The sequence below is a fragment of the Brachyspira hampsonii genome (genome assembly GCF_002214805.1).
In the GTDB taxonomy this organism is placed as follows: domain Bacteria; phylum Spirochaetota; class Brachyspiria; order Brachyspirales; family Brachyspiraceae; genus Brachyspira; species Brachyspira hampsonii.
The window spans coordinates 230,686-288,356 of record NZ_CP019914.1 but is presented as its reverse complement, the minus strand read 5'-3'; the positions used below and the strand labels follow the sequence as shown (position 1 = coordinate 288,356).

Annotated in this window: 44 protein-coding genes (2 of these 44 only partly in view); 27 read left to right on the top strand and 17 right to left on the bottom strand. The window is 27.8% G+C overall.

Annotation, left to right across the window (positions count from 1 at the left end; all coding sequences use genetic code 11):
- The 3 genes from BHAMNSH16_RS01070 to thrB form a co-directional block, all read left to right on the top strand.
- A protein-coding gene (locus BHAMNSH16_RS01070; protein WP_069732169.1) for a DNA translocase FtsK crosses the window boundary here: on the top strand, nt 1-337 show its 3' portion. The gene continues 3,224 nt to the left of window position 1, outside the view; only the last 337 of its 3,561 coding nucleotides appear in the window; its start codon lies beyond the left edge, outside the window; its stop codon occupies nt 335-337.
- Nucleotides 338-555: 218 nt separating this feature from the next.
- On the top strand, nt 556-1,611 hold the full coding sequence (gene thrC / locus BHAMNSH16_RS01065; protein WP_008726870.1) for a threonine synthase: 1,056 nt from the start codon (nt 556-558) through the stop codon (nt 1,609-1,611).
- A complete protein-coding gene (gene thrB / locus BHAMNSH16_RS01060; protein WP_008726869.1) occupies nt 1,608-2,552 on the top strand; it encodes a homoserine kinase in 945 nt (314 codons plus the stop codon). Before thrC ends, thrB begins: the two co-directional genes overlap by 4 nt.
- A gap of 57 nt (nt 2,553-2,609) precedes the next feature.
- On the opposite strand, the gene BHAMNSH16_RS01055 is transcribed toward thrB, so the two are convergent.
- Together BHAMNSH16_RS01055 and pepF are read right to left on the bottom strand one after the other, a co-directional pair.
- Nucleotides 2,610-2,813 carry a TM2 domain-containing protein gene (locus BHAMNSH16_RS01055; RefSeq protein WP_008726867.1) on the bottom strand — a complete coding sequence of 68 codons (204 nt, stop codon included), beginning with the start codon at nt 2,811-2,813 and terminating at the stop codon, nt 2,610-2,612.
- 136 nt (nt 2,814-2,949) lie between these two features.
- Nucleotides 2,950-4,770 carry an oligoendopeptidase F gene (gene pepF, locus BHAMNSH16_RS01050; RefSeq protein ID WP_069732170.1) on the bottom strand — a complete coding sequence of 607 codons (1,821 nt, stop codon included), beginning with the start codon at nt 4,768-4,770 and terminating at the stop codon, nt 2,950-2,952.
- Between the two features lie 129 nt (nt 4,771-4,899).
- On the opposite strand from pepF, the gene BHAMNSH16_RS01045 reads away from it, so the two are divergent.
- The 5 genes from BHAMNSH16_RS01045 (at nt 4,900) to BHAMNSH16_RS01025 (ending at nt 9,161) form a co-directional block, all read left to right on the top strand.
- Nucleotides 4,900-5,226: a hypothetical protein gene (locus BHAMNSH16_RS01045; protein WP_206193861.1), complete on the top strand. Its 327-nt coding sequence runs from the start codon at nt 4,900-4,902 to the stop codon at nt 5,224-5,226.
- Nucleotides 5,227-5,254: 28 nt separating this feature from the next.
- A complete protein-coding gene (locus BHAMNSH16_RS01040) occupies nt 5,255-5,611 on the top strand; it encodes a hypothetical protein (protein WP_069732171.1) in 357 nt (118 codons plus the stop codon).
- A 62-nt stretch (nt 5,612-5,673) separates the two neighbouring features.
- Complete coding sequence (locus BHAMNSH16_RS01035; RefSeq protein WP_008726711.1) at nt 5,674-7,521, top strand: bifunctional metallophosphatase/5'-nucleotidase; 1,848 nt, start codon at nt 5,674-5,676, stop codon at nt 7,519-7,521.
- 136 nt (nt 7,522-7,657) lie between these two features.
- Nucleotides 7,658-8,239 carry a nicotinate (nicotinamide) nucleotide adenylyltransferase gene (gene nadD / locus BHAMNSH16_RS01030; RefSeq protein WP_008726714.1) on the top strand — a complete coding sequence of 194 codons (582 nt, stop codon included), beginning with the start codon at nt 7,658-7,660 and terminating at the stop codon, nt 8,237-8,239.
- Between the two features lie 22 nt (nt 8,240-8,261).
- Nucleotides 8,262-9,161 carry an ABC transporter substrate-binding protein gene (locus tag BHAMNSH16_RS01025; RefSeq protein ID WP_008726716.1) on the top strand — a complete coding sequence of 300 codons (900 nt, stop codon included), beginning with the start codon at nt 8,262-8,264 and terminating at the stop codon, nt 9,159-9,161.
- Nucleotides 9,162-9,209: 48 nt separating this feature from the next.
- Here BHAMNSH16_RS01025 and BHAMNSH16_RS01020 read toward each other — a convergent pair whose 3' ends face one another.
- The 3 genes from BHAMNSH16_RS01020 to gyrB all read right to left on the bottom strand — a co-directional run bounded on the left by BHAMNSH16_RS01020 (nt 9,210) and on the right by gyrB (nt 12,472).
- Nucleotides 9,210-9,512: a PTS sugar transporter subunit IIB gene (locus BHAMNSH16_RS01020; protein WP_008726718.1), complete on the bottom strand. Its 303-nt coding sequence runs from the start codon at nt 9,510-9,512 to the stop codon at nt 9,210-9,212.
- A gap of 16 nt (nt 9,513-9,528) precedes the next feature.
- Entirely contained in the window at nt 9,529-10,494 is a 966-nt protein-coding gene (locus BHAMNSH16_RS01015; RefSeq protein ID WP_008726720.1) for an NAD(P)-binding domain-containing protein, read from the bottom strand.
- A 67-nt stretch (nt 10,495-10,561) separates the two neighbouring features.
- Nucleotides 10,562-12,472, bottom strand: a complete 1,911-nt coding sequence (gene gyrB / locus BHAMNSH16_RS01010; protein ID WP_008726722.1) for a DNA topoisomerase (ATP-hydrolyzing) subunit B — start codon at nt 12,470-12,472, stop codon at nt 10,562-10,564.
- A 193-nt stretch (nt 12,473-12,665) separates the two neighbouring features.
- Between gyrB and BHAMNSH16_RS01005 the strand changes: the two genes are divergently transcribed.
- The 5 genes from BHAMNSH16_RS01005 to BHAMNSH16_RS00985 all read left to right on the top strand — a co-directional run bounded on the left by BHAMNSH16_RS01005 (nt 12,666) and on the right by BHAMNSH16_RS00985 (nt 19,761).
- Nucleotides 12,666-15,206, top strand: a complete 2,541-nt coding sequence (locus BHAMNSH16_RS01005) for a helicase C-terminal domain-containing protein (RefSeq protein ID WP_069732172.1) — start codon at nt 12,666-12,668, stop codon at nt 15,204-15,206.
- Between the two features lie 117 nt (nt 15,207-15,323).
- Nucleotides 15,324-16,517: a hypothetical protein gene (locus tag BHAMNSH16_RS01000; RefSeq protein WP_069732173.1), complete on the top strand. Its 1,194-nt coding sequence runs from the start codon at nt 15,324-15,326 to the stop codon at nt 16,515-16,517.
- A gap of 57 nt (nt 16,518-16,574) precedes the next feature.
- Nucleotides 16,575-17,468, top strand: a complete 894-nt coding sequence (locus BHAMNSH16_RS00995; RefSeq protein WP_069732174.1) for an Rpn family recombination-promoting nuclease/putative transposase — start codon at nt 16,575-16,577, stop codon at nt 17,466-17,468.
- 272 nt (nt 17,469-17,740) lie between these two features.
- A complete protein-coding gene (locus BHAMNSH16_RS00990) occupies nt 17,741-18,835 on the top strand; it encodes an ankyrin repeat domain-containing protein (protein WP_069732175.1) in 1,095 nt (364 codons plus the stop codon).
- 41 nt (nt 18,836-18,876) lie between these two features.
- A complete protein-coding gene (locus BHAMNSH16_RS00985) occupies nt 18,877-19,761 on the top strand; it encodes an Rpn family recombination-promoting nuclease/putative transposase (RefSeq protein ID WP_206193860.1) in 885 nt (294 codons plus the stop codon).
- A 22-nt stretch (nt 19,762-19,783) separates the two neighbouring features.
- Here BHAMNSH16_RS00985 and BHAMNSH16_RS00980 read toward each other — a convergent pair whose 3' ends face one another.
- Genes BHAMNSH16_RS00980 through BHAMNSH16_RS00960 form a run of 5 tightly spaced genes read right to left on the bottom strand, consistent with a single transcriptional unit; the run spans nt 19,784 to nt 24,445 of the window.
- Complete coding sequence (locus BHAMNSH16_RS00980; protein ID WP_069732177.1) at nt 19,784-20,590, bottom strand: NADAR family protein; 807 nt, start codon at nt 20,588-20,590, stop codon at nt 19,784-19,786.
- Nucleotides 20,591-20,638: 48 nt separating this feature from the next.
- Nucleotides 20,639-21,808 (bottom strand): CapA family protein, encoded by a 1,170-nt coding sequence (locus BHAMNSH16_RS00975; protein ID WP_069732178.1) that lies wholly within the window; start codon nt 21,806-21,808, stop codon nt 20,639-20,641.
- A gap of 39 nt (nt 21,809-21,847) precedes the next feature.
- Entirely contained in the window at nt 21,848-23,236 is a 1,389-nt protein-coding gene (locus tag BHAMNSH16_RS00970; protein WP_008726783.1) for a hemolysin family protein, read from the bottom strand.
- Between the two features lie 24 nt (nt 23,237-23,260).
- The gene (locus BHAMNSH16_RS00965) at nt 23,261-23,935 is read right to left on the bottom strand and encodes a peptidoglycan recognition protein family protein (RefSeq protein WP_008726785.1); all 675 of its coding nucleotides are present in this window, start codon (nt 23,933-23,935) and stop codon (nt 23,261-23,263) included.
- A gap of 9 nt (nt 23,936-23,944) precedes the next feature.
- Entirely contained in the window at nt 23,945-24,445 is a 501-nt protein-coding gene (locus BHAMNSH16_RS00960; protein WP_008726787.1) for a chemotaxis protein CheX, read from the bottom strand.
- 284 nt (nt 24,446-24,729) lie between these two features.
- Here BHAMNSH16_RS00960 and dnaE point away from each other — a divergent pair, with 284 nt between their 5' ends.
- Nucleotides 24,730-28,440: a DNA polymerase III subunit alpha gene (gene dnaE / locus BHAMNSH16_RS00955; protein ID WP_069732179.1), complete on the top strand. Its 3,711-nt coding sequence runs from the start codon at nt 24,730-24,732 to the stop codon at nt 28,438-28,440.
- A gap of 88 nt (nt 28,441-28,528) precedes the next feature.
- Here the strand turns inward: dnaE and clpB are convergent, their stop codons facing one another.
- From clpB to BHAMNSH16_RS00940, 3 genes are all read right to left on the bottom strand, one after another.
- Nucleotides 28,529-31,108, bottom strand: coding sequence for an ATP-dependent chaperone ClpB (gene clpB, locus BHAMNSH16_RS00950; protein WP_069732180.1), 2,580 nt, complete (start codon nt 31,106-31,108; stop codon nt 28,529-28,531).
- Between the two features lie 319 nt (nt 31,109-31,427).
- Nucleotides 31,428-33,167 carry a hypothetical protein gene (locus tag BHAMNSH16_RS00945; RefSeq protein ID WP_008727174.1) on the bottom strand — a complete coding sequence of 580 codons (1,740 nt, stop codon included), beginning with the start codon at nt 33,165-33,167 and terminating at the stop codon, nt 31,428-31,430.
- 166 nt (nt 33,168-33,333) lie between these two features.
- The gene (locus BHAMNSH16_RS00940) at nt 33,334-35,109 is read right to left on the bottom strand and encodes a hypothetical protein (RefSeq protein WP_008727176.1); all 1,776 of its coding nucleotides are present in this window, start codon (nt 35,107-35,109) and stop codon (nt 33,334-33,336) included.
- A 704-nt stretch (nt 35,110-35,813) separates the two neighbouring features.
- Between BHAMNSH16_RS00940 and BHAMNSH16_RS00935 the strand changes: the two genes are divergently transcribed.
- Nucleotides 35,814-37,217, top strand: a complete 1,404-nt coding sequence (locus tag BHAMNSH16_RS00935) for an alanine/glycine:cation symporter family protein (RefSeq protein WP_008727177.1) — start codon at nt 35,814-35,816, stop codon at nt 37,215-37,217.
- 138 nt (nt 37,218-37,355) lie between these two features.
- Here BHAMNSH16_RS00935 and BHAMNSH16_RS00930 read toward each other — a convergent pair whose 3' ends face one another.
- Together BHAMNSH16_RS00930 and BHAMNSH16_RS00925 are read right to left on the bottom strand one after the other, a co-directional pair.
- Nucleotides 37,356-37,718, bottom strand: coding sequence for a methionine-R-sulfoxide reductase (locus BHAMNSH16_RS00930; protein WP_069732181.1), 363 nt, complete (start codon nt 37,716-37,718; stop codon nt 37,356-37,358).
- A gap of 34 nt (nt 37,719-37,752) precedes the next feature.
- Nucleotides 37,753-38,325, bottom strand: a complete 573-nt coding sequence (locus tag BHAMNSH16_RS00925) for a GNAT family N-acetyltransferase (RefSeq protein WP_069732182.1) — start codon at nt 38,323-38,325, stop codon at nt 37,753-37,755.
- Between the two features lie 242 nt (nt 38,326-38,567).
- On the opposite strand from BHAMNSH16_RS00925, the gene deoD reads away from it, so the two are divergent.
- The 7 genes from deoD to BHAMNSH16_RS00890 all read left to right on the top strand — a co-directional run bounded on the left by deoD (nt 38,568) and on the right by BHAMNSH16_RS00890 (nt 49,043).
- A complete protein-coding gene (deoD, locus tag BHAMNSH16_RS00920) occupies nt 38,568-39,266 on the top strand; it encodes a purine-nucleoside phosphorylase (RefSeq protein WP_008727280.1) in 699 nt (232 codons plus the stop codon).
- Nucleotides 39,267-39,568: 302 nt separating this feature from the next.
- A complete protein-coding gene (gene aroF / locus BHAMNSH16_RS00915; RefSeq protein ID WP_008727279.1) occupies nt 39,569-40,612 on the top strand; it encodes a 3-deoxy-7-phosphoheptulonate synthase in 1,044 nt (347 codons plus the stop codon).
- A 137-nt stretch (nt 40,613-40,749) separates the two neighbouring features.
- A complete protein-coding gene (locus BHAMNSH16_RS00910; RefSeq protein ID WP_069732183.1) occupies nt 40,750-42,030 on the top strand; it encodes a CDP-glycerol glycerophosphotransferase family protein in 1,281 nt (426 codons plus the stop codon).
- A gap of 38 nt (nt 42,031-42,068) precedes the next feature.
- Complete coding sequence (locus BHAMNSH16_RS14710; RefSeq protein ID WP_069732184.1) at nt 42,069-43,526, top strand: sugar phosphate nucleotidyltransferase; 1,458 nt, start codon at nt 42,069-42,071, stop codon at nt 43,524-43,526.
- Nucleotides 43,527-43,550: 24 nt separating this feature from the next.
- The gene (locus tag BHAMNSH16_RS00900; RefSeq protein WP_039955097.1) at nt 43,551-44,675 is read left to right on the top strand and encodes an ethanolamine utilization protein EutH; all 1,125 of its coding nucleotides are present in this window, start codon (nt 43,551-43,553) and stop codon (nt 44,673-44,675) included.
- A 151-nt stretch (nt 44,676-44,826) separates the two neighbouring features.
- Nucleotides 44,827-47,820 (top strand): YidC/Oxa1 family membrane protein insertase, encoded by a 2,994-nt coding sequence (locus BHAMNSH16_RS00895; RefSeq protein ID WP_069732185.1) that lies wholly within the window; start codon nt 44,827-44,829, stop codon nt 47,818-47,820.
- Between the two features lie 116 nt (nt 47,821-47,936).
- Nucleotides 47,937-49,043, top strand: coding sequence for a SpoIID/LytB domain-containing protein (locus BHAMNSH16_RS00890; protein WP_206193864.1), 1,107 nt, complete (start codon nt 47,937-47,939; stop codon nt 49,041-49,043).
- Between the two features lie 249 nt (nt 49,044-49,292).
- On the opposite strand, the gene BHAMNSH16_RS00885 is transcribed toward BHAMNSH16_RS00890, so the two are convergent.
- Nucleotides 49,293-51,125 (bottom strand): methyl-accepting chemotaxis protein, encoded by a 1,833-nt coding sequence (locus tag BHAMNSH16_RS00885; protein ID WP_069732186.1) that lies wholly within the window; start codon nt 51,123-51,125, stop codon nt 49,293-49,295.
- Nucleotides 51,126-51,365: 240 nt separating this feature from the next.
- Between BHAMNSH16_RS00885 and BHAMNSH16_RS00880 the strand changes: the two genes are divergently transcribed.
- The 4 genes from BHAMNSH16_RS00880 to epsC all read left to right on the top strand — a co-directional run bounded on the left by BHAMNSH16_RS00880 (nt 51,366) and on the right by epsC (nt 56,288).
- On the top strand, nt 51,366-52,988 hold the full coding sequence (locus BHAMNSH16_RS00880; protein ID WP_008727340.1) for a peptide ABC transporter substrate-binding protein: 1,623 nt from the start codon (nt 51,366-51,368) through the stop codon (nt 52,986-52,988).
- Nucleotides 52,989-53,108: 120 nt separating this feature from the next.
- Nucleotides 53,109-54,548 carry an aminoacyl-histidine dipeptidase gene (locus tag BHAMNSH16_RS00875; RefSeq protein WP_008727338.1) on the top strand — a complete coding sequence of 480 codons (1,440 nt, stop codon included), beginning with the start codon at nt 53,109-53,111 and terminating at the stop codon, nt 54,546-54,548.
- 84 nt (nt 54,549-54,632) lie between these two features.
- Nucleotides 54,633-55,547, top strand: a complete 915-nt coding sequence (locus BHAMNSH16_RS00870; protein WP_008727335.1) for a PLP-dependent cysteine synthase family protein — start codon at nt 54,633-54,635, stop codon at nt 55,545-55,547.
- A 12-nt stretch (nt 55,548-55,559) separates the two neighbouring features.
- Nucleotides 55,560-56,288: a serine O-acetyltransferase EpsC gene (gene epsC / locus BHAMNSH16_RS00865; protein ID WP_069732187.1), complete on the top strand. Its 729-nt coding sequence runs from the start codon at nt 55,560-55,562 to the stop codon at nt 56,286-56,288.
- Between the two features lie 129 nt (nt 56,289-56,417).
- Here the strand turns inward: epsC and BHAMNSH16_RS00860 are convergent, their stop codons facing one another.
- Complete coding sequence (locus BHAMNSH16_RS00860) at nt 56,418-57,023, bottom strand: hypothetical protein (protein WP_241033630.1); 606 nt, start codon at nt 57,021-57,023, stop codon at nt 56,418-56,420.
- A 223-nt stretch (nt 57,024-57,246) separates the two neighbouring features.
- Here BHAMNSH16_RS00860 and BHAMNSH16_RS00855 point away from each other — a divergent pair, with 223 nt between their 5' ends.
- On the top strand, nt 57,247-57,671 hold the 5' portion of the coding sequence (locus BHAMNSH16_RS00855) for a sialidase family protein (RefSeq protein ID WP_008727017.1). 922 nt of this gene lie beyond the right edge of the window; the window shows 425 of its 1,347 coding nt (coding positions 1-425); the start codon lies at nt 57,247-57,249; the stop codon falls past the right edge of the window.

Genomic DNA, 57,671 nt, shown 5'->3' with positions numbered 1-57,671 from the left:
TGCTTTTGTATCTGATAATGAAGTTAAGAAGGTTGTTGATTATTTATCCGGACAGATGTCTCCTATGTTTGATGAGAGCTTGATTGCTGCCTTAGAGGGAAGCGATGCCGATGATAAAAATACTGATGAAGAAGATATACTTGATGAGGAGCTTTGGGAGGATGCAGTTCAGTTGGTTGCAAGAACAGGTAAGGCTAGTGCTTCATTTCTTCAAAGACGCTTAAAAATAGGATATAACAGAGCTGCAAGAATAGTGGAGATAATGGAGCGTCAGGGTATAGTAGGACCTGAAAATGGAAGCAAGCCTAGAGAGGTATTAATTACTTTAGATGAATAATATTAATAATTATAAAATTAATTAGAAGCTATCAAATATTTATATACATGTTTATACCTATCTTAAAAACAGGAGAATTAAAAAATAATTAATTCTCTTGTTTTTTAATAAATTTATTATTATCTTAATTAAGAACTTGAAAAATTATTATTTATATTATATGCTTATTAAATACTATCGAGTGTAATTTTTTAATTAAATCAAAAAAGGATAAAATTATGAAATCATGGAAAGGACTCTTGAGAGAATACAGAAAATATTTACCTGTAACAAATAAAACCCCATTAATAACCTTGCATGAAGGAAATACCCCTTTGATAAAAGCTGAAAGGATAGGAAGGGATTTAGATATAGAATTATATTTAAAATATGACGGACTTAATCCTACAGGTTCTTTTAAAGACAGAGGTATGGTAATGGCTGTTGCTAAAGCACTTGAAGGCAGAGATACTAAAGCTATAATGTGTGCTTCTACAGGAAACACATCTGCATCTGCTGCTGCGTATGCTGCTAGAAGCGGTATAGATTGTATAGTTGTTATACCTGACGGAAATATTGCTTTGGGTAAATTAGCTCAGGCTTTGATGTATGGTGCTAAAGTTATAGCTATTAAAGGAAATTTTGATGAGGCTCTAAAGGCTGTTGTTGATATTACGAATAAATATCCTATTACATTAGTAAACTCTATTAATCCTTTCAGACTTCAGGGACAAAAGACTTCAGCATTTGAAATTTGCGATGTTTTAGGAAAAGCTCCTGATTATTTAGCTGTACCTGTTGGAAATGCTGGAAACATATCGGCATATTGGATGGGTTTTAAAGAATATAAAGAAAATGGAAAAATATCTAATCTTCCAAAGATGATAGGTTTTGAGGCTGAAGGCTGTGCTGCTATAGTACAAAATAAAATAATAGAGAATCCTCAAACATTAGCTACTGCAATAAAAATAGGAAATCCTGCCAGTTGGAAACTTGCTGTTAAAGCTTCTAAAGAATCTAAAGGATTTATTAATTCCGTTACTGATGATGAGATATTAGAGGCCTATAAAATGCTTACAATAGAAGAAGGTGTATTTGCAGAACCTGCTTCTGCTGCTTCGCTTGCTGGTGTAATAAAAAGCCGTAAAGATGGAAAAATAAAGAAAGGAGATACTGTTGTTTCTGTATTAACAGGAAACGGACTTAAAGATCCTGACAATGCAATTAAAATCTGTAATGAGCCTATAAGAGTTGATAACAATATAGAAGAAATAAGGAAAGCCATAGGAATATGATAATGAATAAATCTGACAATAAGAAACTTGTAACTTTTAAAATACCTGCTACATCTGCAAATATTGGTTCCGGATTCGATAGTGTAGGTCTTGCTTTAGATTTATATAATGAAATACATATATACTCAAATGATAATTCAAAAAAAATAGAATTTGAAATAAGCGGAGAAGGTCAAAACGAGATATCAAAAGACAATAATATGATACTTGATGCTATGAAATTGGTATATAAAAGATTAAAGTTAAAGCCGGATAAAGGATATATAATAAAATGCATAAATAGAATACCGCTTTCAAGAGGGCTTGGAAGCAGTTCTGCCGCTATCATAGGAGGACTTCTTTCTGCTAATTATATACTTGGAAATAAACTTTCTATTGAAAATGATATATTAAATATGTCAGTTCAGCTTGAAGGACATCCTGATAATGTATCGCCTGCTATATTAGGAGGTATTATATCTGGCGTAGTTCGTAAAGATGAGGATTTTAAATATGTAAAAATAAAACCGCCTAAAGGTTTAAAAGCTGTGATTGCTATTCCTGATTTTTATTTGAGCACAGAAACTGCTAGAAATGCACTTCCTAAAGAAATAACTTTCAAAGATGCTATATTTAATATTTCTAGAGCAGCACTTCTCACTTCTGCGTTATTTACAAATAGATTTGATTTACTTGAAGTTGCTACAGATGATAAACTGCATCAGGATTACAGAGCTAAATTTATACCGGGCTTAAAAGATTTATTTAAGAATACTAAAACTGCAGGAGCATATTCTGTTACAATAAGCGGAGCTGGTTCTTCTGTACTTTCACTTGTAAAAAATGATGAAAATATAATTAAAAAAGTTTCTGAAGCTATGAAAAGCAGCTTTAATAAAAAGAAAATAAACTGTGAAATAAAAGTTTTGAATATACCTCAAAAAGGTGTTATAATAAAATAGATTTTTAATTATTTAATAAAAGGTTAGTATATTAAAATACTAACCTTTATTTATTAATTATTTTCTTAATTTTCTTCCTTCTTTATCAGTAAATTGATCTAATAGTATCATTACAATATCTATAATGTACCATATACCAAATCCTCCTGCAGTAAGCCAATATAATATGCCTGTTCCTATTTTTCCAACATAGAATCTGTGAACAGGAAGAAATATTGCAAAAAGCAAAGTAACAACCCAGCTTCTATCTGAAACTTCCATAATGTCTCCTTAAAATTTATTTACATTTATAATTATATATTAAATTATAAAAAATAGAAGTATTATATTGTATAATAAAAAAAGCTGACATATAAAAAATGCCAGCCTTAAAATCAAAAACTAATAATTAATTAAATCAATTTAATGCCTTCAATTCCTCAACCTCTTTAGCAAATAATTTCAAAGCACTTTCTACTACTTTAGGTTTAGTCATATCTACACCGGCAACTTTTAAATTCTCTATAGGAGTTCTGCTTCCTCCGCTTTTTAAGAATTTTAAGTAATTATCTCTGTTTGTATAATCATTCTTAGCATTTCCTTCAAGCACTCCGTTAGATAAAGCAACAGCAGCAGACATACCTGTAGCATATTTATAAACATAGAATGAGCGGTAGAAATGAGGTATTCTCAAAGCCTCTAAATCGCTTGTTTCTTCAAGTACAGCTTTTTCTCCGAAATATTTTTTAAGCAAATCTTTATAGACTGTTCTTATAAGCTCTAATGTTGTTGGATTGCCTTCTTCAGCTTCTTTATGAATAATATGCTCAAACTCTGCAAACATAGTCTGTCTGAATACTGTAGCAACAAATCCGTTTATATCTTTATTAAGTAAGAATGCCTTAACTTCTTTTTTGCTTTCATTTTGCATAAAATAATTAAATAAAAGTTTTTCATTAAAAGTGGATGCAACTTCTGCCTCAAATATACTGTAGTCATGATGCTGAAAAGGATTATTTTTTCTGCTGTAGTAACTATGCATACTATGTCCTGCTTCATGTGCCAATGTAAATACTGATTCAATACTTTCATCTCTGAAGTTCATTAATATATAAGGCTCTGATGTATAGCATCCTGCAGAGAATGCACCGCTTGTTTTACCTTTATTTTCGTATTTATCAACCCATCTTGAATTGAGTCCTTTTGTAAGAGTTGATACATATTCTTCGCCTAAAGGAGATAATGCTTTACTTAAAACTTCTATAGCATCATCAAATGTATGATGTATTTTAACATCTTTAACAACAGGGGCATATTTATCATACTGTCTGAAATCATTAATTCCTAATTTATCAGCACAGTATTCATAATAGCTATGTACAGCAGGCAAAGCATTATGCACACTTTCAATTAAACTATCATAAACGCTTACAGGTATATCATCAGCAAATAATTCCATTTCACGAACACTGTTATAGTTTCTTATTTTGGCATCAAATATATCCTGTTTGATTTGGCTTGCATAAAGCTCTGCCAAAGTATTTTTATGTTTATCATATTCTTTATAAAATTGATTATAACTGTTTTTTCTTATTTCTCTGTCTTGGCTTTCTTGGAAACTAGAGAATGTTGCATGTGTTAATGGCGTTTTTTCTCCATTATATTCTAATTCACCGAAATTCAAATCAGCATCATTTAAAGTATCAAAAACATTTGAAGCTGTTGAAGCTAATTCGCCTTGTAATGCTAGTATTCTTTCCTCTTTTTCTGATAATGTATGAGGCTTATATTTTAGTATATTTCTTAAGTATATTAAATAATCTTTTAATACTTCATCTTTCAAAAAGCTATTCATCTTTTCATCATCTATACTCATTAATTCAGGATCAAAGTAACTTAAATTGGCGGAAATCTCTGAAGAGAGTTTTGCAAATCTAGCCACTTTCACATTAGAATCATTATTTGTTAAATCTTCTGTTTGTTTTAAAAAAGCATAAGAGCCTAGTTTATCTAATATAATAGAAGCATTCATTATAGAGTCTAATATATTTTTTAATTCAGCGGCTGATTTTGAAAGATTTCCTTTGAACTTTACAGCTTCTTTTGAAAAATCTTCCATTGCTTTAAAATCTTTTTCAAACTCATCATCATTTTTATATAATAAAGTCAAATCCCAAGTATCTTCTATTTTTACATCTTTTCTTTCTGTTAAAGTATTTGATTTATTTTCATTACTCATATAATATTTTCTCCTTAATAATTATTTTATATAAAAACATATATAATCAATATTTGTAAATTATAACATAATATTATATTTTACAAAATAAAAAATAATTATATAATAGGAGAGTATAAAATAATTATTTTGAGGCAGTATATTATTTTTAATGAAAAAACAGCTAAAGAGCAAATTAAAGAATTAAATAAAATTATAGAAAATAACAAACTATCTAAATTAAATAATGAATTAGAAAAAATATTATATAGTGAGTTAAAATCAGGAAATAAAATAAGAGAAATATCAGTTGGAGGCTTTGGAGATGAAGATCATTTGTTTATTTTATTAGATAAGCCTTTTACTTCAAAAATAGAAATATATACTGTAAGATATACAGAAATTAATGATCCGTATTATTGGAAGGAAGAATATACAGATTTACTAAATAAGCAGACTTTAGCTTGTTATTTTTAAATAATAATACAAAATTAAAGAGGTAAAAATGGAAAATTTAAATTTGAATGATATAGAACAAATAATGACTTTTTATTTGATATTCAATTTCGTTATATTTGCATGTATTATATATATTATAATACATTTAATTTTTAGACTGCTTCCTAAAAAACAAGAAGAAAAAAGTAAAGATAATAAGAAAAATAAATCCTCAAATAAAAAGAAAAAGAAAGATATTATAGATTTATTTTGGACTGAAGATAAAGACAGCAGAGGAAGAACAATATTTAAAAGAAGTTTTTTAATAGTTCTAATAATATTTACATTATATTATATATTTAACTCTATTAATTTCATAATAGCTAATATTGATGTAGTAAAAAAAGTTTTAAAAATTGAATAATTATATATATTTTATTTTATATATGTTATAATTAATAAATAAATTAAATATTGGGGAAATATATGAGAAGGGGCTATATAATAATGAGTATTTTTTTATCAACATTACTTGCGTCTATATCATGTAATAATAATAAAGATAGAGTTTATCCTGAAGGTGAAGTAAATTTTACTATAGTTGAGACAACAGATATTCATGGAATGATTTTTCCATATAATTTTATTACCGATGAAGAAGAAACTACTTCTATGGCTCATATATCTTCATATTTGAAACAGTTAAAAAATGAAGGCAGAACTATTTTATTGTTAGAAAATGGGGATTCCTTACAAGGTCAGCCAACAGTTTATTATTATAATTTCGTAGCTACTAATGAACCGCATATATGGTCGGAAGTTTTAAATTATATGAATTATGATGTTATAGGAGTTGGAAATCATGATGTTGAGGCTGGGCATAGTGTTTATGATAAACTTGTAAAGGAATTAAAAGCTCCTTTGGTAGCTGCTAACCTAATAGATGAAAATAGTAAAGAGCCTTATTTTAAACCTTACACTATAGTAGAAAAAAATGGTGTAAAAATAGCAGTACTTGGACTTATGGAGCCTGCAATAGATAGACAGTTACCAAAAGTTTTATATGAAGGATTAGCTACTGAGGATATGGTAGAATCTGCTAAAAAGTGGATTAAAATTATAAAAGACAAAGAAAATCCGGATATGATTATAGGGCTTTTTCATGCAGGAGCCAATCATACAGATGATAAAGAGACTTACAAAAATGAAAATGCTAGTCAATTAGTAGCTGAGCAGGTTGATGGTTTTGATATTATACTTGTGGGACATGATCATCAAGGCTGGTCTGGATTAGGTTATGATGAAACTTCAAAGCAAAAAACTAAAGAGGTCAGAAGTCCTAGCGGAAAGATAGTGCCGATATACGGAGGAGTTAATTCGGCTAGATATATAGCTTCTATTGATGTTTCTATGATTTATAATAAAGATAATAAAACTTGGGATATAAAGTTTAATGGTGATTTATTAGATCCTTCTCAGTTTGAAGCAGATAAGGAATTTTTAGAAAAGTTTGCTGATGCAAGGGCCAATATAGAAGAATGGGTAAGCAGAGATATAGGTAATTTAAATACTAAATTAGTTTCAGATGAGGCTATATTTGGAGACAGCTATTTCTTAAGCCTAATACATCAATTGCAGTTTAAAATAGCTGAAAAAGAACTTGGAGAAAAGGCCGATATATCTTTTGCGGCTCCTTTAAGTAAAGATGCCGTTTTGAATAATGGTATAATAAAAGTAAAAGATATGTTTAGTTTGTATCCTTATGAGAATTTCTTCTATGTTATGAAATTGACAGGAAAGCAGATTAAAGATATTATGGAATATTCTTATGGAAGATGGTTTAATACTATGAATGATATTAATGATCATTTAATAGCTTTCAAGAAAGATTCCAATGGGCAATTAATATTTAATAACAGATATAATTCTTATGATACAATAACACCTTCATATAACTATGAGAGTGCTGCAGGGTTAAATTATACTGTTGATGTAACTAGACCTAATGGTGAGAAAGTTATTATAGAATCTTTTTCTGACGGAAGACCTTTTGAGTTAGATAAAGAATATAAAGTTGCTATTAACTCTTATAGAGGAAGCGGCGGCGGCGGACATCTTACTCAAGGTGCGGCAATAGATTTAAAAACATTACAGAATATGGATTTGGTATTAAAATCTACAGATAAAGATTTAAGGTACTATATAATAAATTGGTTTGAAGAACAAAATGGAGCCATTACAGTTGAAAAACTTAATAATTGGAAAGTAATTCCTGAAGATTATGTTCAGGCTGGAAAGAAAAAAGATTATAAACTTTTATATCCTGATAATTAATATTAAATAAATATTTAACTGCAATATATAAATTAAGCCTATTTTAATAATTATTAATCTATCATAAATTATTATTGCAAATTATTAAGCTAAATATTAAAATGTATGACAAAATTAAATATAGGTTTTATAAATTATGAAAATAGCTATTCTAGGCGGTACTTTTGATCCTCCTCATTTAGGGCATTTAATATTGGCTGATACTGTTATAACTAACTGCAATTATGATAAAGTAATTTTTATACCGGCAAAAATTCCTCCCCATAAAAATATAAGCGGCGAGGTGTCAAATGAAGACAGACTTAATATGCTTAAATTTTCTATAGAAAATGATGAAAGATTTTTATTAGATGAATATGAACTTCGTAATGAAGGAGTTTCATATACTATAAATACATTGAATTATCTGCATAAAAATTATGATATTGATGGAAAAATCGGACTTATAATAGGTGCTGACTTGGTAAAAGATTTTGATAAATGGAGAGAGCCTGAAAGAATTGCTGAGATATCAGATATAACTGTTGTAAATAGGGAAGATGATAAAAATCTATATAAAGAAAATATTGATAAATATAATATTAAAGTTATAATGGCACCTCGTGTAGATATATCATCAAGTCTTATTAGAAATAGAATAAAAGAAAAAAAAGGATTCAGATATTTTATAACAGAAAAAGTTTATGATTATATAGTATCAAAGAAATTATATTTATAAAATTTAGAAATGGGAAAATAAAATGAAAAAAATAAAGTTAATATTTATAATACTTTTTATTTTTATAGGCAGTCTTTATACTCAGGAAATGTATCTTCTTAGCGGCCCTACAGGAATAGGGGGATTAAAAATGCTTAAAGATTATAAGGGAGTAAATATTCATTTTGTAAATGCTCCTAATAATATGCTTTCATTAATAGTTAAAGGGGAGGCTGATATAGCGGCAATTCCTGCTAATATGGCGGCTATAATTTTTAACAGACAATTAGATTATAAAGTTATTGCTGTAATATCAGAAACTCAGCTTTTTATAGTATCAGCAAATGAAAAAATACAAACTATAAATGATATAAAAAATAAAACTGTATACTGCGGTACTAAATTGGCAGCACCAGATTTGATGCTTCAGTATTTAATATCAAAAGAAAATTTGCCTAAAGTTAATATTAATTATTCTTTAAGTAATCCTGATTTAGCAAAAGCAGTTGCATCAAAAAATGCAGATATTGCAATATTGCCTGAACCTTTTGTATCTTCTGCTATGCTTGAAAATAAAGATGTGCATATAGTTGTTGAAATGTCTAAATATATTGAGAAGTATCCTGTAGCAGTTCTTATTGCGAAAAATAGTTTTATTAATCATAATAGGGCATTAGTTAATGAAGTGCTTCAAGAATATAAAAAATCTACTGATTATATAATAAATAATAAAAATGAAATAGAAACTCTGATAAAAGATTCATCTATGATAATTAATGCTAAAGCTGCTGTTTATGGTATGAATAGAATGGGACTTACTTTTTATAGCGGTGAAAAAATGAAATTTGCTTTGAACAGTTATTATAATTTTTTATACAATTTTGATAAGAAATTAATAGGAAATAGAATACCTTCAAATGAATTCTATTATATAGAAAAATAATATATTGCTGCATAATACAATTATTTTGAATTATGCAGCATATTATAATTATTTATGTTTTAATTCATCTAAATATTCTGAAGCCTCAAGTTTTTGTTTAAACTCTTCTTCAGATAATATATTTGTTATCCCTATTACTTTAGTACCGTTTTGTTCGGTATGTTTGAAATCATCAATAAAGCTATTAGGGCAGAAAATTAAATCATAATCGCCTGTTTTACAATGATTCATATCGCAATGGTCAATTGATAAATTTTCTACTCCTAATTTTATCAAAGCCATTTGAGCTTTTTCTTTCATCATTAAACTAGTGCCTGTTCCATTTGCACAAACTACCAATACTTTTAACATAATTAACTCCCGATTATTAAGAATTCTTTACTAATTCATGTATATATTTAACTATATCAAATCCTGCATTTAATGCTTTAGCAATAGATCCGCCTGATTTATATAGTATATCTCCTGCTATAAATAAATTTTTAACTGAGCTTTCATGATTTTCATTAACTTTAGGTACTCCAAACTCATCTAATTCTATATTGCATCTTTTTAAGAAGTCTACAGGAGCAACACCTCCTAATGCATATATTACTCTGTCATAAGTATCTTCTGTACCATCAGTATAATGTACTAATACTTTTCCCTCTTTATCTTCTATTGAAGTTATATCAATTCCAAGTTTTGCTTTTACCTTTCCGCTTGCTATATCTTCTTTAATAGTTTCCAAATTCTTTTCATTTGGTCTTGTGAATTCAGCTTTTCTATAGTTAATTGTAACATCATTGTCTTTTCCTAACAAATAAGCATATTCAACAGCTGAATTTCCTCCGCCTACAACCAAAACTTTTTCATTTTCTTTGCATTTATAAATATTGAAATTTACTACAGCATTAAGACTAGCCGGTATAGGATAATCTGGTTTATTAGGTCTTCCCATTTTACCAATAGAAGCCACAACATATTTTGCTGTATATTTTTTATTATCAGAAGTGTTTACATCTAAATATTCTCCATTTTTCTCTATAGATTCAACTTCAGTATTAAACATAGCCTCTATATAGTTTCCGAATAAACATTCGCTGAATAAGTCCAATACATCGCCTTTGGTTGCAGTTTCAAATTTTATGTTTCCCTTTAAATCTAAAGCCTCACCCTTATAATCTTTATCAACTCTTTTATCATCTTTATAAAATTTTCTGATAGTTGTGGAGTGATTATCTCCTTTTTCTATTAAAAGAACTTTTTTTATTTCTAATATAGAAGCCTCAACAGAAGCAGCAATTCCTCCCGGACCGCCTCCTACTATAATTAAGTCATATTTATTATCCATAATTTTCTCCTTTTTTTAAATATATAATTAAAATACATTTGAAACAGAGATATTTACAAATATGTAATTAAACATCTAAATTTTTAACATATCTTGCATTAGATTCAATAAAATCTCTCCTAGGTTTAACCTCATCGCCCATAAGCATAGAGAATAATTGATCAGCTTTTTCTGCATCCTCCGTTAATACCTGATACATAAGTCTTGTTTCCGGATTCATAGTAGTTTCCCATAATTGGTCAGCATTCATTTCACCTAAACCTTTATATCTCTGTATATCATATTTTCTGTCTTTATTTTCAGATAAAATTTTATCTCTTTGTTCATCAGAATAAGCATATACAAAATTTTTCTTGTCAAAACTTATTTTATACAATGGGGGAACAGCTATAAATATATGACCTAAATCTATTAAAGGACGCATATATCTAAAGAAGAATGTTAAAAGCAAAGTTCTTATATGAGAGCCGTCAATATCAGCATCAGCCATTATAATAACTCTTCCATATCTTATCTTTGATATATCAAATGAAGAACCAACGCCGCATCCTAACGCTGCTATTATAGGCTTCAAACTTTCATTATCTATGATTTTGTCTAGTCTAGCTTTTTCTACATTCAAAACTTTACCTCTAAGCGGTAAAATGGCTTGGAAATGTCTGTCCCTTCCTCCTTTAGCAGTACCGCCTGCAGAGTCTCCCTCTACAAGATATACTTCGCATTTATCAACTTCCTGCTCTGAACAGTCAGCTAATTTTCCCGGTAAAGAATCGCTTTCTAATGCATTTTTTCTTCTGGCTAAATCTCTTGCCTTTCTTGCAGCTTCTCTAGCCTGTGCAGCAGATATTATTTTTTCTAATATAGCCTTTATAACTTTTGGGTTTTGTGAGAAATAGTCATTTAAACCTTCCACTACAAGTTTTTCAGTTACAGCACGAACTTCTGTATTTCCTAATTTAGTTTTTGTCTGTCCTTCAAACTGAGGATTAGGTATTTTTACAGATACTACAGCAACCAAACCTTCTCTTGTATCCTCTCCCATAAATGTTATTTTATTTTTTTTATCTAATTCAAGTTTTTTGGCAAAATCAGTATAAACTCTTGTTAAAGCAGTTCTGAATCCAACTAAATGAGTACCGCCTTCTGTTGTATTAATATTATTACAGTATGTAAATATATTTTCATTATAAGCATCAACATACTGCATAGCTACTTCTACATCAGTTTTATCCTCTGTTTTATGAAGATAAATAGGTTTGTCATGCAATGCTTTTTTATTCTCATTAAGGTGGGTAATGAACATCTCTATACCGCCCTCATAGTAGAATTCATTGCTTACAACTTCAGCTTCTCTTTTGTCTGTAAGTGTTATTCTTATGCCTCTGTTTAAGAAAGCTAATTCTCTTAATCTGTTTGCAAGAATCTTATAGTCATATATTGTGGTTTCAAATATATCAGCATCAGCTTTAAATGTTACAGTTGTTCCTGTTTTTGTGCTTGTACCCACTTCTTTTACAGGCTCTTCCGGAACTCCTCTATGATATACTTGTCTGTATAATTTACCGTCTTTATTAACTTCAGCTATTAACTCTGTACTTAAAGCATTAACTACAGATACACCAACACCATGCAAACCGCCTGATACTTTATATGTTTCATTATCAAATTTACCGCCGGCATGCAATTTAGTCATAACAACTTCTAAAGCAGAAATCTTTAGTTTAGGATGCATATCTACAGGTATGCCTCTTCCGTCATCTTCTACTTTTATTATATTATCTTTTTCTATAGTAACAGTTATATTCTTACAATATCCTGCCATAGCTTCATCTATACTATTGTCTACAACCTCATATACTAAGTGATGCAAACCTTGAGCACCTGTAGAGCCTATGTACATACCAGGACGCTTTCTAACAGGGTCTAATCCTTCTAAAACTTGAATGTTTTTCGAGCTATATGTTTTTTCTGCAGCCATATTTGTAATTTTCCTCTTTAATTTGTTTTCAAATTTTAATGAATATATTATACAATGAATAGCTAAATATTACAAATCAAAATTACAGTGTTTTTGTAAAAAAGTTAGAATATTCTAATTTTTTATTTGTGATTTTAAATATAAAATTAATAATTGACAAAGATTTCGATATATACTATATTATTATACTAATATGAATAATAATTATGCAAAAGAAATAGATAATGTATTTTCCATAGATGCAATTAATTATATGAGAAAGGCAATAGTAGATGCCTATGGTAATGAAGTATATTTTGGAATAAATTTTAATGCTTATGGAATACTTGATTATATAGAAGTTATGGCAAGGGGAAATAAAGACTCTGTACCTGCTATAATATCATTGTCATTGGAGTTTGATGCAGTAATTCATAATCATCCTTCAGGACAGCTTACTCCATCAAGAGCGGATTTAGCAATAGCAAGCGAACTTGGAAATAATGCAGGTGTAGGTTTTTATATAGTTAATAATGATGTTGAAGACTATTATGAAGTTGTAAAGCCTATAAAAGCAGAAAATGTTAAAACTATAGATGTTCCTGATGCTTTATATATGTTTACAGAAAATGGGCTTTTAAGTCAATTATTAAAAAAGTACGAATACAGACAGGAACAGACTGAATTAGTTGAAGCTACTATAGAGGCATTTAATAATAATAAACATTTAATATCGGAAGCTGGTACTGGAATAGGAAAATCTTTTGCATATTTAATACCTGCTTTACTATGGCTAAAAGAAAATAAAACAAGAATAGTTATTTCTACAAACACTATAAATTTACAGGAGCAGATTATTTCAAAGGATATACCTTCTATTATAGGGGGAATTGCTCCGAATGTGAAATATGCTTTGGTTAAGGGCCGAAATAATTATGTATGCATCAAAAAAGTAAAAGATGCTTTGAATGATACTGATAAACTAGATTTTGAAGAGCAGATAAATTTCTTTGAAGATATAGATCATTGGCTTAATATAACTAAAGACGGTTCTATAACAGATTTAGGATATAAACCTAAAGGCGAATTATGGGAAATGGTTTGCTGCGATACTGATACTTGCACTCATAGAAAATGCGAATATTTAGAAGACTGCTACTTCTATAAAATGCGTAAGCAGTTAAATGCAGCTCAGTTACTGATAGTTAATCATCATATACTTTGTGCAGATTTATCTTTATACGCTGAAACTGCAGGACGATATAGTCTTCTTCCAAGATATACAAAAGTTTTAATCGATGAAGCACATAATTTTGAAAACTCAGCTTCAAGTTACTTCGGTGATGAAGGAAGTAAAAACGGAATATTAAAAGCACTTTTCTATATTTCAAGGATAAAGAAAAATAAAAGACTTGGGGTTATAGAAAGTATTAACAATATGCTCAATGAAAAAAAATCATTAATTGAAAAGCATGAATATGATGAAATACTTGATTTAATAAATAAAGCACATGATTTAACTTCAAGGGTTAGGAATGTTGTTGAAGATAAATCAAAAGAGTTTATAAATTACTGTCATAAAAATATACAGACGAAAGAGGGGTTAGGATATAAATTCAGAATAAGCCCAGAGCTTGTAAGCACTAATCATTGGAAAAATGACGGATTAAAGCCTCTTAGAGAAATGGTGCTTTCAATGACTTCACTTGTGAACATATGTGATAAATTATATAAAAAGTTTTTTGATATTGCTATTGAAAAAGATTTTGATTATGAAGAAATTGCTCAAATGTCTAATGCTTATTTGGAGAGACTTAAAAGACAATTAGTATCATTAAACTCTGTAATAGATTATAAAAAAGATGAATATATAAGATGGGTAGAAACAAGGCTCACAAAAAAAGGAAATCTTATTCTTAATTGGCATTTAACACCTGTAACAGTAGCAAAGAATTTAAATGATTTTCTATATTCAAGATTTGATACTGTGGCAATGTACTCAGCTACTTTAACTGTTTCTAAGAGTTTTAATTTCTTTTCAAACAGATTGGGTTTTGATTATATAGAAAAAAATAAAAAAATAGAAATATATTTAGAATCTCCATTCAATTATGAAGATAATGCAAGACTATATATTGCAACTGATATGCCTGATGTGGCTTCTGATACTTTTAATGATTTCACCTCAAAGGTATTATTAGATGTATGTAATATCACAGGAGGAAGGGCTTTTATATTATTCACATCTTTTGCCTCTCTTGTAAATGTATATGAAAACACAGCTGAAAAATTAAAATCTAAAAATATAAATGCTTTGGCTCAGACTGCTTCTGTACATAGACATACTTTACTTGATATGTTTAAAGCATCTTCCAATAATGTACTATACGGAGTAGATTCTTTCTGGGAGGGAGTTGATGTAGCAGGTAAAAATTTAGAAGTAGTTATTATACCAAAACTTCCTTTTGCTGTACCTACTGATCCTATAAGCGAAGGAAGATACAGATATATTGAAGAAAATGGAGGAAATGCATTTTTAGATTATGCTTTGCCTTTTGCTGTTATAAAGTTCAAACAGGGATTCGGACGCCTTATAAGAAGCAAAGATGACATAGGTGTTGTATTTGTTCTTGATAAAAGACTTTACACAAAAACTTACGGTACTCAATTTATTCAATCACTTCCTAATGCTAAAATTTTAAGAGGAAGTATGAGAGAAATTTTCAATGATATGAATAATTTTTTTGATTATTAAATTTTAATATATTATCTATATTCAACAATGTCAAGCACATAAATACTTTACAATTTATAATTATAGATTATAATCAATTGTCAATTATTAATAAAAAAATAATAAAGGTTATGAAAAATGTCTGAAAATAAGTTAATGAATTTAAGCAGTAAAAAAATAATATATTTTGTATTAGTATTTATATTAATGATAATTTCTTCTATTCCTGCGAATGTATATATATTATTCGTTGATACTACATACGCATACGATGCTGAAAAATTAATTTACAATATGATTTTTAATAGTTTTTATTTTCAAGTGTTTTACTTTTTCTGCTATTCATTTTTATTTAGTGTAAACAGCAATTTTGAAAATGTTAATAAAAAGACAATACTAATAACATTTTTGTCATTTTTACTTGTATTTTTGCTTAGCATATTTACTTCTTCTCCTTTAAAAGATGAAATACCTAATATGCTTGATTTTTTTATGTCTAATATAATGATTAATAAAAGCATATTATCTTATATAATGTTTTTTATTATAATACTTTTAGCTGATAACAATTTTAAAAATAATACATATAATAGTTTTACTAAGATAGGAGATATAATTTTCTTTTCTACAATAGCAGCAATTATTGCATTTGTATTTTGGGTATTTATTGTTTTTTTATATGATAAATTTATTTTTAGAGCTGATATATTAAGTGATTTAGAACCGTTAATAGAAAAACTTATTTTTATGTCTATTGTATTCGTTCTTTCTCTAATACCTTTTATATTTTTCTTTGTACAAAAGAGATTTAAAACTGTTTTATCAATATATATTTCAAGAGCATTATTATTTTTATATTCATTTTTAATATTTGTTTCATTTTTTGCATTACTATATGAACCTATAAGACCTTTTTACAATACCAAGTCTTTTATAATTTATAATGCATTATTAATTTTATCTGTTTTAAGTTTATACTTCATAAGAGCGGACTATAAGGCTGGGATTATAACAAAGGCAATGTATATAATATTTCCAATACTAGCATTTTTATTTAATATATTAGTATTAAGTTCGAGCATATACAGAGTAACTATTTCTGAAGTTAAAATAAATTACATTTCTATTACTGTTCTTAATACAATAACAGCTGTTAATTTAATATACATAATAGTACAAAATATAAGTTCTATAATAAAAATATTAAAAAACAATATCAATATAAATGATGCTGTTATTGGAAATAATAAAATATATAACTTCATTTATATTTATGGTATTTACTCTTTTATTTTTTCTTTTATAGCTCCTATAATAGCTCAATTTTTATAAAAAATATATAAATTCTATAAACTTTACTTTTATAATGATTTTTTGTATAATAATATTATGAAAGAAATTAACAGACTTAATGATTTATTTGTACGATATCTAATTGGTACTGAAGGTGATGAGGATATATTAGAAAATATTGTGAATTCTGTTTTAAATAACGCTGGTTTTGAGTCTGTATGCAATCTCGAAATTATCAATCCTTACAATTTACCTGAAAATGAAAATTTAAAAGAATCAATACTTGATGTTAAAGCAAAAACTAAAGATGGTAAAAAAATAATTATTGAAATACAGTTGGTAGGAAATAATAATTTTGTGAAAAGAATATTCTATTACATAGCAAAAAATATTGTGTCAGAATTAAGAGAAAATGATGCTTATATTAATGTTAGCCAAATGATAAGTATTAGTTTTATAAATTTTAATTTGAATATAGGAACTGAATATGATATAAAAAAAGAACATAAATGTTTTACCTTTGCTGAAATAAATAATCCTAATATAAAATTAGATATGGTTCAAGTACATTTTATAGAAATAAAAAGGTTTGTAGATATATTAAAAAGCATAAATAAAGATGATTATAATAAAAATAAACTTTTGTCTTGGATTGATTTTTTTACGACTAAAGATTTAGAAAAAGATATTAATAAACTTATAGGAGGAAATAAAATTATGAATAAGGTTATAGATAAATATAAAAGATTTGTAGCCGATGAAAAAGAAATGTCAGCCTATAATGAAAGGGATACTTTTCTCTATGGACAAGCAGTTATGCTTGAATATGAAAGAGAGGAAGGAAGGAAAGAAGGAAGACTAGAAGGTATTAAAGAAGGCATTAAAGAAAATCAAATATTAACTGCTAAAAACATGAAAAATAAAAATATGGATATTAATCTCATAAGCGAATTAACAGGATTAAGTATAGAAGAAATAAAAAACTTGTGAACATCCATCAAGTTTACTTAATAGATATTGTTAGTGAACAAGTTTTTTATAAACTATGGAAGAAATAGAAAAATTATGATCAATATTTTAAGTTTGCCAAAGTTATAAAATACTCAAAAATGAGTAATTTTTTATAAATATAAATAAAAAATATATAATATATAAAAGTTATAATGAAAAATGTATGCATTTGTATGCACTTTTTTATTAATATATTGCAATTTTAGTCATTTTAATTTATTATACAAAGCCACAATACATATGGGGACTATATGAAAAAGATTATTATATTATTTAGTATGTTTTTATTTAGTCTGTACTTATACAGTCAAACAGATAATAAAAGTAAAGCTTATGAACAATTAAGAGAATATGTGAATGAAGGTAATGTTAAAGAATCTGAGAATATTCTTAAGAAATATAATGTCAATATTAATAATCTTGATTATGAAGATTTTACACTATTATCACATGCAGTTATGGATGATAATATAGAAATGGCTGAACTTCTTTTGAAATATAAGGCAGATGTTAATACTGTAGTATATGATGGCGATACTGCATTGATACTTGCTGTTGATAATAATAATATAGAAATGGTTAAACTACTTTTAAGTTATGGTTCTGATATTGATTATCAAGGCTTTAGAGGAAGAACGGCATTATTTTCTGCTTTAGAATATGATAGAAAAGAAAATATTGAAATGGTAAAACTCTTAATAAAAAATAAAGCAGATGTTAATATATCTTATGACGGAGATAATGAAAACGAAGAAACACCTTTAATGTATGCTGCTATGAAAGGCTATAAAGAAACTATAAAAATATTAATTGAAAATAAAGCCGATATAAATAAAAGAAATAGAAATAATGCAAATGCTTTGATTTATGCTTATATGTTTGGACATGATGATATAGCAGATATTTTACTTCAAAATGGTTCTGATTCTTTGGATAAAAGTTTGAAAGTCTCTAGTCTTAATCAATCAACTTTGCTTAGCGGTAATGTTCCATTAATAAATGCAGCAGAACATTCCACTAATGAAGTTTTTTTACAGAAGATAATTGATAACTATGCAGATATAAATTATAAAACTTATGATTGCAAAACTGCATTGATAGAAGCGGCTTCTTATAATAATATTAATGCTGTAAAAGTGCTTCTTAAAAATAATGCCGATGTTAATGTTCAAAATAATGGTAAGACTGCATTAATGTGGGCTTGTCGTAGCGGAAATTTAGAAATGACAAAAATGCTTTTAGATGCTGGTGCCGATAAAAATATAAAAAATGGTAATTATGATGCCTTGTATTATGCAAGAGAATACGGAAAAAATGAAGAGATAATAAAACTCCTTACAAAATAAAAAATATTTACTTTTGTTTTATTTTTTGTTATAATCTACCTATGAGAAATATAAATAGAATGAATGACTACTTTGTGCGTTATCTTTTAGGCTCTGTAGGTAATGAAGATATACTTGAGAATATAGTTAATTGTGTACTTAGAGATTCAGGTTTTGAAGAAGTTTATAATTTAGAAATAATAAATCCGCACAATCTGCCTGAAAATATTAATCTTAAAGAGTCTGTTCTTGATGTTAAAGCAATTACTAAAGACAATAAAAAAATTATTATAGAAATACAGCTTTCTGGAAATATTGATTTTGTAAAGAGAATATACTATTATATATCAAAAAATATAGTAAGCGAACTTAATGAAAATGAATCTTATGATATTATTAGCCAGGTTATAAGTATTAATTTTGTAAATTTTAATATGGATTTTTATGATGAAGGTAAAGCTCATAGATGTTTTAAGCTCATAGATACTCAAAATCATAATGTGTCATTGGATATTATTCAAATGCATATTATAGAAATACCAAGATTTATAAAAATATTAAATAATTCAAATACAGATGATATTAAGAAAAATAAAATATTATCTTGGATAGAGTTTTTTACAGTTAAAGATTTAGAAGAAGTAAAAGATAAATTAAAGGAGGTTAATGGTATTATGCCTAAAGTAATAGATAAATATGAGAGATTTATATCAAGTAAAGAAGAAATGGAAGTTTATAATGCCAGAGATGCTTTTTTATACGGGCAGACTTTAATGCTTAAGAGAGAAAGAGAAGAAGGTATAAAAGAAGGTATAGAAAAAGGTATAGAGAAAGGTATAAGAGAAAATCAAATATTAACGGCTAAAAATATGAAAAATAAAAATATGGATATTAATCTTATTAGCGAATTAACAGGCTTGAGTATAGAAGAAGTGGAAAAATTATAATAAAAATTATATTTAATATAAGTTATATGTCTTTATAATTTATGAATTTACTACAATCTATCAAATTATAATTTTTATATACTCTTTTTATTTCATCTCTTACTTGCATTAGAGCAAATCCCAATAAATTTTCTCCTTTCCAGCAAAAAGGATTTTCTATATTTTCATCATCATACTTCATTTTTATTCCCCATACTTTATCATAGGGACTTGCCTCAGCTAATACTTTGTTTTTTGTGCTTAATAAAAAATTTCTTAATTCAGTGTTTTTAGAGAATTTATAATAATTGCCTGTAAATACTATTTTGTATTTCATTTTATCCCACACTTTATCATTGAAATTTTTAACTTTTCTTCCAAGTTCTTTTATTGCTTTTGACTGATTATTATTCAAAATTTCATTAGCTATATCTTTGTCATCAAATAATAATGCTTTATTGTACATCATATATTTTTCCATGCAGTTAAATATTAAATCATTCTCTTTAAAATCTTTAATATACCACTGACTTAATGATGACTTATTAATTTCTTTTTTATCATTAGTATGTCCGTAAAAAAATAAAAAATCAATCTTCTTACCAGAATTAAAATCTTTTCGAAGTTTTAATAAAGAATATTTTTGATTTAGTTCTATATTGTTATAATATAGTGTTTTATAATCATTAATTATATTACCGTCATAAAAACCTTTAAATATTATAGGCTCTTCAAAAAGTTTTTTATATTCTTCTTTATCATCATTTGAAAGTTTATTAAAATAATTATGAAATATTTTATTATAAGAACTATTATTTACAAACCATATTGGAGGCATTATATTTTGCATAAAAAATCCTTACAAGTTTATAAGAAATAAACAAAATATTTATAAATATTAATTATGTGCTAAACTATTGTTAGATATAATACTTATGTTAGTTATATTATCAGCAAACATGGTTTTTACACTCTCATTTGTAAGAGGCGAATAAAAATCATGTATAAGTTCATAACCTTTTTTTATGGCATTAGTATCATAAGTACTGTATACATAATTGCTTGCTAGAGTAGGCATATTAATATTAGGATCTTCTTTTATAGGCTTCATTATTACCTCAAATCCATTTTGCTTAAAGAAAGCATAATAAGTTGGTACATAAGAAAAATTAATCTCTTTATTTTCATTGATTTCTAATGATACAACTGTACCTATATCGAGATGAGGATATCTTCCCTTATGATTTGCAATGAAATTACCCAATGAATATATTATTATTCCGCTATGATTAGTTCCTTCATAAATTTCCACAGGTCTTGGTACATGAGGATGATGACCTACTATTATGTCAACTCCATTTTCTATTAAATCTCTTGCAGTCTCCATTGTTTTTTCTTCAGGAGCAGTAGTATATTCTAATCCGAAATGAAGAGATATTATTTTTATTTCATTGTTTGTAGCGAGTGCTAAATCAGATTTTACTTTTTCTACTAAATCTTCTTGTTTTGGGAAGAAATTCATAAAATAGAAATGTCCGTTTTTATTTGTTTTATGACTTATTCCGTTATCAAGCATAGTATATGCAGATATAAATAAAGGTATACCATTAATATTAGTTATAATAGGGCTTATACTAGGAGAATTAGTTGAGCCTCCTAAAGTTAATTTATTGTTTCTATGAAGTTCTGCTACAGTTTCAGCTTCTGCCTGTGCTCCCTGATCATAAGCATGATTATTTGCTATTGAAAAAGTATTAAAATAATTAAAGAAATATTGTAAATAATCTAGTGAGCCATTAAATTCAGGATAAGGCATTGGAGGTTTATTCGTATTGACAACAAATTCTAAATTTGCAAATACAATGTCCCCTTGAAAATAATCTTTCAAATCTATTAAGACATCATTACTTTCAAAAGCATTTACAATAGTAGGGTGTGTCATTATATCCCCTGTAAATACTAATTTAATGCTTTTAGGAGGTTCTGCTTTTTTTTCCTTTTCCTGTTTATTATCAGAACATGAATATAATAATATTAAAAATAAAATGGCGATTATTTTTTTTATCATAATTATTTTCCTAATTAGTAATTATTTTTTATAATTATCTTATTCATTTAAAATTTCTAAATCATTTTTTTCTAAATCAGATGTTTCTTGTGTATCAGTATTCTCATTTTCATTTGTTCTTGTATATTTTAGAGGGGTGAATTCCATTTCAACTATTCTTCTGTCTTCAACTTTCATTATTCTTACCCTGTAGCCTTTAAGTATAAAACGCTCATTGATTTCAGGAATATGATCCAACATATCAATTACATATCCTGCTATAGTTTGATATTCTTCATGTTCTAATTGAAGCTTTAAAGTTTTATTAACATCTTCTATAGGAGCATTTCCATTAATTATAATTCTTTTACCTTTAAATCTTATTACATCAGCTTCCTTTTTATCGCTTTCATCTTCTATATCTCCCATTATTTCCTCTATTATATCCTCCATAGTAACAAGTCCTGCAGTTCCGCCGTATTCGTCAATAGTAATTACCATCTGAAGTTTTTTCTTTTGCATATCATTAAATAAACTGCTTATAGTCTTAGTTTCAGGTACAAAGTATGGAAGCATTATATAATCAATAGCTTTCTTTTTTATTTTATTTAATTTTCCGCCGCCTTTAACATATTCTTTAAATAAAGCTCTAGTATGAAAAATTCCTATTATATGGTCAACTGTTTCCTCATAAACAGGAAATCTAGAAAGCCCAGTCTCTACTGTAAGTCTTACTATTTCATTTACATCTGTTTCAGCTTCAATGCATACCATATCAACTCGCGGAGTCATTATTTCTTCTACAGTTTTATTTCTGAAATCTATTACACCTGTAAGCATTTCATGAGTATACTCTTTGATTATTCCTTCTTTATGTCCCAAATGTATTATAGTTGTTATATCGTCCATGCTTGATAATGCACTTCTTTTTTCAGCATCTCTTAATCTTTTAGGTACGAAATAATTCATTATAAAAGTAGTTATTTTATCCATTAAAAAAGTTATAGGCTTGAATATTAAATGACAGAACTTCATGAAATATAGAAGATAAGGCATCATTTTTTCAGCATTAACTCTCATAATTACTTTAGGAAGTATTTCTCCGAATATTATAATTAGTATTGTTATTGTAGCGGTTGATATTGTAACCATTATATTTGTTGATATATGCGGCAGAATATCAGCAAGCCTTACAGCAAATACAGTTATGATTGAACTTGCAGAAATATTTACTATGTTGTTGCCAACTAATAGGGTAGGTATCATAGAACTTGATTTTTCCCAATACTTTTTATCTTCTTCCTTTATTTTTTTCTCTCTTACTAAACGCATCAAAGTAACATCATCAATAGAAGTATATGCAGTTTCGCTGCCTGAAAATAAAGCAGAGAGCATAATAAGAATAATAATTATAAATATTTCAAATAAATAAACTAATAGTATTTCCATAAATAATAAACCTTATATTTTTATTTAAATTCTTTTTCTTAATTCTTTCATAAAATTGGTGCCGGGATCTCTTTTGCCGGGATTTATGTATTTTGTATTTAATTCTTTATATAAAGAATAATGAGGCATAGTTTTATCTTTATATTCATAATGTGCTATTATATATTTTATACTTTTATATTTGCTTTTTATATATTTTATCAATTTTACATTAGCTTCTAATTGTTCTTTAGTCAACTTATCGGCATATCCTATATTCTCTATGCTTATAGAAGTATAATTAAATCCTACAGTATGCCTTGCTATATATTCAATAGGAGTATTTTCGTATATAGTACCGTCAAAATCAACTAAGAAATGAGTTCCTACATTTACTTCACCGCCTGCCTCTATATCAGGTCTTCCTGTTAAAATATCATTTTTAAATATATTTACAGCTATAGCGAGATTTGGTGTTTCTGTTGAATGTACTACTATTATTTGGGGATTATCTAAATATATTAGTTTACTGCCATAATGAGTTTCTGTATATTCAGATAATAATTTTAATCTAAGAGCATTAGGAGTTATTCTATATTTATCATTTATATAGGGTTTTATAACTACATCATTAGTATGTGTAATATTATTATTTACAGTGTTGCTGCATGATAATAATAAAAATATTATAACTGATATATATATAATGTTTTTTATCATTTAATATTATTATGCATCCATAGCAATATTAACGCTGACAAATCCAAGAGAAGATTGGAAAGGAATAATTATAGTTTGCAAATTTTTAGGTATAATTTGTATTTCTTTTCCAAAGTAAAGTATAGGAGGAGTGATATCGCAGCTAATACCTTCTTCAGCTAATTTAGTAATAGCAAGACCGCTTATAGTGTTTCCCATTTCATTAATAACGCTTCTCATCATATCTTCAAAATCATCTTCAGAATCATATTCTCCGCGTTTTTTATCTGTAAGATTTTCAGTAAGAAGCTGAGAGAAATTTTCAGGAAATTCATAAAGCACTTGACCATTAACATCGCCGACAATTCCTATAGCAACACCGTATCCTGAGAAGAGTTTACGGCCTTGTCCTTTAACTAAGGTACCTTTTTCCATAGTAAGACCAGCCATCTCTTTAAATATTGATACTAAAGATACAATAAATGGATTAATGAATCTAACGTCCATAAATTTTATAGGTGTTGTAGCCATGTATATTTCCTTTTAAATTTTATTTTTATATTTTAATTATAACATAATTGAGTATTATTTCAATTAAAAAATAAATCTAATTGAAATTATAGTATTAAAAGAGAAATTGTCAAATTTAAAAATAAAAAATTATTTATTTTTTCATATAGTGTATATTAATTTTATAAATTAAATACCGTAAATATTTATAGTAAATAAATAAAAACTATTTATATATTTTAGTAAATTTAACTTGATATTTAACTTAAATGATATAAAATAATAGCATCAAATAGGGGTTTAATATGTCATTTGTTCATTTGCATGTACATACACAATATTCAATACTTGATGGGGCTGCTCGTATTAAGTCATTATATTCTAAGAAGGATAAAACTAAAAGGCTTATACCGGGTTTAATAGACAGAGCTAAGGAATTAGGTATGCCGGGAATAGCTATGACTGATCATGGAAATATGTTCGGGGCTATGGAATTTTTCTCTGAAGCTAAAGATAAAGGTATTATTCCTATTATAGGCTGTGAAGTATATGTTGCTCCTAAAACAAGATTTGATAAAAAGATAGAGAACTCCGAAGAAAAAAGTGCTATGCATTTAATTCTTCTTGCTAAAGATAAAGAAGGATATAATAATTTATGTAAATTGGTAACATTCGGATATACTGAAGGTTTTTATTATAGACCGAGAGTGGACCATGAATTAATAGAAAAATATAATAAAGGCTTGATTTGTTTATCAGCATGTATGGGAGGAGAAATTCCTATTGCTATAAGAAAAAAAGATTATAAGCAGGCTTCAAAATTAGCTGAATATTATAAATCTATTTTTGGAAATGATTTTTATATAGAGCTTCAGGATCATAATATGCCAGAAGAAAAATCTTTAAATAGTGCATTATACCAATTAGCTAAGCATCATAATATAGAATTAGTTGTTACAAATGATGTTCATTATGTATCAAAAGAAGATGCTAAAGCTCATGAGATACTTTTAGCTATACAGACTAAAGCTACCTTAGATTCGCCAAGAAGATATAAATTTCCAAGCAATGAATTTCATCTAAAAACAGAAGAAGAGATGATGAAGTCATTTGCTAAACTTCCTAAAGCATTTGAAAATACAGTTAAGATAGCAGAGCAATGCAAAGATTTAAATATAATGACTAAGACTTATTATATGCCTAATTATGAGCTTGCCAATGGTGAGACAGAAACTACAGCATTAAGGAAGATGTGTATAGAAGGTCTTAATAAACATTATAATAATGATATACCAAAAGAAGCTATGGAAAGACTTGATATGGAATTGGGTGTCATAGCTAAGATGGGTTTTGAAGGATATTTCCTTGTAGTTCAGGATTTTATTAACTATGCAAGAAATAATGATGTAGCTGTAGGTCCGGGCAGAGGAAGTGCGGCTGGTTCAATAGTTGCATTTGCTTCAGGAATTACTAAAGTTAATCCTCTTGATTATAATTTGCTTTTTGAAAGATTTTTAAACCCTGAAAGAAAGAGCATGCCAGATATAGATGTTGACTTTCAAGATGATAAGAGAGAAGTTGTAATAGATTATGTAACAAATAAATATGGCAAGGACAATGTATCTCAAATAGCTACTTTCGGAGCTTTGGGAGGACGATCTGTTATAAGAGATGTTTGCCGTGTTATGAATATAGATTTAGCTACTGCCGACAGACTTGCTAAAAGTATACCTGATGATATTAAAAGGGTTGTAGATATATATGATCATCCTGATTGTGCTGCTTTGGTTAAAGAGATAGAAAGCAGCAGAGAATTAAAAAATATGTATGAAATATCTACAAGACTTGACGGATTAGTTAGAAATGTAGGCTTACATGCAGCTGGAGTTATTATATCATCGCATCCTATAATGGATTTAGCACCGGTTTATCAGGATTCTAAAACAGGTACTAGGGCTTGTCAGTATGAAATGACTTATGTTGAAAGTGCTGGTCTTATAAAAATGGACTTTTTGGGTATTAAAAACTTAAGACTTATAAAGGATGCTATAAAAGATATAAAAGAAAGATATGGTGTTGAAATAGATATAGATAAACTTCCTTTAGATGATGAAGCTGTTTATGAAATATTTAGAAAAGCTGATACAGGCGGTATTTTCCAATTTGAAAGTGCCGGTATGCGTCAGATGCTTATAAATATCAGACCTACAGGATTTGATGACTTAGTATCAAGCGTAGCATTATTTCGTCCTGGACCTTTAAATTCCGGAATGGATAAAGATTATGCTGACAGAAAAAATAAAAGAAAAGAAATAGTATACAAGCATCCTGATTTAGAGCCTATACTTAAAGAGAGTCAGGGAGTATTAATATATCAAGAGCAGATTATGGCTATAAGCCGAGTTATAGGCGGATTTACTGCTGCTGAAGCTGATGATTTAAGAAAGGCTATGGGTAAAAAGATCGTAGAGAAAATGAACTCTATGGAAGAGAAATTTATTAAGGGTGGACTTGAGAGAGGTTATGATAAAGAGTTATTAACTTATTTATTTGATACTATGAAAGGTTTTGCTGAATATGGCTTCAATAAATCGCACTCTGTTTGCTATGCTTTAATTGCATATCAGGAAGCATATATTAAAGCTCATTATCCTATGGAATATTATGTTGCACTTCTTAATACAGTTATAGCTGATACTGATAAAATAGCTTTATATCTTAATGAAATTAAACAGAAAAACATAGAAATAGTGACAGCAAGCGTTTTTGAAAGCGATGCTTTATTTTCTCAAAAAGATGGTAAAATAGTTTATGCTTTACATGCGGTTAAAGGTGTAGGTCTTCATGCTGCTTTAGCTATTCAAGAAGAAAGAGAAAAAAACGGACAATTCAAAAACTTAGAAGATTTTGTAAAAAGAGTTGATGTTCATTTGGTTAATAGAAAAGTATATGAAACATTAATTAAATGCGGTGCTTTTTCAGGATTCGGACATACTGAAAGTGCATTGCTTGGTTCTCTTGATGCAATACTCGCTCATGCTTCTAATTATCAGAAAGAAACTTTATCAGGTCAGACTATGCTTTTTGATTCTATGTCTGAAGATGACAGCGGAAGTGCTTCTTTAGTTATAGAAAAACAAGTGGAATATGCTTCTAATATTTTAATGGAAAATGAAAGAGAAGTTTTAGGGTTTTCATTAAGATACCATCCTTTTGCAAGATATGTTTCTCAAATTGATTATAAATATTTCCATAATACTTTGGATATTGATAATCTTAAAGATAAAGATGAGTTTTTACTTCCTTGTGTTGTTATGTCAGCTATTGAAACAACTACAAAGAAAAACACTCCTATGATTACATTAAAGATTATGGATATATTTACTGAATATGTATTTTATATTACAGCTAATAGTCAGATAGAAAAATTCAAAGATATACTAGAAGAACAGACAGGAATATTAATAAAAGGACGAAGAGATAAAAATAGATTCTCAGAAAAAATATATAATAATATAGTTGATATAAAATTATTAGATTCTTTCTTAAAAGATAAAAATCTTAAACTTAAAGAAGTAAAAAGAGATAATATAAAGAGAGAAGAATCTTCTGAAATGAAATCTGAAAATAAAAGGGTTTCTGTAAGTAAAAATGATGCTCCATTTAAAAATACTTCTAATAAAGAAAATGATATTAAAAGATCTGATAATGTTGTTTCTAATGAAGCGTTTACAAGCAGACCTAATAATAGTATAGGAATAAAACATAATAACAGCGGTAAGAAGCAATTAGCATTATATATGAATAAAAATATATTTGATGATATGGATTTATTATGTTTGCAAAATGCTATATCTTCAAATCCGGGAGACTATACTATATTCTTAAAATTGAAATCTGAAAGCGGTATGGAAGTATTTAAAATAGGTGAGAATTACAAAGTTGATCCTAATCCTAGATTTTTAAATGAAGCAAAAAGTGCATTGAGATCATTAATAGAAATTGAATATGCTTAAAATAATTTAATTATTAAAAAATAAGGCTTACTGAAATTAACAGTAAGCCTTTTATTTTTATGGAATTAATTATTGAGTTTATTAAATATTATTTTTCAAAAACTAAAGTATCTCCAGATTTTTTTACTTTTATAGTATCTCCTTCTAAGTATTTACCAGCCAGCATTTCTTTTGCTAGAGGATTTTCTATATAGTTTTGTATAGCTCTTTTTAATGGTCTTGCTCCAAATTGAGGATCATAACCAATATCAGCAATATAATCTATAGCTTCATCGCTTACATCTAAAGTTATTCTTCTATCTTTAAGTCTGTTAGCAACTCTATTTATTTGATTTCTTACTATCTCAGCAATGTATTTTTTGTCAAGTCTAGTAAATGTTATTATCTCATCTATTCTGTTTAAGAACTCTGGTCTAAATGACATTTTAAGTAGTTCCTGAATCTTTTCTTTTATATCATTAGTATTATCAGCTTCAAGAATTAAATCAGAACCCAAATTACTAGTCATTATTATAATAGCATTTTTAAAATCTACCACTCTTCCTTGTCCGTCTGTAAGTCTTCCGTCATCTAATACCTGAAGAAGTACATTAAATACATCAGGGTGAGCTTTTTCTATCTCATCAAATAGTATAACAGAATAAGGTCTTCTTCTTACAGCCTCTGTTAATTGTCCGCCTTCATCATAGCCAACATATCCCGGAGGAGCTCCTATAAGTCTAGTAACAGAAAATTTTTCCATATACTCGCTCATATCTATTCTTGTCAAAGCATGTTCATCACTAAACAAGAAATCCGCAAGAGTTTTAGCAAGCTCAGTTTTACCAACTCCTGTAGGTCCTATAAATAAGAAACTTCCAAGCGGTTTATTTTCATCAGAAAGTCCTGCTCTGTTTCTTCTAATAGCATCAGCAACAGAAGTTATAGCCTCATCCTGTCCCACAACTCTCTTATGTAATACTTCTTCAAGCTGCAAGTATTTTTGTTTTTCACTAGCAAGCATTTTGCTTACAGGTATTCCTGTCCATACGGATATAACTCTTGCTATATCATCTTCAGAAATCTCTTCTCTTAATAGTCTTTTTTTATCTGAGTTTTTAGCATCTTCCATTGCTTTAGAAGCCTCATCAAGTTTTTTCTGAAGTTCTGGAATTTTACCGTATTTTATTTCTGCAGCTTTTGCTAAATTTCCTTCTCTTGTATACTGAGTTTCTTTTATATTAAGCTCTTCAAGTTCTTCTTTTAATTTTCTAGTCTCTTCAATTCTTCCTTTTTCATTATCCCATTGAAGTTTCATAGCATTGCGTTCTTCAGAAAGTTCGGATAATTCTTTTTCTAGTTTTTCTAATCTTTCTTTAGAAGCAGGATCATTTTCTTTTGAAAGAGCTTGTTTTTCTATATTAAGCTGTAATATTTTTCTTTCCAATTTATCAAGTTCAGTAGGCTGACTGTCTATTTCTATTTTTAATTGGCTTGCAGCTTCATCTACCAAGTCAATAGCTTTGTCTGGTAAGAATCTGTTAGTTATGTATCTGTTTGACAATACAGCAGCAGCAACTAAAGCATCATCTTTTATTCTTACACCATGATGAACTTCGTATTTATCTTTTAAGCCTCTAAGTATTGAAATAGTATCTTCAACGCTAGGCTCTTTACAGTAAACCTGTTGGAATCTTCTTTCAAGTGCTTTATCTTTTTCTATGTATTTTCTGTATTCATCTAAAGTAGTAGCACCTATTGCTCTTAATTCACCTCTTGCCAATGCAGGTTTTAATAAATTAGAAGCGTCCATTGCTCCTTCAGTGGCACCTGCTCCTACCAAAGTATGAAGCTCATCTATAAATAATATTATATTGCCTTCTGATTTTTCTATTTCAGTGATAACAGCTTTTAATCTCTCTTCAAACTCTCCTCTGAATTTAGCACCAGCTACTAATGCTCCCAAATCCAAAGCTAATAATCTTTTATCTTTAAGTCCTTCAGGTACATCTTGAGAAACTATTCTTCTTGCAAGTCCTTCAACAATAGCTGTTTTACCAACTCCGGGCTCACCTATGAGTACAGGATTATTCTTTGTTCTTCTTGATAATACCTGCATAACTCTTCTTATCTCTTCATCTCTTCCTATAACGGGATCTATCTTTTCATTTTTAGCTAATTCTGTTAAATCACGGCAGTATTTATCTAGTGCCTGCATTTTTGCTTCTGGGTCTTGGCTATTAACTCTTTGACCGTTTCTTAATGCTTTTAATGCACTCAAAACTTCTTTTTTTGCTATTCCGCTTTTTCTTAGCATGTCTCCTGCTTTATTGTCAGCTTCAACAAGTGCTAAGAATATATGTTCTGTAGATACATACTGATCTTTTAAAGCATTGGCTTCTTTTTCTGCTTTAGCTAGAATTTTACCTGCATTAGTAGATAAATGCAGCTGAACATTTTCTCCTGTTACTTTTACATTTTCATCAACTAATCTCTGAGTTTTATCTATTAATGTATTTATAGGAACACCTATTCTCTCTACTAAAGGCTGAATAAGTCCGTCTTCTTGTTTTAATAATGCTAGAAGTAAATGTTCACTTTTTATTTCATTATGATCTTCACCGTTAGCTATATTTGCAGCTTCATTTATAGCTTCTTGGGCTTTTATTGTATATTTATTATAATCCATATCTAATTAATAGACGGCTTTTTTAATACCGCCTCACTCCTTTATAAATTAATTATTTAAGTTTTGATTAAATAATTTTGTTTCAGCATTTAATTACTGAACACTATTATATATGCAAAAAACATGCCAATTAATAAGTTTGAAATGTTTTATTTTTGTACAATTATATTATATTAAAAATAATATCTTATACAGCTATATATTATGATTGTATTATTTTTATATATCAAAATATAATTTATGTATAAAAATAATACTATAAATATATATTCTATATTGATATAGCATTAAAACTAATTATTTTTATACTAATTGTCTTTTAATTAATTTCAAAAGTATAATGTGTAAAAGCCTTATCAGGTTTAAAATAATCATTGCTTTTATCTTTAATTATTTTAATCATATCAGCCATAGCTTTATAATATAGAAAATAATAACAATTATTTTTATACTCTGAGACTGGGCAGGTTTCAAGTAAATTATAATATTGTTTAGACAAATTCAATGCTTCTTGATATTGAGTATTTAATTTAAACTCTCTATCATAGTCTACTAAGCGAAGTAATTTTCCATTAAAAGTAAATAAAGCCGCACCTCCGCTTTCCCAAGCTGTGGATGAAGTTATTTGATTGTTAGGTACTATTGTAATCCAATCTGATTCTTTAGCATTATTAGGGGGCACATAAGACATTTGAATTTGATAAATACCAGAGTTTTTAATATGCTCTTCTGTTATAGTGAAATTAGTTTCAAATCTTTCAGCTGTCTGCATAATTTCTTTTACAGGTGGTATTGGATATGTAGTATTAAAAGTTCTATAATATATACCGTTAAGTTCTGTATATTCAGGTTCAAAAGGAGTACCGTCATCTGATGCTTTATATGTAATTAAAGGGTTTTCTTTAAAGAAATATGCAATATCTTGGGCATTTTTAAAAGGTGCCGAACTCATTTCCCTTTCCCAATTGATACCGTCTTTTGTTCCCCATATTCCATCCCAAGCGTCTGGAGCATAAGAGTCTTCTATTGTAAGATACCAATATCCGTCAGAAGAATCATATACATATTTAGATGTATTTCCTCCTGATGCATACATTTTGTAACCGTCATAACGAAAATAGGTAACAAGATATCTTTTTCCCCAAGGTGCTTCATTGGTTACCCAATTTTTAGGGTCTGATGAATCTTTTCCTAAATCTAATGTATAATAATACTTAGAATCTAAATAAAGATCTTCATTAGACGGAGGAATAAAACCATCTTTATAATAATCATATATTGTAGGGTGTATAAATAATAAAAATTTACCTTTAAAATATAAGAGTACCAAATCACTATTGGCTGTACCTATTCTTCCTTGAAAATTAGGATTATCAAAATTTAATTCTGGTAATTTATATACCTTTTTATGAAAATCAGGAGAGTCAGCCCAATTTATTAAATCTGAAGTGGCTTTCCCCTTTACATTAAGATAAATTTCTGGTATATACCTAAACCTATCATTATAGAATTTTACATTTTTATATTCATATTTCTTTTCTTGATATGCAATTGTCATTCCATAAGTACCTGCTGTGGGAATTGTTACTCTATTAGGCTCCATTATTACTTTTTTTGAATTAAGATTAGTCCAATACTCTTTTTTTTCTAAATCATCACCTAATGAAAGACCATATACTTTTGTTATAGTTTTTCCATTATTATCTATTTTTAATACGGCTCCTTTACCTGTAGGGCTTAGTCTTTTAGTATTAGGATCATATTGGTATTCATTAGTTGCAAGTATATGCCATTCATTATTGAATTTAAATCTTCTGCTATAGCCTCCGAATACTGTTCCGTTTTGTACTATTTCAGGGGTTACTACTATGTATTTTTCTTCTATTTTATCAGGAGGTATCGGCAATGCTGGGCTTGGTATTGGATATTGAGGTATTTGTCCGTTATTTGGAAATTCAGTTGGAGGAGGTATTATTGACGGACTTAACAAATTAACTTTTTTGCATGATAGAGTAAAAAATAAAACTGATAATAATATAATGTAAAATGTTTTTTTCAAAATAAAAATCCTTAATATAAATATATAACAACAGATAGTTAAATATTTATATTAATATTGTACAATATAAATAATATATTTCAATAAAAAAATATTACTATAAAAAATTAAGACTTTTCTCTTTTATAGTTTTATTATAGAAGAGAGAAGCCTTATTTTTATAATATCAATTAATCTCAAAAGTATAATGCGTAACTGCATCATCAGGACGGAAATAATCGCTGCCCTTGTCTTTAATTATTTTTAACATATCAGCCATAGCTTTATAATATAAGAAATAATAATTATAATTTTTGAAGTCTGATATAGCAGAGTTTAAAAGTAAGCTGTAATATTTCTCTGCTAGATTCAAAGCAGTTTCATATTGAGTGTTTAATTTAAATTCCCTATCATAATCCACTAAACGAACTATTTTGTTATTGAAAGTAAATAAATCAGCACCGCCGCTTTCCCAGCCTATAGCGGAAGTTAATTGATTATTAGGCATAATATTAACCCAGTCGGATTCCTGTGCTTTGTCTGGAGGAATTGAAGAGACTTGTAATTGATAATAACCAGACTTTTTAATATGCTCTTCTGTAACGGTAAAGTTAGTTTCAAATCTGTTTACTGTCTCCATAATTTCTTTTATTGGCGGCATAGGATAAGTGCTGTTAAAGGTTCTGTAATATTTGCCGTTTAACTCAGTATAAGAAGGCTCAAAAGGCGTACCGTCAGGATATCCGTATGATAATGTAGGAATTGTATAATATATTGAGTTATATATATTGATTATTGTATCTGGCACTTCATTTTCTTCTTTCCAATTTATACCGTCTTCTGTTGACCATATTTTTGCGGCATCTGCAGCCTTTCCGACACCAAATTCCCAACGTTTATCATTTTTATTATACTCATAATAATTAGTATAGGCATTTTCCTGTAAATATAATTTGTTTTTATCATACCGAAGAAATGTAACGTGTTCTCTTCCTTCGCGCATAGGAAGTTCATGTTTTACCCAATTATTATTATCTGAAGTATCTTTATTTACATCAACACTATAATATCTAATTCCAGGACTAAATTTAGGGGCTGAAGGATCTCTGTACGCTCCAGGATTTATATCCACAGTGGTTTCTTCAGCAAAAATAAATAATCTGCCATTAAGATAAAATAGTGACGTATAAATAAACTCTGTTAAACCATATCTTCCCTGTACAGTAGGATTATCTTTATTAGGCTGCGGAATATTATAAGTTTTCTTTTCTATATTTGCTGAGTATGCCCAATTTATAAGACTGTCTGATTCTCTTCTGGTAAAATCTATAGTAAAATTTGAATAGACATCAAAATGATATTTAGTAGGTACTAAACCATCAAAATTTAGTTGAGCAAGTTTTGGTTCATAGTGACTACCGCCATATGATTTTTGTTCAGCTTTTGATAGTATTGATACACTATTCGCTTCTATTATTAATTTTTTTGAATTTAGATTAGTCCAATACTCTGTTTGTTCTAAATCGCTGCCTGATGAAAGGCTGTGTATTTTGGTTATTGTTTTTCCGTCTTTTTCTATTCTTAATACAGCACCTTTACCTGTGGGGTTAAGTGTTTTTGTGTTGTGGTTGTATTGGTATTCATTAGTAGCTAACACATACCAGTCATTTTTAAACTTAAACCTTCTTCCATATCCGCCGAATACTGTATCGTTTGCCACTACTTCGGGTTTTATTTCTATTGCCTTCTCTTCTGTTTCTTCAGGAGGCGTTGGAACAGGAGTTGGATTTGGGTAGTATGGTATTACTGGTTTATTATTATCTTTACTTGGAAATGCTGTTGGGGGAGGTATATATGTGGGGCTTAATAAATTGACCTTCTTACATGACATTATCAATACTATTACTAAAATCAATAAAAGAAGTAAAAAATACATTTTCTTATTAATAAAATTCTTTTTCATAATACAATCCTATTACTGATATAGATAAAATTATTATTACTAAAAAATTTTAGGCAATTTTTTTTTGATGCTTGATACTCATATAACGAACTTGAAACCTTAAGCAAATTATTTAATAATAAATCAAACATATATCCATATTACATTATAAATATTTTTTTTCAATTAGTATTTTCTACACGCGTTAAACTTGCTATAAAAATAAATACGGTCAATAATTAGAATTCTTCTATAAACAAACTTAAATCTATTCACCGCGTGCTGTTAAAGTCATAAATTTAATAAACGCTTGGGCGGGCGTGCTTTTTCTTAATGAAGTAATGAGAATCAATAAAATATTTATTTCAGAATAAAATTTAAAACCTTAATGGGCGGGAGTTAAAACAAATTTCTAAATTTAATAAACTCTTGCCATGTTTTTTCTTAATAAAAATAGTCAGCATTAAGAACATGATTTGTAAACTTTATATGTACTTAATATGAAAACCTTATTATAAAATAATAAAGAATGTATTTAAGAATTAATATAAATAATTATCAAAATTGTTTTTTAATAACTATAATATGAATTTTACTATATCAAAAAAATAGTATTTATGATATAATATTTTACTAATTACTATTAAAGATAATGTTCTTTTGTAGTAATCAAATTAAATAATATATGTTTGTATTTTTAATTAATAAAATTTTAGGAGTTTATTATGGATACGGTGTCATCTATAGTAGCGAAGGTTAACAGTTTTTTATGGGATTATTTATTAATAATTTTGTTATGCGGAAGCGGAATTTATTTCACTATAAGATTTAAATTCGTGCAGATTTTAAAATTTAAAGACGGATGGGATAGAACATTCGGAAGTCTTTCTTTAGCCGGAAAAGCTGCTGACAAAGAGGGAATGAGTTCTTTTCAGTCTCTTGCTACAGCAATTGCAGCTCAGGTTGGTACAGGTAATTTAGCTGGTGCTGCTACAGCTTTAATATCAGGAGGACCCGGTGCTATATTTTGGATGTGGGTATCAGCTTTTTTAGGAATGGCTACTATATTTGTAGAGGCTTCTTTAGGTCAGAAATATAAAACTACAACTGATGACGGTCATATTATAGGTGGACCTGCATATTATATACAGGCTGCTTATAAAGGAGTTTTCGGTAAATTTTTATCTATTTTGTTTGCTATATTTATAATACTAGCTTTGGGTTTTATGGGAAATATGGTGCAGTCTAACTCTATAAGCGGAGCTTTTGTTAATGCTTTTCCTCAAATTAAGCCTATATATGTAGGTATATTTTGTGCTTTAATAGCAGCATTTATATTTATAGGCGGACTTAGAAGAATAGCATCATTTGCTGAAAAAATAGTTCCTATAATGGCTTTATTCTATATAATAGGTTCTTTAATAATAATTATGATGAATATAAAAAATCTTCCTAGCTCTATAGCATTAATATTTACAGCTGCTTTTAATCCTCAGGCAGTTATAGGAGGAGGATTAGGAATAGGAGTTCAGCAGGCTATGCGTTTTGGAGTAGCTAGAGGATTATTTTCTAATGAGGCTGGTATGGGTTCTACACCTCATGCCCATGCTTTAGCTAAAGTTAAACATCCATGTGAACAAGGTGTGGTTGCTATGATAGGTGTATTCTTTGATACTTTTATCGTTGTAACTTTAACTGCTTTGGTTATACTTACTTCAAATATATTACAAACTCAAATATATCCTTTAACATCTGCAGCTGATATACCAGAAATTTTAAAAGGGGTAGGTCTGCCTCAGGAAGCATTCAGATTGGGATTCGGTTATTTCGGTGTTATATTTGTTGCTGTATGTTTATTTTTCTTTGCATTTACTACTATAATAGGCTGGTATTTTTTTGGGGAGCAGAATATAAAATATTTATTTGGAGTAAAAGCTAAAAAAGTCTATGCTGTATTGGTTGTTGGATTTGTACTTTTAGGTTCTGCATTAAAAGTTGATTTGGTATGGTCATTAGCAGATACTTTTAATGGGCTTATGGTTATACCTAACCTTTTAGGACTTTTGGCTTTAGGCGGTGTTGTTTCTTCATTATTTAAAGATTACAATAATATTATGAAGAAAAAATAATAATTTTTAAATATATAAAAATTGTGAGCGTATAGTAAAGTCATTTGCTATACATTTTTAGCGAACAATTTTTATTAGCAATAATAATAAAAGGGCTTATATAAAAATATATAAGTCCTTTTTATTTAAAATTAATAATTATTTTTTTGGTTTGAATATCAGAGAAATAGAATTTACGCAATGTCTTGTATTTTTTTCTGTAAGATGCTCTCCTGTAAATACATGACCTAAATGTCCTCCGCAATTATTGCATGTTATTTCTATTCTGTATCCGTCTGCATCTAATGTTCTTCTAACGGCTCCTTCTATTTCATCATCAAAGCTAGGCCAACCGCAATGAGATTTAAATTTATCTTTAGAGCGGTATAATTCTGCACCGCATTGTTTGCAGCAATAAATACCTTCCTCAAAAAAGTCATTGTATTCACCTGTAAAAGGATATTCTGTACCTTTAAAAATTATTACATTTCTTTCTTCTTCATTTAATTCTCTTTTATCCATTCTACTATCTCCTTATTATTATATGTATTATTATTTATTTGTAATTTTCTATAAATGAAATTATTTTTTCTTCATTTATTTCTTTTATTGGTATTATATCTTTTGGATTATCATAATCAAAAATAAGTTCTTTTTCAAATATGCTTACACTATGCCATTTGCCATTTTTATATCCTATATTGTTATAATTTCCTATCAGATTAAAACCTAATGAATAATGTAGTTTATCACTTTTTGTATTCGGCACTGTAACCTTTGAATAAATATTTTTTATTCCCTGATATTTAAGAATTTCAATAATGATAGAACATAATTTTTTGCCTATTCCTCTGCTGATATTATTTTTATCTAAATATATAGATAGTTCACAGCTCCAATTATATGCTTCTCTTTCAAGAAATTTATTTGCATAACAATATCCGATTATTTTTTTACTGTGGTCTTCGCATACTAAATAAGGATATTTTTCTATAATATTTTTTATACGATTTTTAAACTCTTCTAAAGTTGGTAGTTTATATTCAAATGTTATATTTGTATCAATATACTGAGAATATATTGAAAGAATTTGAGAAGCATCTTCAATATTTGCTAACCTTATTTTCATATATTAATTCAACAGCTCCTATACATATATTTTTTATATTGTATTATTTTCATTGTATAAAAATAATATTATAAAACAAATTATAAGTCAATTTTGAAATTAATAAAAAGCTGATGTAAAAATAATTGCAAAAAAATAAATAAAATTATAGTTGTAACATTATTTAATTTATTTGCTTGATATAAAAAAGATTAATATTTATAATAAAAATAAATAATATAAAAATAAAGGAGTAAAATATTATGGCTACACCTCATATAGGAGCAAATAAAGGCGATATTGCTGAAACTATACTTTTACCGGGAGATCCTCTAAGAGCAAAATTTATAGCTGAAAATTTTTTAGAAAATGCTGTTCAGTATAACTCTATAAGAAATATGTTTGGGTTTACTGGTACTTATAAAGGCAAAAAAGTTTCTGTTCAAGGCACAGGTATGGGAATGCCTTCCTGCAGTATATATTCTTATGAGCTTATTCATTTTTACGGCTGTAAGAATTTGATTCGTATTGGTACAGCAGGGGCTTTATCTGATAAACTTCATATAGGCGATTTGGTTATAGGAATGGGGGCATGTACTGATTCTAATTATGCTTCTCAGTATGAACTTCCTGGAACTTTTGCTCCTATAGCTAGTTATGAGCTTTTAAAGAATGCTGTAAAAAAAGCTGATGAAATGAAAATTAATTATCATGTCGGCAATATAGTATCATCTGATGTATTTTACGGAGCTAATAATGCAACGCCAAAATGGGCTAAAATGGGAGTATTGGCTGTTGAGATGGAGGCTGCTGCTTTATATATGAATGCTGCTTATGCTGGGGTTAATGCACTTTGTATGGTTACTATTTCGGATTCTCTTGTTACAGGTGAGGCTACAACTGCTGAACAGAGGGAGAAAACTTTTACAAATATGATGGAAGTTGCTTTATCTTTGGCATAAATTAAATTAATAAGCATCTGTATTTTTGCGGATGCTTTTATATATTAAAAGTAAAAAAATTATAAAGGCTTGACTTTTTATATTTTTTGTATATAATTTATTACTATGAAAGGTAATTTATTTTCAATTAATTTCAAAAGCATCTACGCTTATTACTTCTTCTATTATGGCGTTTAAGACGCCAGAGTATCTATTTTTCTAATCAAAACAAATTTATATATTTAAACTTTTTTATTAATACTTAATTTTTATATTTAAGTTTATCAATTTTTAATTAACTATTTTTTTAAGGAGAATTTATTATGATAGTGGTAATGAAACCGAATGCCAAAGAAGAACATATTAATAACATTATAGAAAGACTTAAAAATGCAGGTCTTGGCATAAATAAAAGTGTAGGAGTAGACTACACAGTAATAGGTATGGTTGGGGATACTTCAAAGATAGATAGAGATTTAATTTCATCTTTACCCGGAGTATCTAAAGTATTAAAAGTGCAGGAACCATTTAAAAGAGCAAATAGGGCGTTCAAAAAAGAAGATACTGTAGTTGATGTAAGCGGTGTAAAAATAGGAGAAGGTAAGCCTGTAATTATTGCAGGACCTTGTTCTGTTGAAAGTGAAGAGCAGGTTATTAATATAGCTAAAAGTGTAAAGTCTTCTGGAGCTTCTATACTTAGAGGCGGAGCATTTAAGCCTAGAACTTCTCCTTATGCATTTCAGGGTTTAGCTTTGGACGGACTTAAAATATTAAAGCTTGCAAAAGAAGAGGTTGGCATACCTATTGTAAGTGAGATTGTATCTATAAGGCATTTAGAAGATTTTGATAATACAGTGGATATGATTCAGATTGGGGCAAGAAACATGCAGAACTTTGAACTTTTAAAAGAAGTAGGAAAATTAAAAAAGCCTATACTCTTAAAAAGAGGTTTATCAAATACTATAGAAGAATGGCTTATGAGTGCTGAGTACATACTCAATCAAGGCAATGAAAATGTTGTGTTATGTGAGAGAGGTATAAGAACATTTGAAACTTATACTAGAAATACATTTGATGTAAGTGCAATACCTTCAATAAAGCGTTTAAGCCATTTGCCTGTTATAGGAGATCCTTCGCATGCCAGCGGAAAATCATGGATGGCACTTCCTCTCACATTGTCAGCTATTTCTGCAGGTGCTGACGGTATGATTATAGAAGTACATAATGATCCTGAGCATGCTTTATGCGATGGAGCACAGTCTATAAAGCCTGATGTGTTTGCTGATATTATGGAATCTGTTAATATGATATCTGATACTGTTCAAAAAATAAAAGAAAAGCATAACGGAAAAATTTATACTAAGTAGTTAATTTTTTATAACATCATTTCATATAGTCTATTCGTATAAATTATGAATAGGCTATATTATTTTTTATAAATTAGTTTGATTTTTCAATTTATATATTATATAATTTATGATATATTAATTTTTTAGGAATAGACATGTTAATTACTGTATTTGCTTTATTTATACTATGCCAGAGTAATGTATTTGGATATATAGATCCGGGTACAGGAAGTTTGCTTTTTTCAGCACTTTTTGGAATTATAGGAACTTTATTTTTTCTTTCTAAAGCACTTCTTATAAAATTAAAAACTATGTCTTTTTCTAAAAGCAAAAATATAGAAACAGAGGCTTCTAAAAAGGCGAGAATAATAATTTACGGAGAGGACAAAAGATACTGCAATGTATTTAAACCTATAATAGAAGAGCTAATAAAATTAGAAATACCTGTTATATATTATAGTTCAAGCGAAGATGATCCTATATTTGAAATAAAGAATGATTTACTTCACACTGAATTTATAGGTGTAGGTAATATGGCTTATGCTAAACTTAATTTTATAGAAGCAGATATTTGTTTAATGACTACTCCGAATTTAGATGTATTTCAATTAAAACGTTCTAAAGGTGTAAAAAGATATGTGCATATATTTCATGCTCCAAATGAATCTGCTATGTATTGTTTATATTCTTTAGATTTTTTTGATGCAGTATTATTAAGCGGTGAAAATCAAATATCGGATATAAGAGAATTGGAAGATACAAGAGGCACTAAAGTAAAAGAATTGGAAATGATAGGAAGTACTTATTTAGATGAACTTAATAAAAAGAAAGAGGAAGCTTCAAAATCTATTACTAAAGTAGAGAATAAAAAAACTGTTTTAATAGCACCATCTTGGGGTATGAACGGACTTCTTAATAGGTTTGGTGAAAAAGTTATAGATCCTATTTTGGACAGCGGATATTATGTTATAATACGCCCTCATCCTCAATCTAGTATAGTTGAAAAAGATATGCTTAAAAGATTAAAAAATAAATATAAGGATAATGCCAATATAGAATGGGATTTTAATAGGGATAATATTTATTCATTATCAAGAGCTGATGTTATGATATCTGATTTTTCTGGCGTTATATTGGATTATGCTTTTCTCTTTGAAAAACCTACAATTATACCTAGTTTTACTTTCGATAAAAGGGGCTATGATGCTATAGAACTTAAAGAGGAAACTTGGACTTTAAAAACTTTGCCAAAAATAACTGTATCTTTAGATGAGAATAATTTTTCTAATATTTCAAATATAGTAAATGATACCATTAACAATACTTCATTAAAAGATAATATTATAAAAGCAAAAGATGAGGCTTATAAATGCCGAGGTGAAGCTGCTAGAAACGGAGCTTTAGTTTTAAGTAAAATGCTTGCAGAATTGAATTAATAATTTTAATATCATAAACAATAAGGAGTGTTATTTTTATGAAAGCTATAATACTTGCAGCTGGAAAAGGTACTAGACTTCTTCCTATGACTTTAGTTAAACCAAAACCATTACTTGAGATACATGGAAAAACTATATTAGAAAATGCTATTGATATTTTGAGAGAAGGCGGAGTTGATGATATTACTGTTGTTACAGGTTATAAGCATGAATTATTTGATCCTTTGCAAAAAAAGTTAGGATTTAAAAAAGTTGTATCTTCAGATTTTGCATCTAAAAACAGCAGTGCATCATTAAAATTAGTTAAAGATGAAATAGCTAATGGTACTATAATAATGAATGGAGATTTATATATTAAAAAATCTTTTTTTGAATATATAAAACCTAATGAATGTCAATTTTTATCTCAGGAAATAAAAAATGTGATGGTGTGGGAATATGTTGTTGATGAAGAAAAGAAACTTATAAAGATTATTGAAGATGCAACTAGCGGAAGATACGGGGAAACAGGAATTGCTTATTTTGCAGGCGAATATGTTGATACTATAAAAGAAGAACTTGATAATTGTACAGATGATGAATATTGGGAATATGCTGTTTTCAGAGCATTAAATAGAATTGAGTTCTATATTAGTGAGGCAGAAGATATTGTAACAGAAGTAGATTCTTTTAAAGATGCAATTATGACTAATACTTTAACTTTTGAGGATATTGCTAAACAGTGTTCTGATAATGGAGAAGCTCTAAGATTAAAAGGATTAACTAATTATAATTATAAAATAACTTTTAATGGTGATAAAAAAGTAATAAGAATTCCGGGATTAGGTACAGAAAAGTTTATTGACAGACCAGCAGAAAAACATATTATGTCATTAGTTTCTGAAGAAATTGCTCCTAAAAGTATGTTCTTTGATTATGATATTAAAATAACTAATTATTTGGAAGGATATAAGGATTTAGAGTTTGATGATATAGATGAAAAGTTTTTATCTCTTTTTATGAAAAGACTAGAACAATTGCATCAGATTAAATTAAAAGACAATCCTGGATTTGTTCCTCTGTTTATGCATAATAAAATTCTAAAATATGAAGAATTAGTTCCTATTAGTTTGGTAACAGAAAAAGAAAGAGAGTTTATTCATAATTCTGCTAAGGAACTAGATAAAGATGAAAAGGTTTTATGTCATTTAGATTTATTATTTGGAAATATTTTGTATAATGGCAGCGATGTTAAGATAATAGATTTTGAATATTCTGGTTTTACTTCTAATTATTTGGATATAGCTAGTTTTGTATGCGAGTCTGATATAGATGATGAAAGAAGGGCTAAATTACTAAAATCTTATAATGGTTTAGATGATTTAAGAGTAAGAAAGGCTCAGATTATACATAATTATATATGGTCATTATGGGGTATTATGAATAAGTCTTATGAGTATATGAGATATCATATTGCTGGTCTTCATAAAAATTTGTCATATTTTAATTTGAATTAATATATTGATAGGCTATATAATCACATGAGTATAAATGAGATAATTTTGTATATAATGATTTTGTTTATGGTTTTAGGAGCTATAGATAAAATCATTGGCAATAAATTTGGTCTTGGTGAACAGTTTGAAGCGGGATTTAATGCTATGGGAGCTTTGGCTTTATCTATGATAGGCATTATATGTCTTGCTCCTGTAATAGCAGCATTATTAAAACCTATTATAGTTCCAATATATACGGCACTTGGAGCAGATCCGGCTATGTTTGCTACAACAATACTTGCTAATGATATGGGAGGTGCTCCTTTAGCATTAGAGTTTGCTCAAGATGTAAATGCAGGAAAGTTTTCAGCTTTTATAGTTGGGGCTATGATGGGACCTACTATAGTTTTTAGTATTCCTGTTGCTATTGGTATTATCAATAAAGAAGATCATAAGTATTTGGCTTTGGGTATAGCTTCTGGTATGATTACTATACCTATAGGAGCCTTTTTCGGAGGACTTGCGGCAGGGTATGGTATAATATTCTTAATAAAAAATCTTATACCAATAATTATAGTGTCAATACTTCTCACTTTAGGATTAATATTTATAAGAGATATTTTGATAAAAGTATTTGATATATTTTCTAAATTTCTAGTTATATTAATTACTATAGGTTTAGTATTTGCCGTTATAGAAGTTCTTACTGGTATTCAAATAATAAAATTTACTATTGATAATCAAACAATCACAATGTCTCCTATATCAGATGCTGTTACCACAGTTGCAAGCATAGCATTTGTATTGGCAGGAGCTTTTCCGCTTGTATTTGTACTTACTAAAGCAGCTTCAAAGCCTTTGGAGTCTATAGGCAAAAAATTAGGCATGAATGATGTAGGAGCTGCAGGCTTAGTTGCAACTTTAGCAAATAATATACCTATGTTTAATATAATGAAAGATATGAATAATCAAGGAAAAATTATTAATTGTGCATTTGCTGTTAGTGCGGCATTTACATTTGGAGACCATTTAGGATTTACAGCTGGTTATGCAGGCGGAGAGTATAAAAGTATGATATTTCCTATGATAGTTGCTAAACTCATTGGCGGTGTAACAGCCATAATTGCAGCTTACTTTGTATCTAAAATAGCATTAAAAAATGATAATTGATTTATTTACTTTTGGTATAAAATACAATATAATTAATGTAGAGGAAATATATGATTAACAGTCAACAGTATAGATTTTACTTTTTATATAAATCAGTTTTTTATAAAAAAAATCATAAACTCGAAGAAAATTATTTCTTGGGGGTTTTGTGATGTTTTTTGATATACTTTATAATATTTTCATTTATCCAATAGAATTAATTATAGAAATATTATTTTATCTATTTAATACAGTATTTCAATCAGGTTATGGAATAAGTTTATTTTTTCTAAGTTTATGTATAAATTTTTTATCACTTCCTTTATATAACATAGCAGAATCTTGGCAGGCTAAAGAGAGAGCTATTCAGGATAAGATGAAGCCTATGATTGATAATATTAAAGCTGTATATAAAGGAGATCAAAGATATTTACTTATAAGAGCTTGTCAAAGGATAAATGGATATAAAACAATATATGCTTTTCTCGGTACTTTAGGACTATTAATACAGATACCGTTTTTTATTGCAGCGTATAATTTTGTACATAGTATATCAGGTTTAAATGGACAGAGTTTTTTATTTATTAAAGATTTAGCTAACCCAGATGCTTTGATTCATATTGGAAGTATTAGTATTAATTTACTTCCTTTTATAATGACTTTATTTAGTCTATTAGCGGGATTTGTTTATGCTAGGAAATTAAGATTTAAAGAAAGTTTACCGCTATATATAGTATCATTAATATTTTTAGTTTTATTATATACTTCCCCTTCAGGTCTTCTATTTTATTGGACTATTAATTGCTTATTCTCTTTAATAAAAAATATTGTAATAGAGTTTAAACTATATGAGGTATTTGTTAGAAATAAATATAAATTATTAAAAGCATATAATATATTGTTTATTGTAATTACAGTATTGTTTATATTATTAATGTCTTTTGCCAATATAGAAAGAAAAGGATATCTATCAGATTTTGAATTTATAAATGATAGAGATGGATATTTTTATAGTGCCAGAGTAAAATATTATAGCAAGGTTTTTATTACAAGTGATATATTTTCCTTTATTGGTGATAAAGATAAATTAGATAATAATGTAGTTAGTATAGAATATAGCGGTGATAGTACAATAACATCTACTTTAATTTTAAAAGATAAAATTGAAAATATAAAAGATGATATTATTATATATTATAGATTATCTCCTAGAAGTTATTCTATTAATATATATTTATTTTTAATTTTTATTACTTTTATTGTGCATTTATCTAATATATATAAATTTATATTTGATAAAGATTATTTAATAAAATCTTTTGAAAAAAACAGATTCAAATTGATGATAACTTCTTGTTTAACAATTACTATATTATCAGGACTTTTTATATTGTCATCTCTTATATCTAATTCTCCTCAGGAATTTTCATCTCCATTTTATTTAATTATAAACAATTTTTCTATGAGCATTGGGATTTTTTTATTTTATCCTATATGCATTTATACTTTATTTTCAGAAAAAATTAAAAATTATATTGTTTTATTATCTTTATTTTTTGTTATGTTTGTACTTATAAATACATTCATAATGACAGGAAATTATATTAATATAAATAATGAATTTTTATTTGACAATGCTGATTTATTAAAGTTTTCTTTTAAAGAATTATTATTGAATTTTTCATTAATAGTTATAGTAAGTTTAGTTATAGGTTTTATTTTAAAATCTAATAAAAGCATATTTTTAATTAATATAAATTATATTACATTGGCTGTATTACTTATTATTTCATTATTAGATATAACAAACATATCTAAATCTCATATAAAACTTAATAGTATTAAAAAAAATTCAAATGAACTATCAAATATTAAGATATTTAATTTATCTAAAACTGGAAATAATATAATAGTTTTGTTTATTGATAAAGCTGTAAATTATTATTGGTTAGATGCTTTGGAAAGATTTCCTGAATATAAAGAAAAACTAGACGGATTTACAATATATCCAAATACTGTTTCTTTTAGTCCCTCAACTATAACAACTGCTTCTTTATACGGAGGTTATGATTATTTACCTTTTGAATTAAGTACAAATGGAAGTAAGCTTTTAAGGGATAAACATAATGAGGCTATATTAACAATACCATTGTCATTAGAAAAGTATGGATATAAGTCTGTTTTATTAGAACCTACATATGCTAATTTTATAGATACGCCAGATTTGAGTATATTTGAAAATTACACTAATATTTCAGCTTATTTGTCAGATTCTATTCAAAATTATAGTTTGAATATTTATTTTGGAGGAACAAATATTAATTTTGAAAAGACTTTAGAAATAGATCAAAAAAATAAATCTATAAGATTTTCATTATTTAGAATGATGCCTATAAATTTAAGGTATAATTTTTATAATAATACAGGGTGGTTTCTAGCTAGTTCTTCTTTTTTTAGATTTAATTCCAGTATAAGACATTATTCTATTTTGTATTCTATAACCAATTTTATGAATATCACAGAAAACGGCAATTATTATAATATGATATATAACTTAAGTACACATGAACCTTATTATTTTGCTTCTGATTTTTTACCGCATACGATTTTGGAGGATGTTGATAGTAAGGATTTAGAAATATACGGTAATGAAATTAGTGTAAGATTTTTTTATGTTAATATTGCAGCTATTAACTCTTTAATAAAGATTATAGAATATTTAAAAAATAATAATATTTATGATAATACTAAGATAATAGTAGTTTCAGATCATGGAAGCGGGGGATATAATAATTATTTTAATTCAAATAATTTATCTTTCGTAACTAGTATAAATCCTTTATTAATGTTTAAAGATTTTAATAGTAAAGGAAATATAAAAATTGATACTAATTTTATGACTGTAGCTGATACACCGTATTTGGTAACTAAGCATCTTGATAATGCAGTCAATCCATTTAATAATAAAATAATAACAAATGATTATAAAAAGAATGGAGTCAATATAGTAAGTATTGATTCCTGGCAGGTTGATAGACAATTAAGTAATTCATATAACTTTAAATATTATTATAATGTAAAAGATAATATATTTGATATAAATAATTGGAAAAAGTTCCAAATTGATTGGAATACAAAAGAATCAAAAGAAATAGAATTAAAATAAATAAAGCAAGTTATTAAACAGCCGATAATTTTAGCGAATAATTTTATATACAGCAAGGAGGCGTTAAAATTATGGGAGTCAAAAAGTATTTCTTTTTATTGCTAGCATTATTAGCGATGAATAGTATATATGCATTTGCAAATCAAAATATTATTAGAGTGCAATTAACAGATGTAAAAGCTCCATATACTATTAATATCAAAGGTCCTTATAAGGCATACAATTACAAATATGAAAGTGAAATTATATCAGCTTTGACTAATGAAACTGTGATGGTTGTAGAAAACAGATTAGGTTTAAAAGTTAATGAGGTTGGCGTTTATAAAGAGGGAATAGTATTTGAAACACAGGACGGATTTACATTGAATGGAAAAGAATATTATGGTTCTTTAATGTTTATTCCGTATAATGATACTATGATAGTGGTTAATGAGCTTAATATTGAAGACTATGTTAAAGGGGTTTTACCTCATGAGATGTCTCCAGATTGGCCTATGGAAGCATTAAAAGCTCAGGCAGTTGCCGCAAGAACTTATGCAATGTATCATATATTAAAAAATGCTAATAAACTTCCTTTTGATGTTGATAATACTACAAAATATCAAGTTTATAATGGTAAAGAAAAAATGAATTGGTCTGTTGAACAAGCAGTTGACAGAACAAGATATGAGATAGCTGTTTATAAAGGAAAAGTTATAGCTACATACTTTAGTGCTTTATGCGGCGGACATACTGACAGTGCTGAAAATGTATTCGGTGTTGCTGTACCTTATTTGGGAGGTGTTTCTTGTCCTTACTGCAATGCTCAGATTAAACCTTGGACTAATGCTTTAAGCTACAATGAACTTAATAATGATTTAGCTAATTATTCTGTACATGCAAATGAAAAATCTTCTATTGGCATTAGTACTGATCCTAAATCCGGAAAAGCTACTAATATAAAAATAGATGACAGTGATATTACTTCAAGAGATTTCAGAACTACACTTTCTCCTAAATTGGTACCATCACTTAATTTTACTATTAAAAAAGTTGATAACGGTATAATAATCACTGGTAAAGGAAGCGGACATGGTGTAGGTATGTGTCAATGGGGTGCTTACGGTATGGCTCAGGTTAAAAAAGATTATAAAGAGATTTTAAAATTCTATTATAACGGTATTGATATTGTTGATTATAATAGGGTTAATAAACAGTTTGAACCTGATGTTTGGGGAAAATAAAACTTTATAACTATATAAAATTAAAAAGGCTTGCATTAATTAATTTTAATTCAAGCCTTTTTTAATTTTGTATAATTTATTGAGTTCCAATTCATACTTTTAAATGTATAGAAAACTTTTCCATAATTAAATTTAGTAATCAAACCTAACTTAAAACTATAAAATATATTTAATGATACTTTAAAACCACTTAATTATTTCTTAATAGTTATATATAAATATTAAAATTATTATATATAACTATTTATTTTAATTAAAATTGAAATAAGAAACTTGCTCTACTATATTATTTGACTTATTAAGTACATCTTTACTTGCATTTGCTCCGTCATTTGCTATTTTAGAAGTAACCTGAGTTATTTTATTAATTTCTATAACAGCAGTATTGATTTGAGAAAGACTGTTTTCTTCTTCTATAATAGCACTTGATATTTCTGTCAGTAATGTAAGAACATCATTAACAGATGATTCTATTTGATTTAGTAGGTATGATGAAGCCTGTACGGATGCACTGCCATTTTTTATTTTTTCAACAGTTTCATTAGCTATTGCGGTTATATCTTTAGCAGCATTTCCTACATTAATAGCAAGGTTTCTAACTTCACTTGCCACAACAGCAAATCCTTTTCCTTGGTCTCCTGCTCTGGCAGCCTCAACAGATGCATTCAAAGCTAATATATTAGTTTGGAAAGCTATTGATTCTATTATTTTTGTAATATCTGATATTTTTTTACTAGATTCAGATATTAGAGTCATATTTTCTGATGTTGAATTTATAGCATTAACACCATTTCTTGTGGCATTTGATACTTTTTCACTCATGTTTTTTGCATTTCCAGCATTTTCAGCAGTGTCTTTTAGTGATGAAAATACAAATTCTATAGATCTTGTTAACTCTTCTAAAGAGCTTGCCTGTGATACAGATCTATCAGATAAGTCTATATTTCCGTTTGTAATAATATTAACAGAATCGTTAATTCCATTTATATTATCTTTCATGCTATAAATAATATCCCCAAGTTTATTTTGCATATCATTAAGTGCTCTTATTACATCTCCGGTTTGATCTTTTTTATTCAATTCTTTTTCATCAAAATTGGTATTAAAATTACCTTTAGACATAGATTTTATTATTGAAATAGTATTGTCTAATGTATTTGATATAGGTTTTGCTATAACTATGACTAATACTGCCTCTATGGCGGATAGTAATATAAATACAGATATTATAAGTATAAGTAATTTTAATAATGATAAATTTAATTCTTTATTTTCTATATTTAGAATTATATTCCAATTAGTGTTTCTTATTTTTGAAGATATGTATGATGATTTTTTATCTATCCATGCATAATTATTGTTGTTAAGAATATCATTTTTATGAGAAGATATATCTTTATTATTAAATATATTTTCTTTTAATATATTATTTTCATTTTCGTTATATATATACAATCCATCTTTATCGATAATATTTAAATTATAGCCGTATTTTTTTGATGTTTCTAATGCAGAAGATATAATTTTAGAAAAATCAACATCTATTCCTACAATACCGTAAAGCCTTCCATCCACATATATAGTTTTTGAAAAAGTTACTACAATAGATTTTGTAACAATATCTACATAAGGTTCTGATATTACTATTTCCTTTGAAGCTATAGCATTTTTATACCATTCTCTTGATGTTTGATCATAGTCGCTTGGTAATGTACCAGCTGTATTTAATACTGTTCCTCCGTCTTTATACGGTATAGTATCAGCATAAAATATATTTACCAAATTAGGTTCATTTTTTATGATATTTTTGAATATATTTAATAAGTTATCTCTGTTTGTTTCTTTTTCTAAATAAGAACAGAATATATTTATTTTGCCGTATAAATAAGAAATATTATTTTCTATTTGAGATGAAATATCAGATGCATTATATTTATTTGAATTGATAAATCTTATTTTATACTGAGGAAAATATAAAATGTATATAGCAGTACAAATTATAAATAAAGCAGCCATATATGGTATTAAAAATTTAAATATCAAACTATTATTTCTAATACTTATTTTATTATTAGCCAACATGAATACAACCTCTCTATAATTAAATTAAAAACGAATAAAATAACTTTTTTAAACTATACTAATATACTTTAATATACAAAAATAGTAAATAGTATATACAAAAATATCATTTAATTATTAATAATTAAGCGACATTTTAAATTATTAATTTAAAATGTTTATTATTTTTAATAATGTATCATTGACTGAAATTTTATGCTATGATAAAATATATAAACTATTTTTTTTGGAGATTTATTAATGATTAAACTGTTAAAATATGCAATTTTTTCTATGTCTATATTTATATTTTCTATTTCTTGCGGCGGCGGAAGTTCTAAATATGAGGAAGGAGTATTGAGACTCAATGTAGGACCAGAGCCTCAAACAATAGATCCAACATTGAATTCAGCTATAGACGGAAGTATGTATATAATTCATGCTTTTGAAGGGCTTGCTAATAAGGATAAAGACGGTAGGATAGTAGGAGGAGTTGCTGAAAGCTGGGATATTAGCGATAACGGAACCAAATATGTATTTCATATTAGAAGTAATGCTAAATGGTCAGATGGAAAGCCTGTAACAGCATATGATTTTGTTTACAGTTGGAGAAGAGCAACAGATCCAAAAACAGCTGCTAATTATAGTTATCAGATGGAGCCTTTAAAAAATGCTAAAAAGATTACAGCAGGAGAAATGCCTGTAGATTCATTGGGAGTTAAAGCTTTAGATGATAATACTTTAGAAGTAACATTGGAAGCACCTACTCCATATTTTGATCAGCTTATGGCTTATCCTGTTTATTTCCCTTTAAGAGAGGATATTATAGAGGCTAATCCGGATACTTGGACTATGAATCCTGAAACTTATATAGGAAATGGTCCTTTTAAAATGACTGAAAGATCTATTGATGACAGAATAGTTATGGAAGTTAATACTAATTATTGGAATGTTTCAGCTATAGTGCCTAAAAAGTTAGTATTTGTTCTAATGGATAATGGAACTTCAGTAGTAGCCGGCATTAAAGAAGGTTCTATATATTTCTCTGACAGAGTTCCTACTCAGGATATGGATGCTTTAAAAGAGGAAGGATATTTACAAATAAAACCATATTTAGCTGTTTATTATTATAGTTTGAATAATACCAATGATGTTTTAAAAGATGTAAGAGTTCGTAAAGCATTATCTTTGGCTATAGATAGAAATTACATAGTAGAGCAGGTTACAAGGGGAGGACAGATACCGGCGGCAGCACTTGTACCAGGCTTGATATCAGATGTTAATGGAAGTTTTAGAACTAACGGCGGCGATTATTACAGTGTAAAAGCAGAAGATTATACAAAAAATGTAGAAGAAGCTAAAAAATTATTGGCAGAAGCAGGATATCCTGATGGTCAGGGATTTCCGGTATTAGATTTTAAGACTAATCCCGGAGAACATACTTCTATATTTGAAGCTGTTCAGCAGATGTGGAAAAATAATTTAGGAATAGACAGTACAATATCAAGCGAAGAATGGGCAGTATTTCAGCAAACTCGTTTGGATAAATCTTATGTAGTTGCTAGAAATGCTTGGGTTGGAGATTATGATGATCCTATGACATTTTTAGGTATGTTCTTAAGTCATAGTGCTCAAAATGTAGAAGGTTATAATAATCCTCAGTATGATGCATTATTAGCTCAGGCTTCTTCTACAGGTGATAATAATGTAAGAATGCCTATACTTCATAAAGCAGAAGATTTATTTATGTCGGAAATGCCTATTATACCTTTATATTTCTATACTCTACCTGTACTTGTTAATCCTAATTTGAAAGATGTACAGTATGATGTTTTAGGCAAGCATAAATTTTTCTATGCTTATTTAGAAAATAATAAAAATTAAAAATTTATTATATTATTTTATTTATAAAACAAGGGAGAACAAATCCCTTGTTTTTTATTGTATATTATATATAGATTAATATCTGAATTTTGTTATTTAGTAGTTTTGGAGGAAGTTTATATGTTTTTAAATAATTTTGATAATCTTGATTCTAAAGAAGTTTTCAAATGGTTTGCTGAAATAAGTAAAATACCAAGAAGATCTAAACATGAAAAGCAGATAAGTGATTTTTTAGTGCAATTTGCTAAAGACAGAAATTTAGAAGTATATCAGAGTAAAGAAAATAATGTAATAATTAAAAAAGAAGCATCAAAAGGATATGAAAATATAGCACCTGTTATTATACAGGGACATATGGATATGGTTTGCGAAAAGACTAATGAATCTAAACATGATTTTGATAAAGATCCATTAGAATTAATAGCAGAAGGAGATGTTTTAAGAGCAAATGACACTACTTTGGGAGCAGATGACGGCATTGCTGTTGCTTATGGTTTAGCATTGCTTGATTCTAAAGATATACCTCATCCTGCTTTAGAAGTTCTAATTACATCTGATGAAGAAGATGGTATGTCTGGTGCATTTTCTGTTACTGATGAGCATTTAAATGGCAAAACACTTATTAATTTAGATTCTGAGGTTGAAGGTGTACTTTGGGTAAGCAGTGCAGGCGGTATTAATGCTGTATCCGAATTTAATATAGAGAAAGAGGCAAATAATAATCCGGCATTAAAGATAGAGGTTACAGGACTTAAAGGGGGGCATTCAGGTATGGAGATTGATAAACAAAGAGCCAATGCTGTAAAAATATTAGGAAGAGTTTTGTATTCTGTGAAAGATTATATAAATATTGCGTATATAGAGGGCGGTTCTGTTCATAATGCTATAGCTAAAAATGCTTATGCTGTTATTACTGCTGAAGATACGGATAAAGTAAAAAATATTATAGAGGAGCTTTCTGAAAATATAAAGTTTGAATATAGAATTGCTGATCCTAATATGCAGATACTTGTTTCAAATACTGAAAATGTACAAGAATGTTATAAAAAAGAATTAACTAATAATGTTATAAATTTTATGATGCTCTCTCCTGACGGAGTTCTTTATATGAGTAAAGATATAGAAGGCTTAGTGCAGACAAGTGCTAATAATGGGGTTCTTAAAGAAAAAAATAATAAATTGACATTTAATATATTTATTAGAAGTTCAGTAGAAAGCTCATCAGATGAAATAGTGTTAAGAGTTAAGGCTTTATCTTCGATGACAAATTCTAATTTTATAGATCAAGATGGATATGCTGCTTGGGAGTATGATCCTAATTCAAAAGTAAGAGATATAGCTGTAAAAGCATATAAAACAATTACAGGTAAAGATGCTGCTGTATCTTCTGTACATGTTGGTTTGGAATGCGGTATATTAAAGAAAGCATTAAAAGATGTTGATGTTATTAGTATGGGACCTAATATTTATAATGTTCATACTCCTAGAGAATATTTAAGCATATCTTCAGTTGATACAATATGGAAAGTTTTGAAAGAAATTATTAAAAATATTAAATGATTAATTTGATATTATAGTGTATTGTTTTTATTAATACATTAGTATATACTAATACACATTCTAATATTATTAAGGAGCATTAATATGATTTATAATAATATACTTGATTTAATAGGAAATACTCCAATAGTAAGGTTAAAAAATATTGAATCAAAGTTCAATTTAGACAGTAATATAGAATTGTATGGAAAAGTAGAGAAGGTTAATCCGGCAGGATCAATAAAAGATAGAGCAGTAAAACAAATATTAATAGACCTAATTGAAGAAGGTAAGCTGAAAGAAGGTTCTACTATAATAGAGCCTACTTCAGGCAACACTGGTATTGCTATGGCTGCTATTGGAAGATATTTAAAACTTAATGTTATAATAGTTATGCCTTCATCAATGTCTGAAGAGAGAAGAAAATTAATAAGAGATTACGGTGCAAAATTAGAATTGGTTGATGGCGGAATGAATGTTGCAGTTGAAAGAGCAGAATATTTAAATAAAAAAATTGCTGATTCTATTATACCGGGTCAATTTACTAATAAATCTAATGTTATGGCTCATTATCTTACAACCGCACCTGAAATATTTAAAGATATTGATGATGTAAATTATATATTTGCTGGAATTGGAACAGGCGGTACTGCTACAGGAATAGGAAAATATATAAAAGACAATAATAAGAATGCAAAAGTTATTGGAGTAGAGCCTGAATCTTCGCCTCTTTTAACTAAAGGGCATGCTGCTCCTCATAAAATACAGGGTATAGGTCCTAATTTTATACCTGAAATTCTAGATTTAAATGTTATATCAAAAATAATAGATGTTTCTAATGATAATGCTATAAATACAGCGAGAGAATTATCTGTAAATGAAGGTTTATTTGTAGGAATATCTTCTGGGGCTAGTGTTTATGCTGCAATAGATTTTTCTAAACAAATTTCCGGTAATGATAAAAAAATAAAAATGCTTTGTATATTGCCTGATACAGGTGAAAGATATTCTTGGAATTAATGGTGTTTTTTTATGAAATTGAAGACTTTTAATGAATTGCCTAATCAAAAAGATATTAAGGATATAGTTAAACTTATAAGGGATTATGTGTTTCCTAATTTTTTTAGAGAAAGTCCAAATAGAGATATTGTCAAAAAAAGTATAGCTAAACTTTATATGAAAATAGTTACTAATGATTCTTCTTTATTAGATTTTATAGAACAGCTTGATGATATTGTTGAAAGTTTAGAACATGATTTGGATTTTTTTTATCAGTCAGATCCTGCTTCAAAATCTTATGATGAAATAATATTCACATATCCCGGATTCAGAGCTATATTTCATTATAGAATAGCACATATATTTTATCAACAAAAGGAATATTTAATAGCTAGAACTATATCTGAATTTGCTCATTCAAAAACAGGTATAGATATTCATCCGGGAGCTAAAATAGGCGATTATTTCTTTATAGATCATGGTACAGGAATTGTTATAGGCGAAACTACCATTATTGGTAATCATGTAAAAATATATCAAGGTGTTACATTAGGAGCATTATCATTAACTAACGGCAGATCTTTGGAAGGTCAGAAAAGGCATCCTACAGTATGTGATTATGTTACAATATATGCTAATGCTTCAATATTTGGCGGTAATACTATTATAGGTGAAAATACCGTTATAGGTGCCAACTGTATAGTTTTAGAGTCTGTTGAAGAGAATAAAAAGATAACATTTAATAATAATATGTCAGTATAATTAATATATTTTGTGTAAAATAAAGCCTGCATTCAATTAGAATTCAGGCTTTTTTATTTACTATTAGAATTTAGGTCCGTATCTATATCCAAATTGTACACCAATATCTACATTACCAAATGTTTCATTTTATACAACATTTAAGTAGCTGCTTGTTTGAGCCCAATAATTTCCAAAGTCGTATCCTACATAAAATCCTAAATTAACTGCTGAATCTATACCGACAAAGAATAAATAATCAAATACAGCTCTAATATAAAGCCTTGCATATATATCATGTTTTATTTCTATATCACCTATTTCTGGTGTATAATATAAAGAATTTGGAGTTAATGTAATTTTGTATCCTACATTTAATCCTATAGAACAAGAATAAAAATCGAATTTAGGCATTATTCCAAAGTACAAATCATTGTCTATAAATTTGTATCTTACTGTATCATTATATTTAGAATATTTGGTTTCAGTATAGCTGTATCCTAATACCCCTAATAAACTAAATCCCATTTTTTCCTTTATTTGAAACATATATCCCAAATTTGCCTCAATACCTCCTTGAAAATTAACTTTACCCTTAGGATTGCCTTGAACTTCTACATTTTTATGAATAACAGTAATACCCATGCCTAATGGAATATTAACTATTGCTTCAAAACCTCCTTTTACTTGTGTAAATGTAGTTTTACATATCATTATAAATAATATAATCAATGTAAATATTCTTTTCTTTAACATATAAACTCCAATAAAATTTCTAATATTAACTATATAATGTTAATAATTTTTTAATTATAGTCAATAAAAAATTATTTTGAAAAAATATCTTTACTTTTTTGTTATATTTTGTTATATTTTAATTACTTATTTATGAAAAATAAATTATCTATTGTTGGAAAGGTATGTAGAAATGAAAGTCAAACGTTTTCTTTTGTTGATTTGTATAGTGATTGTGTTTTTAATGTTTGTTATAATTTCATGTTCTAAGAGATTAAATCCATTTAATCCTGTTAATAGCGGAAGTCATGAAAATGGTTCAGCAGTAGAAATAACACCTCCTATTAATATTCCTGATATCACAGAAGATGCTCCTGAATGGTTTTTAGATCCTGAAGAACAAATTGAACCTTTTATGGAGCAGACTATAATTTTTACAAGTGAGGTAAATAATAATAGTGAAAATAGTCCTAAACATATATATAGAATACCCGGAATAACAGTTTCAGAGAAAAATACAATAATAGCAGTTGCGGATTATAGGAAAGATAGTTATTCTGATGTTGGTGTTCTTAATTCAAAACCTATAGATATTGTTGTAAGAAGAAGTACAGATGGCGGTAAAAGTTGGGATCCTGAGATAATTATTCCTCCAATTGCAAATAATAA

Excerpts from the sequence above, each read along its gene's own strand:
- thrC (WP_008726870.1), top strand. The coding sequence starts at position 556 with ATGAAATCATGGAAAGGACTCTTGAGAGAATACAGAAAATATTTACCT.
- thrB (WP_008726869.1), top strand. The coding sequence starts at position 1,608 with ATGATAATGAATAAATCTGACAATAAGAAACTTGTAACTTTTAAAATA.
- BHAMNSH16_RS01055 (WP_008726867.1), bottom strand. The coding sequence starts at position 2,813 with ATGGAAGTTTCAGATAGAAGCTGGGTTGTTACTTTGCTTTTTGCAATA.
- pepF (WP_069732170.1), bottom strand. The coding sequence starts at position 4,770 with ATGAGTAATGAAAATAAATCAAATACTTTAACAGAAAGAAAAGATGTA.
- BHAMNSH16_RS01040 (WP_069732171.1), top strand. The coding sequence starts at position 5,255 with ATGGAAAATTTAAATTTGAATGATATAGAACAAATAATGACTTTTTAT.
- BHAMNSH16_RS01035 (WP_008726711.1), top strand. The coding sequence starts at position 5,674 with ATGAGAAGGGGCTATATAATAATGAGTATTTTTTTATCAACATTACTT.
- nadD (WP_008726714.1), top strand. The coding sequence starts at position 7,658 with ATGAAAATAGCTATTCTAGGCGGTACTTTTGATCCTCCTCATTTAGGG.
- BHAMNSH16_RS01025 (WP_008726716.1), top strand. The coding sequence starts at position 8,262 with ATGAAAAAAATAAAGTTAATATTTATAATACTTTTTATTTTTATAGGC.
- BHAMNSH16_RS01020 (WP_008726718.1), bottom strand. The coding sequence starts at position 9,512 with ATGTTAAAAGTATTGGTAGTTTGTGCAAATGGAACAGGCACTAGTTTA.
- BHAMNSH16_RS01015 (WP_008726720.1), bottom strand. The coding sequence starts at position 10,494 with ATGGATAATAAATATGACTTAATTATAGTAGGAGGCGGTCCGGGAGGA.
- gyrB (WP_008726722.1), bottom strand. The coding sequence starts at position 12,472 with ATGGCTGCAGAAAAAACATATAGCTCGAAAAACATTCAAGTTTTAGAA.
- BHAMNSH16_RS01005 (WP_069732172.1), top strand. The coding sequence starts at position 12,666 with ATGAATAATAATTATGCAAAAGAAATAGATAATGTATTTTCCATAGAT.
- BHAMNSH16_RS01000 (WP_069732173.1), top strand. The coding sequence starts at position 15,324 with ATGTCTGAAAATAAGTTAATGAATTTAAGCAGTAAAAAAATAATATAT.
- BHAMNSH16_RS00995 (WP_069732174.1), top strand. The coding sequence starts at position 16,575 with ATGAAAGAAATTAACAGACTTAATGATTTATTTGTACGATATCTAATT.
- BHAMNSH16_RS00990 (WP_069732175.1), top strand. The coding sequence starts at position 17,741 with ATGAAAAAGATTATTATATTATTTAGTATGTTTTTATTTAGTCTGTAC.
- BHAMNSH16_RS00985 (WP_206193860.1), top strand. The coding sequence starts at position 18,877 with ATGAGAAATATAAATAGAATGAATGACTACTTTGTGCGTTATCTTTTA.
- BHAMNSH16_RS00980 (WP_069732177.1), bottom strand. The coding sequence starts at position 20,590 with ATGCAAAATATAATGCCTCCAATATGGTTTGTAAATAATAGTTCTTAT.
- BHAMNSH16_RS00975 (WP_069732178.1), bottom strand. The coding sequence starts at position 21,808 with ATGATAAAAAAAATAATCGCCATTTTATTTTTAATATTATTATATTCA.
- BHAMNSH16_RS00970 (WP_008726783.1), bottom strand. The coding sequence starts at position 23,236 with ATGGAAATACTATTAGTTTATTTATTTGAAATATTTATAATTATTATT.
- BHAMNSH16_RS00965 (WP_008726785.1), bottom strand. The coding sequence starts at position 23,935 with ATGATAAAAAACATTATATATATATCAGTTATAATATTTTTATTATTA.
- BHAMNSH16_RS00960 (WP_008726787.1), bottom strand. The coding sequence starts at position 24,445 with ATGGCTACAACACCTATAAAATTTATGGACGTTAGATTCATTAATCCA.
- dnaE (WP_069732179.1), top strand. The coding sequence starts at position 24,730 with ATGTCATTTGTTCATTTGCATGTACATACACAATATTCAATACTTGAT.
- clpB (WP_069732180.1), bottom strand. The coding sequence starts at position 31,108 with ATGGATTATAATAAATATACAATAAAAGCCCAAGAAGCTATAAATGAA.
- BHAMNSH16_RS00940 (WP_008727176.1), bottom strand. The coding sequence starts at position 35,109 with ATGAAAAAGAATTTTATTAATAAGAAAATGTATTTTTTACTTCTTTTA.
- BHAMNSH16_RS00935 (WP_008727177.1), top strand. The coding sequence starts at position 35,814 with ATGGATACGGTGTCATCTATAGTAGCGAAGGTTAACAGTTTTTTATGG.
- BHAMNSH16_RS00930 (WP_069732181.1), bottom strand. The coding sequence starts at position 37,718 with ATGGATAAAAGAGAATTAAATGAAGAAGAAAGAAATGTAATAATTTTT.
- BHAMNSH16_RS00925 (WP_069732182.1), bottom strand. The coding sequence starts at position 38,325 with ATGAAAATAAGGTTAGCAAATATTGAAGATGCTTCTCAAATTCTTTCA.
- deoD (WP_008727280.1), top strand. The coding sequence starts at position 38,568 with ATGGCTACACCTCATATAGGAGCAAATAAAGGCGATATTGCTGAAACT.
- aroF (WP_008727279.1), top strand. The coding sequence starts at position 39,569 with ATGATAGTGGTAATGAAACCGAATGCCAAAGAAGAACATATTAATAAC.
- BHAMNSH16_RS00910 (WP_069732183.1), top strand. The coding sequence starts at position 40,750 with ATGTTAATTACTGTATTTGCTTTATTTATACTATGCCAGAGTAATGTA.
- BHAMNSH16_RS14710 (WP_069732184.1), top strand. The coding sequence starts at position 42,069 with ATGAAAGCTATAATACTTGCAGCTGGAAAAGGTACTAGACTTCTTCCT.
- BHAMNSH16_RS00900 (WP_039955097.1), top strand. The coding sequence starts at position 43,551 with ATGAGTATAAATGAGATAATTTTGTATATAATGATTTTGTTTATGGTT.
- BHAMNSH16_RS00895 (WP_069732185.1), top strand. The coding sequence starts at position 44,827 with ATGTTTTTTGATATACTTTATAATATTTTCATTTATCCAATAGAATTA.
- BHAMNSH16_RS00890 (WP_206193864.1), top strand. The coding sequence starts at position 47,937 with ATGAATAGTATATATGCATTTGCAAATCAAAATATTATTAGAGTGCAA.
- BHAMNSH16_RS00885 (WP_069732186.1), bottom strand. The coding sequence starts at position 51,125 with ATGTTGGCTAATAATAAAATAAGTATTAGAAATAATAGTTTGATATTT.
- BHAMNSH16_RS00880 (WP_008727340.1), top strand. The coding sequence starts at position 51,366 with ATGATTAAACTGTTAAAATATGCAATTTTTTCTATGTCTATATTTATA.
- BHAMNSH16_RS00875 (WP_008727338.1), top strand. The coding sequence starts at position 53,109 with ATGTTTTTAAATAATTTTGATAATCTTGATTCTAAAGAAGTTTTCAAA.
- BHAMNSH16_RS00870 (WP_008727335.1), top strand. The coding sequence starts at position 54,633 with ATGATTTATAATAATATACTTGATTTAATAGGAAATACTCCAATAGTA.
- epsC (WP_069732187.1), top strand. The coding sequence starts at position 55,560 with ATGAAATTGAAGACTTTTAATGAATTGCCTAATCAAAAAGATATTAAG.
- BHAMNSH16_RS00860 (WP_241033630.1), bottom strand. The coding sequence starts at position 57,023 with ATGTTAAAGAAAAGAATATTTACATTGATTATATTATTTATAATGATA.